The sequence below is a fragment of the Campylobacter coli LMG 9860 genome (genome assembly GCF_000254135.1).
GTDB lineage: Bacteria > Campylobacterota > Campylobacteria > Campylobacterales > Campylobacteraceae > Campylobacter_D > Campylobacter_D coli.
In genome coordinates, this window is the sequence record NZ_AINS01000015.1 from 1 (window position 1) to 45,155 (window position 45,155).

Genomic DNA, 45,155 nt, shown 5'->3' on the forward strand with positions numbered 1-45,155 from the left:
GTGCTCTACCCCTGAGCTATTCCCGCAATTTGAAGTCAAATTATAATAAATTTTAATAATTTTTGTCAATAAATTTCATATTTTATTGATAAAAATTTATAGATTTTCACTTTTTTCCAAAACTTCAAAATATTCGCTTTCTAATTTTTCTAATTCTTTTTGTGCTTGTTCTAGCTCTTCATAAAGAGTGTTTATGCCTATTTCTTGATATACGCTTGGGTTTGAAAGATCGCTATTGAGTTTAGAAATTTGTTTTTCAAGCATTTCGATTTTTTCGGGATGATTTTTTAAAATTTCATTTTCTTTATAGCTTAGTTTTTTGCTACTTTTTTCTTTTTGCATACGAGTTTGCTCTTGCAAATCAAGACTTGAAACATAATCATCAAATTCTTGCATTTCTTTTTCATTTTCAAGATATTCAGTATAAAGCGTATGCAAAATATTGATCTTAGCGCCGTTCTCAAAAGCATAAAGTTTGGTAGCAATTTTATCTACAAAATATCTATCATGAGATACTAGCAAAATGGCTCCTTCAAAGCTAAGCAAGTACTCTTCTAAAATATTAATAGTCGCTATATCAAGATCATTTGTAGGCTCATCTAGGATTAAAACATCATATTCTTCTGTAAAAAGTAAAGCCAAAGCAACGCGATTTTTTTCTCCGCCACTTAAAATGGAAACGCTTTTATCTAAAAATTCTTTAGGAAATAAGAAATTTTTTAAATACCCATAAACATGCATATTTTTTCCGCGTACTTCAACCCTGTCGCCTCCATTAGGGCAGAAAATTTCAAGCAAGGTTTTATCTGAATTTACAAGACTTCTAGCTTGATCAAAATACCCTATTTTAATCTCTCCACGCTTGATCTCTCCACTATCCTGCTTTAATTCTCCTAAAAGTATTTTTAAAAAAGTAGACTTTCCACAACCATTTTTGCCTACTATAGCAATGCGTTCACCTTGTAAAATACGACTTGAAAAATCTGCAAAAAGAGCTTTTTCTCCTAAATTTTTACTTACATTTTTAAGCTCAAAAAGCATTTTTTTGCGATTAGGAATTTTTTCTCCTGTAAAATTTAAAGCTGCCCTTGAAATTTCAAGCTTTAAACGCTTGATGGCACCAGGATTTTTTTTAGCTTCTTCACGCATTTTAAAAATACGCTCCTTGCGCCCTTCATTTCTTTTAAGTCTTGCTTTAACACCTCTTCTAAGCCATTCTTCCTCGCTTTTTAAATGCTTTAAAAGTGTTTCATGGCTTTTAGCTAAACTTTCTAAAATTTGAGTTTTTTTCTCTAGGTAATTCGTATAACCACCCTTAAACACACTAAGTTTACCTTGATCAACTTCTACACATTTATGCGCAATTGCATCGATGAAATATCTATCATGCGAGATAAAAATCACACACATTTTTGAATTTTTTAACAAATCCTCCAAAAAGCTTGTCATATAAACATCAAGGTGGTTTGTAGGCTCATCAAGCAATAAAATATCAGGATTTTTAAGTAAAAGTATACAAAGACCTACTCTGCGAATTTCACCACCGCTTAAAGTGCAAACCAAACGATCAGAGTAATCTAATAGGCTGAATTCTTTTAAAACACGCGTGATTTTAGCTTCGATATTCCAAGCATCTTTGCCATCGATTAAAGCAATTAAATCATCCATCTGTTTTAAATACTCTTTGTTTGTAGGCTCTTTTTCGAGTTTGCTTTGCGATGTTTCATATTCTTTTAAAGTATTATAAATTTCTTCAAGTTCGATTTTTATGGCTTCTTTAACGCTTAAATTTGCGTTAAAATCAACGGTTTGCGAAAGCATGGCTATACTTTTTCCATTTTGCCTTACCACTCTGCCGCTATCTAGAGCTAGAGTGCCTAAAAATGCTTTTAAAAGACTTGATTTTCCTTCTCCATTTTTTCCTATGATGGCTATTTTTTCGCCTTCATTAGCGCTAAAATTTGCCTCATTTAAAACAATTTTTTCCCCAAATTTTTTTGAAGCGTCAATTAAATCAATAAGTGCCATTTTTTTCCTTAATGAAGTTTAAAACTGAATTTAGAACCCTGCGATACAGTACTAGAAATTTCTAAATAGCTTTTATGTATGCTTAAAATTTTTTTTACCAAAAAAAGCCCAAGTCCAAAAGAATTATTGCTCTTAGTGTCAATTTTATAAAATTTTTTCGTAATAAATTTTAATTGATTCTTTTCTATACCCTTGCCAAAATCCAAAACACTAATCTTTTGATCTTGCGCAATCAAAATAACCTCTTTTTGGCTGTATTTTAGAGCATTAGAAAGTAAGTTAATAATCACTTGCTCGATTAAAAACTCATCCGCTTTTACTCTAGTGCTTTTTCCGCGTAAAATCACTCTTTCAAAACCTGGGTTTTTAACAATTTTTTCACACAAAGTAAAAAGATCAAATTCTTGCATTTGCAAGGCTTCGTGGTTGAGATTAAAAACAAAATTAAGCTTATGTGTTAAAGCATTCAACTTTAGGCTTTGGCGTGAAATTTTTTCTAGTAATTCGTTTTTGAGTTTTTCATCTTTTAAATTCTCATCCTTAAGCATTTCTAAGCTAAGATCAATCACACTTAAAGGATTTTTAAGCTCATGAGAGATAGCAGAAATAACACTTGCTAATTGAGTATTTTTAAGAGAAATCTTATCACTTTGTTTTTTGTTTTTTTGAGTATTTTTTAAGATTTTTTCCTTTGTTTTTAAAAGTTTTTTGTTTAGTAAATTTAGCTCTTTAAAAATACTCTTTTCTAAAATAATGGGTTTTGAATCGTTGATAAAATTTAAAAATTCTAAAATTTTTTTAAAACTTTTTGCTAGTTTTCTTCCCATAAAAAATACTAAAATAAAAACAAGCATAAAATAAATCCCAAAACTTATGCTGATTTTTAGCCAAAAATTTTGCAAATTTAAAAATCTTGGATAAACAATGATCATATATTTATAGTCTTTATAGGTAAATTTTTTTACAAGAACTCTTTTTGAATTTAAATCATAAATTTTGTTTTCTTCTAAATTTAAAAATAAATCCGCATTTAAAACCGAAGAAATCTCAAAATCATCTTTCAAAATAATAAAATCCGCCCTTGTATCTTGTGCAAATTCTTTGATATTGTTAGAATTTAAATCTTCTAAAAGAGAAAATTTTAAAACATCATCAAGGCTTTTGATTTTTTGTTCGTATTGTTTTAAGAGTAAAAAATTCAAATAAGAATTTGTAAGCGTATAAAATATCACACCAAAACACAAAATCAACAAAACAAAAAAAGTTATAAAAATATTTTTAGTTTTCAACATATCTTATAACCAATGCCCCTAACGCTTATAATATGCTCTTTAAGCTTTGGAAATTTGTTTCTTAGTCTTGTTAATGCTATATTGATCGTCTTGTCACTTGTGGTATCATCTTTCCATACATTTTCACTTAAAAATTGTCGTGTCAATAAAGTATTGGGATTTTCAAAAAAACATTTTAAAAGCTCATATTCCAAATTTGAAACATCTAATTTCTCATTCTTGTAGAAAAATTCATAATTGATCAAATCCAAAGAAAAATCTTTAAAAACTAGCTTTTCTTCTTCTCTTTTGTGGCGTTTTAAAATAGCTTTAATACGAAGTAACAATTCATTAAAATCAAAAGGTTTGCACATATAATCATCGCAGCCACTCTCAAAACCTTCAAGTAAATCTTGATGCAAGGTTTTAGCGGTTAGAAAAATCACCGCTTCTTTATAACCTTGCTTTCTTAGCTCTTTAATCCTATCTAAAGAATCCCCGCTTGGAAGATTTCTATCAACTATCAAAAGATCGATTTGCTCACTATCTAGCAAATCTTCAACTCCTTTAAAATCTAACAAGGAAAAAATTTGATAATCGCAAGCCTTAAGTCTTAAACTAAGTAAATCATTTAAATCTATATCATCTTCTATGATAAGAATTTTAGATTTCGACATATTGTACAAATATACATGCCTCTAGTTGTCTTAATTCTTCTAAAACTTCTTTTTGCACTTTTTCATCGATCAATACCACTGCTAAAGCATATCCAAAACCATCTCTACCCAATCTAAAATCAGCGATATTGATATTTTTAGATGCTAAGACAGAGCTGATTTTAGCAATAACCCCTGGGATATCTTTATTTTTGAAAATAATCATTTTTCCTTTTGGCTTGAAATCAGTTTGAAATCCATTTAATCCAACTATGCGTTGTTCATTTTCATTAAATACAGTTCCTGAAACATTAATATTTGAATTCTCTGTGATGATTTTAACACTAAGTTTGTTGTTATAACCGCTATTTGGAAGGGTTTCGCAAGATAAATCTACACCTTTTTCTTTGGCAACAAATTCAGCATTAACATAATTTATTTTTTCACCTAAAATTCCACTTAAAGCTCCTACAGCAGCAAATGTAAGCATTGAAGTAGCATATTCGCCTATCACCCCTTCTGCTTCTAATTTAATACTTTTTATAGGATTTTTATCAATTTGAACTGCTAAAAATGCCATCTTAGAAACAAGCTCGATGTAAGGTGCTACAAAAGGTGGCAAATCCTCAGTTTTAATAGGTAAATTAAGAGCATTAGGATATGCCACACCTCTAGCCGCACTTAGGGCTTGTTCACAAGCTTCTCTTGCAATATTGTCTTGACTTTCTAGAGTATTAGCTCCAAGATGAGAGGTTACTGAAACATTTTCAAAATCTAAAAGAGGATGGTTGGTAGCAGGTTCTTTTTCGAAAACATCGATACCAAGCCAAGCTATTTTACCACTTTTTAAGCCTTCGCATAGAGCTTCTTCTGTATATAAGCCCCCGCGAGCACAATTAATAAGTCTTATACCATCTTTCATTTTTGCGATTTCATTAGCACCAATCATACCATCAGTTTCTTTAGTTTTTGGCGTATGGATGGTGATAAAATCGCTTTGAGTAAGAATTTCATCCAAACTTTTTGCTTGCTCCATATCTAAGTCTGTGATTTTAGAAGCTGAAATATATGGATCGTAGGCTAGAATTTTCATACCAAAAGCTTTGGCACGGATGGCTACACGCGAACCTATATTTCCAAAACCGATAACACCCAAGGTTTTACCCATGAGCTCTACGCCATACCACTTTTCTCTTTCCCATTTTCTTTCATTCTTTAAAAAATTATGTGCATTAACAAAACTTCTAGCAGAACTTAGAAGATGAGCCATAGTAAGCTCTACTGCAGCAATGGTATTAGCAGTTGGGACATTCATTACTATAACACCGCGTTTGGAACATTCAGGGATATCAACATTATCCACCCCTACTCCTGCGCGTATAAGAGCTTTGAGTTTTTTAGCATGATTTAAAAAATTGACATCTACATCAGTAGAACTTCTAGTAATAGCGACTTCTACATCTGCAAGCATATCCATTAACTCATTCTTTGGAACTTTAGCAGCTTCTATAAGCTCAATATCCTCAGCTTTTCTTAAAAGCTCTACACCCTTATCTAAAATTGCATCACAAACAATAATCTTTTTTTTCATAACCAAATCTCCTTCGCTTCTGTGTTAATTTTATATTTTTTAAGTTCTTTGATAATATCATCAATTAAATTTTTATTGCCCGTATCTAAAAAGATTTCAGGACTTTCGCCGGATTTTAATAAAAAATACTTCACGTTAAAAGAATTTAAAGTCTGTCTTAAACAAAACATGGAGTAAATATCATGCTTATTAACAACAAGTTGATAGTATTTGTTTTTTTCTTTAAGCTCACTAGTATCTGCATCAAAATGTAGAGTAAATTGCTCTACGGCTGGAGTAAAATCTTTACTAGGCCATTTGGCTAATTCTTCTCGCCAAGTGAGTTCTTGGGTTTGCCTTTCTTCAATCTGATGCGTATTTGTATCTTTAGCAAATTCGGGAATAAAGTTAGAATTTGCTTTAAATTTCCAAAGCAGTACAAAAACGACAATAAGCAAGATGAGTAATAAAATACTCAAAATGCTTATAGTTGCATATTTTTTCATCATTAAGCTAACTGATCTTTAATGATATCACCTAAAGTTACTTTATCGTCGCTATTGATTTCATTTAATACTTCTCGCTCTTTAATTCTAACCAAATTCTTAACACTTAGGCGAATTCTGTTTTTCTTTTCATCGATAAATGCAATTGCAGCTTCAATTTCATCACCAATTTTTAAATTCTCAAGAGTTGAAGCACTAATATCTTCTTTATGAATAAGCGCATCTACATTTTTATTGAGTTCTACAAATACTCCAAAATCTTTGATATCTCTAATTTTTCCTTTAACGATATCGCCTACTTTATGATTTTTAGCATATTCTTGAACAGGTGATTCGCTAAGTTCTTTAATGCTTAAAGAAATTTTTTGACCCTCTTCGTCGATTTTGATAATCTTAACTTTGATAATATCACCATTGTTAAATTTATCTTTACATTTTTCATTTCTGTCCCAAGATGCATCTTCATTATGCAAAAGACCCTCTACAGAACCAATTTTTACAAAAGCACCAAAAGAAGTCGTTGAAGTAACTTCTCCTTCTATCACATCACCAATTTTGTGATTTTTCATAAATTCGTCAAAAGGTTTAGAAAGTAAATTTCTTAAAGATACTCTTAAGCGTCTTTCATCTGAATTGATTTCAATAACTTCAACATCGATTTCTTGACCCTTGCTAATATAATCTTTTGGATTTTTTATATTTTTATCCCAAGAAATTTCGCTAATATGCAAAAATCCTTCTATATCGTTACCCAAATCAACAAAAGCACCATATGGCTCTATATTTGAAACAATAACCTTAATGGTATCACCCACTTCTAAGCTGTCTTTAATTTCTCCCCAAGGATCAGGTAAAGCCGCTTTGATAGAAAGGGATAAATGTTTGCGATCTTTGTCATATTTTACTACTTTGACAGGAACTTTATCTCCTTCTTTGTATAAAATACTAGGATTTACAGGTCCTTTATATGAAATTTCACTATAGTGAACAAGTCCATCAACACCACCCACATCAACAAACATACCATAAGTTGTAATTTTTTTTACAACACCTTCGATAAGCCCTTCTTGCTGAGCGATATTATTAATAAGTTCTTTGCGTTTTTTTCTTTCATCATCTAAAGTTTTCTTTCTAGATACAATAATGCTTTGCTCTTCTTTATCAACTTTGATGATTTTAACCTTAAAAGTTTTACCTATAAGATTGTTATTTTCTTTGAAGCCGTATTGTGATTTTGGTAAGAAAAATTCTACATCATCATCATTTACAACAACAAGTCCGCCTTTATTCTTTCCTACTACTTTTACTTCAAAAATATACTCATCATCTTCTTTATAATTTTGAATAAAATCGATAACTTTTTCTTTTCTTAAAGCTTTTTTGTGAGAAAGTAAAGATCTACCACCACGAGAGCCTACAACAGCAACTTTAATGCTATCACCTACTTTAAATAACAAATTAGCATTTTCATCTTGAATTTCATTTAATGCTAAAATACCTTCTGATTTTCTGCCTATATCTACATAGACTTCATCATTTTTAATCTCTACGATTACACCTTCAGTTATAGTTTCTTCTCTTGACTTGTCAAAAGCTTCTAAAAGCTGCCCAAAGTCTTCATCTTCAAGATAGTCCTCTAAATTGTTTTGAACTTTTTTGTTCACCTCGCTCATCATGGTCCTTTTGAAAAAAAATTAAAATTTGACTGATTTTACCTTATTTTTATTTAATTAGTGTTAAGAATTTTAATTTTTATTAATTTTTTTAAATTGTAGTTTTATTTACTTTTTGAAAAAATAAAATATCACAATTTTAGCACTTAAACGATTCTATTTTGGCTATAACTTTTTTAATAATCCAATCAGGCGTACTAGCTCCAGCGCTAATTCCGCAATGTGTTTTATTTAAAAACCATTCTTTTTGCAATTCTTCTTCGGTTTCGATCAAATAGCTATCTTCGCAGTTTGCCTTAGCTATTAAAAAAAGTTGTTTGGTATTGGCTGAATTTTTACCTCCGACAACTACCATCACATCACTTTTGACAGAAAGTTCTTTAATAGCATCTTGATTTTTAAAAGTTGCGTCACAAATTGTATTAAAAACTCTTACTTCTTTAACCCTAAGAATTAAAAAATTAACTATTTCCATAAAATGTTCAGGTTTTTTAGTCGTTTGACTTACAACTGCTATTTTATTAGGTAATTTAATATTTTCAAGATCTTTTTTATCTAAAACTACATAAGCTTTTGTGGCTACATAGCTTCTTACACCCTTAACTTCAGGATGATTTTCATCGCCAAAAATTACCACATCATAGCCTTCTGCACTCATTTGTTCACAAATTTGCTGTGGTTTGGTTACAAAAGGACAAGTTGCATCAAAAATTTCAATATCTTTCTTTTTAAGCTCTTCTAAATCTTGCTTAGTAATTCCATGTGTTCTTATAATGGCTTTTTTTTCATCACTTAAAGCTCTTATGTTCTCTAAGGTTTTAACATTGAATTTCTTTTGCAAGCGAGCAATTTCTTCATTATTATGGATAAGCGGCCCTATGGTTGCCGCATCTTTAATTTGTTCAGCTTTTTTAATTGCTCTTTTTACACCAAAACAAAAGCCATAATTTTTAGCTAATTCAATAATCAATCCTAGCTCCTATTTTTGTAAGAATATCCATAAAGTTAGGAAAAGAAGTTTTAATACACTCACTTTCATCAATCTCCATTCCGCAAAGTAAGCCTAAAATCGCAAAACTCATGGCAATACGGTGATCCCCATAGCTTTTTATTTTAGCTTTTTTGATTTGAGAGCCTTCGATTTCAAAACCATCTTCAAGTTCTTTAGCATTTACTCCACAAAGTTTTAAATTTTCAACCGTAGCAGCAATTCTATCGCTTTCTTTTACCCGAAGTTCTTTGGCATTGATGAGTTTAGATTTACCCTTTACTAAAGCAAATGCTATAGCTAAAGCGGGTGCTTCATCTATAAGCCAAGCTATATTTTCTTTAACTTCTACTGCTTTTAACTCGCTTGAGCTTGCATGAATTTCGCCTATGGTTTCAAAATCATTTTGTGTAATTTTTATTTCAAGTTTTGCACCCATTTTTTGCAAAATTTTGTAAGCCTCAATACGTGTAGGATTGAGTAAAATATTTTTTAAAACTACTTTAGAATTAGGTAAAATAATCGCAGCTAAAGCAAAATAAAAAGCCGAAGAAGGATCGTTAGGTATAAGAATATCTTGAGCTTTTAAAGCTTGATTTAAAGGAGAAATTTCAAGGCTTAAATAATCATCACTGATTTTTAAAGGTGCATTCATAGCTTTTAGCATGTTTTCACTATGATTTCTACTTAAAGATATCTCGCTAAATTTGGAAGTTTTATCCGCTCTAAAAGCAGATAAAATCATAGCTGTTTTAACTTGAGCTGAAGAAATTTCACTTTTATAATCAAAAGCTTTTAGTTTTTGTCCTTCTATACAAAGTGGAGCTAAATTTGCTTGTTCTCTGCCGTAAATTTTTGCACCAATTTCACTTAAAGGTTTACAAATTCTTTTCATGGGGCGATTGTTAAGATATTTATCGCCACTTAAAACAAAAAAGCCTGAAACACCCGCTAAAAATCCTATCATCAAGCGCATTGCAGTGCCTGAATTTCCGCATTCTAAAACACAATTAGGAGAAAGTATCTCACTAGGCGGCATAATACTTACACTAGAACCTTCTCGCTTTACTTTAGCTCCTAAATTTTCTATTATTTTCAGAGTATTTAAAGTATCTTCAGCTAAAAGATAATTTTTAGCCCTATTTTCACTTTGGGTTAAAAGTGAAAAAATAGCAAAACGATGAGATATGCTTTTATCTGCTGCTATATCAGAAATTTCAGTATTAAAAGATTCTAAGGCATTTATTTTCATCTTAATTCAAGCCCCATTTCTTTAAAGCTTTGTAAAATTTTATCCATATGTTCTGCAACTTGAGCCTCTTCTAAGGTTTTATTCATATCTCTAAAAACAAATTTAAGAGTTAAACTATAAGAATTTTCAAGGCTTGCGTCGCTATACAAATCAACCAAGCGGAAATTTTCTAAATTTTCTAAATCTAATTCTTCTATGCAATTTTTAATTTTTTCATATTCAAAACCCTTAGGTATAAGTATGCTAAGATCTCTGCTAATGCTTGGGAATTTAGAATAAGGTTTAGCCAATTTAAAATGATGTTTAATCAAATTTAAATCAAGTTCGCAAATATATGTTTTTAGCAAATCTCTTTCGTTTTCTATTTTTAAATGCAAGCGACCTGCAAAACCTATTTTTAAATCTTTTAAGTAAATATCAGCTTGCTCGTAAGGACTTAAAATATCATGCTTTGAAGCTTTTAATTTAAAATCTCCTATGATATTTTTAAGATCTAAAAGAAAATCATAAAAATTTACCAATTCAGGCTTTGCTTTATTCGAAATTTTAGGCTCTTCCTGATAGCCTGAATGTACAAAAGCTATATGATTGAGTTCTTCATTATTAGTTCCAAAAACTACTCCAAGTTCAAAAAGCTTAATAATCTTTTTAGAATTTTTCGCATTTAAACTTGCTGCGTTTAAAAGATGGTTTAAAAGCGTTGTTCTTAGAGTGTTTAACTCTGCAGTAATTGGATTGATAAGTTTTAATTTTATAGGATTAAAACCAAGAGATTTTAGCTCCTCTTCATTATCTAAAACATAATGCAAACTTTCAAAATATCCGTTAGCTACCGCTTTTTTTCTAAGTTCTACTAGCTCTTTATAATTTTTATAAGTGGAATTTAAACGATTTTTTTCTACAAATTCCAAACCTTTTGAAGCGATATTATCAATACCTATAATACGCACTACTTCTTCACAAATATCAGCTAGATTTTTTATATCAGGGCGATGCATAGGGGCTTTAACATTAACAAGTCCATCAGCGGAAATTATAAGTTCAAAACCTAGTTTTTTAAGAATTTTTAAAACTTCATCCTTATCGATTTCTTGACCTATAGTCTTATTAATGCTTTCAATACTGATTGCTATGTTAGACAATTCCTTATTTGTTATAATTTGTTGTGAGGAGCTATAAATAATCAAATTTGGATTTTTTTCTAAAACGCTCAATAAAAAATCCATACCTAAATTCAATTTAGGCTCACTTCCTCTAAAACTTCTATAAATAGTTTGCTCATCTTGCTTTTTATAAGCCATTTTTGCATCTGCAATAATCATTGGATCAGTATAATTTGCCTCGATGATGATTATCTTAGAATCTTCTTTGCATTTAAATTTTTCTTCTTGGTAAATTCCGCTTACACTAAGAAGTTCATCTTGGTAAGAAATTTTAGTCTCACCCCGTGTTTCTTTGACTAAGCTAAAAGTAAATTCTTCATTTTCCTTATAAAAAGAATTGAGATCATAAGCATTAAAGAGTACACCTGTAGAGTGTGTTGCGTAATTTAATAAATTTTCTATAGGGTTTTTTCCAAAATTTTCTATTTGTGCCAATCTTAAACTAATGAGTAGATTGGTTTGAATTTTTTCTTTTAATTCTATAGCTCTGTAATTATAAAGACTGTTTAATTCTTTTTCAGCACTCAAGCGTAAAATACGACCTATGCCTAAAATATTTTCCCCTTCTTTAAAAGGTGGTTTTTCTTTTAAGTTTAAATTCAAAGCCACTGCTAAATCGCGTGCTATACCATAAATACTAAGACAATCTCCCCTATTTGGAGTTAATTCAACTTCGATCAAACCATCATTAAAAATTTCATAGGAATTTAAAGCTTTTCCAAGCTCTAATTTGCCTATACTATCGTCTAAAAGCATAATGCCATCATTGATTTTTTCAAAGCCTAATTCTGTGCTAGAACAAAGCATACCGCAAGAATCTACTCCTCGTAATTTAGCCTCTTTGATCTCCATACCATTTGGCATTAAAGCACCTTTTAAGGCCACTGCGACAAATTGCCCTTGTGCGACATTTTGGGCTCCACAAACTATTTGCAAGATTTCATTTCCAACATCAACTTGACAAATGCTTAATTTGTCAGAATTTTCATGCTTTACTTTTTCTTTGACAAAACCCACTACGATTTTATCCGGCACTTTTAAGGTGCAAATTTTATCTACTTCTATACCTATAGAATTTAATGTATGCGCTATATCATCTAAACTTTTATCTTTAAAATCTAACCAATCACTTAACCAACTTTTAGTAATTATCATCTAAATTGCTCCAATAGTCTTAAATCACCTTCAAATAAAGATCTTAGATCAGGAATTTGATGTAAAAGCATTGCAAAGCGTTCTACACCAAGACCAAAAGCATAGCCACTTACATCTTTATAACCTACAAAATTAAATACATTAGGATCTACAACCCCGCATCCTAAAACCTCAAGCCAACCCGTTTGCTTACAAACCCTACATCCACAACCCTTGCAAAATACACACGAAATATCAACTTCTGCTGATGGTTCTGTAAATGGGAAAAAACTAGGACGAAAACGCACTTTTACATCTCCAAACATATAACGCAAAAAGTCCTCTAAAATACTTTTTAAATTTGCAAAACTTACTCTTTGCCCTTCTTCTACTACAAGCCCTTCTACTTGATGAAACATGGGAGTATGGGTGATATCAAAATCTCTTCTAAAAACTGCTCCTGGAGCTATCATTCTAATGGGTGGTTTTTGTGCAAGCATGGTTCGAATCTGCACAGGAGAAGTTTGAGTTCTTAAAAGTCTTTTATCGTCAAAATAAAAAGTATCTTGCATATCTCTTGCCGGATGAGATTTTGGTAAATTTAAAGCTTCAAAATTATGAAAATCATCTTCTATTAAAGGGCCTTTTTCTATGCTAAAATTTAAATTTACAAAATACTCTATAATTCTATCCATAGTACTCATAACAGGATGTAAAGCACCATTTGTAGGACTTTCATCAAAATAGTTAAAATCAAGAGCATCTTGCTTCATTTTTTCTTCTAAAGCAAGATTTTCCAAAATTTTAAATTTTGATAAATAAGCCTCATTAAAAGCATCTTTTTGAGAATTTAATTTAGCTGCAAATTCTTTCTTTTCTTCACCCGCTAAATCTTTTAGTTTTGCAAAACTCTCTGTTAAGATACCTTTTTTTCCAAGGACAGCAACTCGAAGAGCCTCTAAGTCATTTAAATTTTTACATTCTTGAATTTGTTCGATAAAATTTTGCAATTTTCTACCTTAATAAGTTATTTTTAGTTTTAATTTTATTAAAAACTATTTTAAATTCAGCATAAAAACTAAAGTTTAAAGATATAATTGTATAAAATTAACACTAAAGAAGGATAAATAATGAAAGAAAAAACTGTTTTTGAACTCATTGTTGAAGGAAAAATTCCTTGCAATAAAGTACTTGAAAATAATGATTTTTTAGCTTTTCATGATATAGCTCCTAAGGCGCCCATTCATATACTTATTATCCCGAAAAAACATTTTAAAGATTTTCAAGAATTTGATCCTAAGCTTATGGAAAAAATGACAAGTTTTATACAAGAATTGGCTGTACTTTTAGGAGTGGATAAAAGTGGATATCGCTTGGTAACAAATTGTGGCAAAAACAGCGGTCAAGAAGTTTTTCATCTACATTTTCATATGTTGGGTGGCTTTAGACTTCCTAAAGAAAAAGATGAGAATGAAAATCCTCAAGCTTTATTTTAATTTATGATAGTGTTTTTTACACTATCATAACAAAATGCTTATTTTGTTAAAGGAATAAGCAAACCTTCATATAATGAATTATAAATTTCATCACCGCATAGTTGCTTTGCAAGCTCTAATCCAAATAAAATAGCCGTTGCAGGACCTGCACTTGTAATAACATTTTTATTTACAACTACAGCTTTATTCACTCTATTTCCTTGAAGACCTGTTTCGCAACTTGGATAGCAAGTAAATTCACCCTCTAAAACTCCAGCAGCATTTAATACTATAGGAGAAGCACAAATTGCAGAAACAATCTTGCCTTCACTGTGTAGTTTTTTAATAATACTTAAAATTTCATTTGAATTTTTAAGATTATTCATACCATCAAAACCACCCGCCAAGGCTATTGCATCGAGATTTTTAGTGTCTACAGCTTCTAAAGAACAATCCGCTTTTATGCTGATCCCATTTGCACCTTTTACCAAAAGTTCATTATCCAAAGAAGCGATAATAACTTCCAAATTCCCACTTAATTCCGCAGCTCTTTTTAATACATCTGCTATACCTATAAACTCAGCTTCTTCAAATCCTTGAGCCAAAGGAATCAATACTTTTTTACTCATTTTTTCTCTCCTTATTTTTAAATTTTTCTTCTCGAATTTTAGCTTTTTCACTCATTTGACGGTTAAATCCTACTATTAAAAATATCATAAAAAGTACAAAAGCTACGACTAAAATAAAATCCAAAACTATCATATCATGAAGCCTTTTTTGAAAATTCTAACATATTATTGCAAATCTTTAAAGAAAAATCAAACGATAATTTTATAAAATTTAAGTCAAAAATTTTTGATAAAGGTTGTGTTTTGAATCAAAAAAATATAAGAATATTTGTATTTTTCGCCATCATTCTTTTTTGGGGATATTTTTCTTTTCCTATTGAAATTTTACAAATTAAAGAAGCGGATGGGGCTATAAATTACGGATACACTCCAAATGCGCAAGCTTACATAAAAAGTTATTTTATCACTCTTTTACTTACTGCTTGCTCGGCAATTATTGGTGTAGTTGTTGGTTTTAGTCTTGCCATTTTACACTTTTCAAAGATAAAAGTTTTAAATTTTATCATAGATGAATATATTGATATTATAAGAGGAACCCCTGTAATATTACAACTTATGATTTTTGCTTTTGTAATTTTTACTTTTATTGATAATCTTTATGCAGCAATATTTGCCCTAGGGCTTAATAGCTCTGCTTATATAGCAGAAATCGTAAGAAGCGGGATTAATAGTGTCGATAAAGGACAAATGGAAGCAGCGCGTGCTATGGGGCTTGATTATAAAACTTCAATGAAAGAAATTATATTACCACAAGCGACCAAAAACATTTTACCCGCTTTGGCTAATGAATTTATTTCTTTGTTTAAAGAAACTTCCGTGGTTGGATTTATAAGCGTTATTGATATTACTATGCAAAGCCAAAGCCTTCAAGCGGTATTATACAATCCAAAACCTCTTATTTTTACAGGACTTGTGTATTATGTAAGTGTAAAAATTTTTAGTTATTTTGCTAAAAAACTTGAGTTAAGGATGAGCAAAAATGATTGAGATTAAAAATTTAAATAAAAAATATGGAAATTTAGAAGTTATTAAAAATATCAGCACCAAAATTTCCAAAGGCGATATTATATCCATCATAGGTCCAAGTGGGGGTGGAAAAAGTACTTTTTTGCGTTGTATTAACCGCTTGGAACTTGCAGACAGTGGAGAAATTCTTATCAAAGGACGCAATATCTTAGATGAACAAACTGATATTAATAAAATTCGTCAAAAAGTCAGTATGGTATTTCAACATTTTAATCTTTTTGCCAATAAAAATGTATTGCAAAACTTATGCTTAGCCCCAGTAAAAACAGGAATCTTAAGCGAAGATGAAGCTATAAATAAAGCTGAAATTTTACTTAAAAAAGTAGGATTATCCGATAAAAAAGAGGTAATGCCGCACAAACTTTCAGGCGGACAAAAGCAACGCATTGCCATAGCAAGAAGTTTGATGATGAATCCTGATGTCATTTTATTTGATGAGCCTACTTCAGCACTTGATCCTGAAATGATAGGAGAAGTTTTAAGTATCATGAAGGATTTGGCCGCTGAAGGGCTTACTATGATAGTAGTTACTCATGAAATGGGTTTTGCCAGAAATGTCGCTAATCGCATTTTTTTCATGGATAAAGGAGAACTTGCAGTGGATGCAAGCCCTAAAGAAGTATTTGAAAATCCAAAAAATGAAAGATTGAAAGAATTTTTAAATAAGGTTTTAAATCACTAAAAAGCCTTAAAATTAAGGCTTTTTAATCAGTCCCAGCATTCAGCATTTTTAATACCTAGTTTTGAAGCGCTGAATTTTGGATTTATTTTAGAGTCTTGTTGGGTGTTGAAATCTTTCAATACTTTATTGACTATACCCCCTAAAAGAAGTAAAGAAACAATATTTGTAACTGCCATAAACGCCATAGTTAAATCCGCTAAACTCCAAGCAAGTTTTAAATTCATTTGAGAACCTATAAAAATCATTGCTACAGCAGTAATTCTAAACAAATTCATGACTAATTTGGAATTTGTAAGATATTTTACATTAGCTTGGGCATAATAGTAATTCCCTATCAAAGAAGTGATAGCAAATAAAACAATAGCTATAGTAATAAAATGGACTCCAAAACCGCCATAATATTCACGCATTGCTTCTTGTACTAAAGGCATTGCGGTTAAAAGAGGTTTTCCATCGGCTCCAACATTAAAATATGCCATAGAAAAAAGAACCAAAAACCCTGAACTTGTGCAAACAATAACATCAATCAAAACCGAAAACGCTTGTATAATACCTTGTTTTGCAGGGTGACTTGTAAGAGCAGCAGCGGCAGCATTTGGAGCAGAACCCATGCCCGCCTCATTTGAAAAGAGTCCTCTTTTAATTCCTATAACCAAAGCAGAACCAGCAAATCCACCCAAAATCGCTTTAAAATCAAAAGCACTTTCAAATATAAGCACTATTACAGAAGGAATTTTTTCAAAATTAATCAAAACAGCTATAAAGGCAAGTAAGATATAAGCTAATGCCATAAAAGGGACGATTAAAGAGCTTACTTTACCTATTTTTGTATGATGTGAAAAAAACATCCAAATTCCAAAAAGGGTTAAAATAATACCAATAATCATAGGCCAAGAACTTGAAGCAAAATCTGTTGTAGCATTAGGATTAAACATATCATAATAAACTTTAAAAGCCGAAGTCATAGTTTGACTTTGAAGTCCGTTAAATCCATAAGCATAAGTAATAATAAGAATAAAAGCAAAAAAAGCTCCAAAAAAATGAGAACCTAAAGCTTTTTTTATATAATAAGCAGGACCACCTTTAAATCCTCCTGTATTATCTTTAGACTTGTAAATTTGTGCTAAAGTGCTTTCTGCAAAAGCTGAAGCACCACCAAAAAACGCCATAAACCACATCCAAAATAAAGCACCCGCTCCTCCTGCAGCGATCGCGATAGAGATGCCTGCAATATTTCCTATACCTACCCTAGAAGCTGTTGATATCATCAAAGCTTGAAAAGGAGATATGTGCTCTTTGGTATGGTTTTCATTTCTTTCAGTTAGAATTTTAAAAACGGATTTTAACATGCGAAATTGTACAAATCTAGTTAAGAAACTATAGTAAATTCCGCAGATTATAAGTAGAACTACCATTATAGTATCAGTATATGGCAGAACATATTCGAGAATTTTTAATATCTTTTCATCGAATGGAACTGAGGGGTTTAAAGTTAAATTTTGCTCACCCATATTTCTCCTTTAAAAAAGTAAAATTCGCTACAACTTTAGCATATTTTTTATGAAAAAATATTGATAATTTACAAAATATTTAAAAAAATATAAAGTTAAGTAAGATTATAAACTAAAACGATCAAAATTTTGACGCAAGGCTTCATAAGAAACAATGCCGACACTTGTGGCCAAATTTAAACTTCTACCACAAGCTTTCATAGGGATTGTAATGGCATTATCCCAGTTAAGCTGCATTAATTCCATCGGTAAACCATAGCTCTCGCTACCAAAAAATAAAAAATCATTTTCTTGAAATTTGGCTTGAAAATAAAATTTATTACTTTTTGTTGTCGCAAAGAAAAAACGATCTTTGTAAATGAGATTGTGTTCAAGAAAGATATCTAAACTTTCCCAAATTACAGGCTCAAGCTTTTCCCAATAATCAAGCCCTGCTCTACGCACTGCTTTTTGAGAAATATCAAAAACTATGGGTTTGACAATATGCAATTTAAAACCCGCATTAAAACACATTCTACCTATACTGCCAGTATTTTGAGGAATTCTAGGATGAACTAAAACAATATTAAACATATTTACACCAATACTCTTGGGATATCAGGATGGAGTTTTACTAAAATTTCATAATTGATAGTATTGAAAAAATCTGCCCAAACATCTGCATTATCAAACACACATATTTCCTTTCCAAAATCTTGACAAGAAAAACTATCCATTGAAATTTTACCTAAAATTTTTTGTTTATTGGCTAGCAATAAATCTCCCTTGCCATCATAACGAAACAAACCATCTGCATAACCCAAATCATAGGTAGCTATTTTGATTTTTTCTGTCGCACTAAAAGCTCCACCATAACCTACACTTTGACCTATTTGTAATTCTCTATGACTTAATCTATGAGCATATAAACTTAAAACTTTTTTTAGACTTTCATCACCATAACCAAATTGCGCTAAGCCTGTTCTACAAAGCTCATCTTCGGGTATTTTTACAGCTCTAAATAAAGCCGGGGAATTATGCGAGTGAAATATCAAATTTTTATAAATTTGTTTAGCAATATCTTTAGCTTTAGAAAATTTTTCCCTTTGAATAAAAAAACTTGCATCCATTTCATCTGCACCTGCAAAATGTGTAAATATACCCTCTAGCTTCAATGCAGAACATTTGATTTTCAACAAAGCTTCATTTAAATCCTCAACGCAAACTCCATTGCGATGCATTCCTGTGTCTATTTTAAGATGTATTCTTGTATCGTTTTGATAAGCATTGATTTTATCTATATCATTTAGAGCATAAATAAATTTAGAATTTTCTTTGCCATGTGGATGGTGAGAAAGAATTAAAATATTATCAAAAAAATCTTCGAGCTCATAAGCTTCTTTTTCATTTTTAACTGCTATAAAATTAACGCCCAAAGTACTAGCAATCGGAGCTAAAATTTTTGCTCCATGCCCATAAGCATTATCTTTAAAAACACAAATCAATCTTGAAAAGCTACCTATTTTTTCAGCTATAATTTTTAAATTGCTTTCATAAGCTTTTTGATTGATTTTAATTAAAGACATTATTGTTCTGCTAAGATTTTCATTTTTCCCTTGCTATCAATTTTAACATATAAGATTTTATCCCCTTTAAATTGATAGTTTTTAGTATAATAATCCTCATAAAATGAAATTCTATACATAGTCTCATTTTCTACATTCGGATAAGGGCTGATATTTATATCCGAAAATTTAATCTTTTTGTCTTCTTTTCTAGAAAAAATAGACTTTTTCATAGAAGCAAATTGTTCAAATTTCATTTTATCAAAACGCTTAAATTGTTTCTCATCGTAGAAATTTAAATAAGTATTTATATCGCTATCTGTCCAAGCTAGCTTCCAAGCAAAAAGATCTGCAAGTAAAGCAGCTATATCTTCTTTTTTGGCTCTTACTTTTTCTTTTTCCTCTGTCATAGCAAATACTTTTTTATCTTGTACTACTTTTGCAAATTCTTCAAGATTTTCATTAAATAAGGCTATGCAACCACGCGTTTTAAATTCATCCAATCTTGTTCCATCTAAAGGATAGCCATGTATCCAAATCCCTCCGCCTGTTTTGCCTTGAACTTTATCAAGTAAATTAGGATAAGTTGTTGCAAACGCAAAAGGACCATAATAAGGATCCCCTGGATTAAATTTGCGTCCAAGCTCATAAAAGCCTACTGGAGTTTTTAAATCCCCCTCAACTTGTTTATCCCCCATAAGTCCTGTAATGATAGCTTTTTGTTCAAAGTCTTGTTTAATCTTCCCATCACTATAAGAATAAACACGGAGAATTTTATCTGTCTTATTTGTAAGCACAATAGCAACATCATCATCGTAATATCCTAAAGAGATATTTCTATCGCCTATTTCATCTAACCAAAAATCTTTATTTGTTAATTCTTTTTCAATTGCTACACCTACAGCATCTAAACCCTGATTTAAATAAATTTTTACCAAATCAGAAGCCCCAAGAGCTGAAATGCATATAAAGTAAAATGCTAAAATCTTTTTAAGCAATGCTTTTCCTTAAAACTGTATTTATAATATTTTTTGACAAAAATGTCTGTGATTATATTATTTTTTTTCTTAAAAAATATTAATTATATTAAATTTTATTATGCTATAATTGATTGTAGAATATCCCAAATCACGAAAAAATCAATTTTAAAGGCATTGTTTTATTATCATGAAAAATTTTTTATAGCAGCAATATTTCTGATTATATTTTCATTAACCTTTTATATTTTATATGATAAAAAAAGGATAATGTGTTTAAACTCAATACCTGCCTTCCATTAAAATGTGATTTAAATTCTCAAGATTGCACCTTTTTGTTTAAAGGAAAATAAATTTTGGTATCTGCTTATCCTAAACCTATAAAAATCTTTAAAAATACCGCCATTAAAGTAAGTAATTTTCCCTTTGATCCAAATTTAAAAATTAAAATTTATAGTTTAAACTCATATATAGGAAACATTATCCCACAATTTACAAACACAAAGGATTCAATTATTATAAATTTTACAGGAAAAAGTGTTACAGATGATTCTCGCTTTAGGGTTGAGTTTTTAAACAATGGCTTTTTCTTTGATTTTGATGTTACTTTGCAAAAAATATACAATAGTGCAATCTTGCCTCAAAATTAAATTTAATAAAAAATTTCATTTTTTAAAAAAATAATTGATTATTTTCTTTTGTTTTGATATAATTAATAATTATTTAATACTAAAATAATAAGGATAAAATATGAAAAAAATTATCACTTTAAGCGCTTTGCTTGCATTAAGTCTTTATGCTAAAGATATAGAAATCAAAGATGCATTTATTAAACAAACTCCACCTAATGCTGTTAATAGTGCTATATTTCTTACCATTGTTAACAATACCGATAAGGACATCTCTTTAATAGATGCAAAAACTGATATCAATCAAGTGAGCGAATTACACACTCATGAACATAAACATGGTATGAAAGCTATGATACAAATTCCTGAGATACCTGTTAAAGCACATTCTAGTACCGAGTTAAAACCTGGAAGTTATCATATTATGCTTTTTAAGCTTAATCAAGCTATTGATGAAAATACTAAAGCGAATTTGACTTTAACTTTTGACAATAATCAAAGTTTAGAAGTTCGTGACATAGGATCAAAAAAGTTATAGATAATGAAAAAAATATTTTTTATTTTGGCCTCAGGCCTATCTCTTTTAATTCTTTATATCATATTTGATTTTTATGTTTTAAAAGATAGAACGACTTTAAGTCAAACTGAGGTTTTATCACCTCTAAGCTGTGATTTAAATATCGAAAATTGCACTTATAGTTTTAAGGATAGAGAGGTTTTGATTTCTATGGATCCAAAACCTCTCCAATCCTTAGAAATCACCAATTTAAAAATTAAAAATTTAGGAAATTATAAAAATTTAAAAATTAAAATTTATGGCTTAAATATGTTTATGGGAGATATAATGCCTAGAGTTACTAAAATAAATGAAACAGATTATGAGTCAAGATTGGTTTTGGCTGCATGTGTTCTTGAAGTTATGCGTTTTAGAGCTGAAGTTTTTGAAGATGATAAACCTATAGGTTTTCATTTTGATTTTGATCTAAAAAGATGAAAAAGGTTTTTTTATTTGCAGTCGCCTTTGTTGCGATGGGTATACTAGCTTTTTGTTTGATAAATAAAAACCAATACGACTTTAATCTAAGATCTGCCTTTAAAGAGCAAACTACTTTAGAGGATTTTAAGGGCAAGAAACTTATAGTTTATTTTGGTTATACTTTTTGTCCTGATATTTGCCCCTCTACTCTCTCTTTAATCGGTAAAAATTTAAAAGCCCTTAAAGATCCAAAAGCTCATGTTCTTTTTATTTCTTTAGATATTTCTAGAGATGGTAATTTAACTTCAACTAACGAATGGTTAAGATATTTTTATCCTAATGCGGACGCTCTTATTGCAAAAAATGATAGCGTTTTAAAGAAAGTGGCTAAAAATTATGGAGTTCAATATCAAAAAATAGATATCAATGATTCTGTGATGAAATATTCCGTTGCGCATAGTAGCGAAATTTTTCTCATCGATGAAAACGGAAAGCTACAAAAGATCATTAGAGATTTGAATCCTGAAGAAGTTGTAAAAGAGCTTAAAAATTTTCTAAGCTCTAAATAAAATTTTTAAGCAAAAAGATCGGTTGAAAGATATCTTTCAGCTGTATCATTTAGCATAGTAAGAATTTTTTTATCTGGAAATTTTTTAGCCAAAACACTTGCTGCAAACACATTTGCACCACTTGAAATTCCTACCATAAGACCGTTTTTAGCGAGCTCTTTAGCTGTATTTATAGCATCTTCATTGCTAACTGTGATGATTTCATCTATAATATCTTTATTTAAGATAGCAGGGATAAAATTTGCACCTATACCTTGTATCTTATGACTTCCAGCTTCACCCTTACTAAGTAGCGGAGAGGCTAAAGGTTCTACAGCAACGACATGAATTTTTCCTAATTTTTCTTTTAAAATTTCACCAACTCCACTGATAGTTCCACCTGTTCCAAAACCCGCTACAAAAATATCAAGATCATTATCCAAATCTTTTAATATTTCTAAGGCAGTAGTTTTGCGGTGTGCATTTTTATTGGCCAAATTGTCAAACTGCGATGGCATAAAAGAATTTGGGGTATTTTTTAAAATTTCATTAGCTTTATCCACTGCACCTTTCATACCTAAACTTGCAGGAGTTAGTTCAAGTTGTGCTCCAAAAAGAGTTATCATTTTGCGTCTTTCTATACTCATAGATTCTGGCATAGTGGCAACAAATTGAAGTCCTAAATCTGCACAAATCATTGCTAATGCAATACCTGTATTTCCGCTTGTAGCTTCGACTATAACAGTCTTAGAATCGATTTTGCCCTCATTTAAAGCGCTTTGGATCATTGCAAAAGCTGCTCTGTCTTTAATTGAATGACTTGGATTTAAAAATTCGCATTTAGCAAAAAGATTTGCACCAAATTTCTCTAATTGTATTATAGGAGTATTGCCTATAAGTTCATTTACTTTTTTATAAACTCTCATAAAACCAACCTTTCAAAAATTTAGTTTCAAGTAAGTTTATAAAAATAAAGTAAATAAAGGATATAAATTGTCGGATTAATTTAAATTTTTTATTTAAGCAGGGCTAGAAAAATTTCTAGCCTTAATATTATTTTTTCTTTTTAGCTTTTGCAACAGCGTCTTTAAGGTTTTTACCCACTTTAAATTTAGCAACTCTTGTTGCAGGAACCTTAATGGTTTTACCAGTACTTGGCACTCTTGCTTCTCTTGCGGCTCTTTCGGCTGTTGAGAAAGTACCAAAACCTATAAAGCTAACGCTATCACCTTTAGCCAATACATCAGTGATAGTAGAAATAACTGCATCAGTAGCAGCAGTAGCATCTTTTTTTGTTAGCCCAGCAGTTTGAGCAACTTGCGAAATGAAATCTGCTTTAGTCATAAAAGCTCCTTTGTTTTATATTGAAACGCCTAATTCTAGCATATTTAGAAAACAATATCAAGTAAAAACATGTTTTTTAGGATTTTTTTTGCATTTTATAGCGCTCAAATTCCCCACTATTGTCAATTTCATTGCCTATTTTTTCATATAGATCATAGTAGAATTGAACAAATTCTTTGCATTCTGGATAAAGAGGCATAAAAATATCGTTTTCTAAAGCACAAAAACGATTTAAAAATTCTTTAGCATCAAGCTTTAAAGCATAATGTTTAGCTAAATCATGATAATTTTTTAAAGTTGCATCTTTAAAATTTTCATAATATTCCAGATTAAAATTAACATTTAATCTATTGTTTTCAAATTTCAAAACTCCACTTTGAAATAATAGTGATAAATGAATAAGTCCTTCTGTATAATAAGGCTTAACCTCTTCAACTCTTTGCCAAGCTATCAAAGATACAGCTCTTTTAATAAGTTCATGAAAAACAGGTAATTTCAAATCCTCTTGTTCATGATAAAAGAAATTAACAAGTCCGCCACTTGTTGCCTTATATTCTTCGATATTTTTAAAAAAACCACTTTGATTCATAAGTTTTTCACTGTCTTTAGCGATAAAAAATATATGACCAAATTCATGTCCTATAGTAGAAACCTCATAAACTCTTTTCCAAATTTTTTCTTTGAAAAATAAAATATCTCTTCCATAATCCAAAAAATCTTTATTAAAAATTTCACTAGCAATTCTCATAAAAGGTTTTGTTTTAGCATTTTCATAGACAAAATTTAAAAAAGCAAAGATTTTTTTGCCTGCAATAGAACTTACAAATTCATCATTAGGAACAACTTGCGCAGAAAACAAACCCTTAAGCTCAGCTCCATAATAAATCATCGGTGCGCAAACATAAAGCTGTGTTTTATCAATATTATGCAAAACTTCATTTTTAAGTTGCTCATCTTGAATTCCGATATTTTCATATACGCGCATAAAGCTTTGCTTGATATCTTTTGAAAATTTCAAGGCATCAAAATCACTCTCATCTTCTATTCTTATATCCCACTCTAAAGCTACAGCATGAGTGTAATTATCTTCATAGTATTCTAAAGGATGACCTACTTGTAATGGAGATTTGACTTTCATCCATGCAAATTCAGCCTCTTGCCACGCTCCTATAACCTTTTCTTCTTCCTTTTCACAAAAAGCTAGTTTTAGCTTTTGAAAATACTCTATATAAGCTAACTCATCTTCATTTTTAGCTATTTGTTTTAATTTATCAATCATATCATCAAAAGCAAATTCGAGTTTTAAAATTTCATCTTCAAAAAATCTTGCATAAGGAACAAATTTCCACATATTTCCTATTCTTACCAAAACACCATAGCTTCTTTCGCAAATATCACCCTTTGGAGTTGTTTGATAGAGTTGATTTTTTCGTAAAAATTCCATCGCATCGTTTAAATTTGGAAATTGAGTTGCTAAAATTTTATTGTTTTTTTCTATAATCTCTTTAGTCCAAGAAACTTCAAAAGCATTGATAACTAAGCCTATATTATGCACTCCTTGGATAAGAACTTGATAAAAATCATTTACGATTTTTCTTTCTTTGATCTCATAGATTAGCTCTTGATGCTCTTTTTCATAAAATTTTCTTATCTCTTCATAGAATTTATGCTTAAGCTTGGTAATTTTTTCTTCTTTGAAATTATTTTTTTTCCACTCCTGTATCAAATTTTCCTCTTTAAGATCTACTAAGCGTCTTAATATAGCCAAAAGAGTTGTTTTATCTCTTTTCAACTCACTAAGAGTTAAAAGTCTCTCAAAATACTCGCCCCATTGCTCAGAATCTAAAAGATCATAAAAAAGATTGATATTTTCTTTACGATTTTTTACAAGTTTTGCTAATTCTTTGAAATTATTCATACTTTTATTCTCCTTTTTTAACTTTATTGAATTATAATTCATTTTTTAAAATAAGGAGTAAAAAATGAGAGATATGGGAGAACCAAAATTAAAAATTGTTGCAATGCCAAGTGATACCAATCCCGCAGGTAATATTTTTGGTGGATGGATACTTTCACAAATTGATTTAGCAGGCGCAATAGCAGCTAGAGAACTTTCTCCTGAACGCGTCGTAACTATATCTATGGATAAGGTAGTTTTTAAAGAGCCTGTTTTTATAGGTGATATAATTTCTTGCTATTCTAAGATTGTTAGCGTAGGAAAGACTTCTATAGGTGTAGAAGTAGAAGTTAGTGCTCAAAGAGTGGATTCACAAGGCTGTACTTCTTGCATAAACGTAACCTCTGCCTTAGTTACTTATGTTAGCGTTACAAGAGAAGGAAAGAAAAAGCCTATTAGTGAAGAATTAAAGAAAATTCATGGATTTACAAATACTTAAAGCTTAATTTTTTGTATGATAAAAACTTTATCCTTGTTAAGCTTATCAGCATTTATTTAAACCGCCGCTGTTATATTTTTTATCTAAACATTCCTTGAAAAATTCTCCTCTAGTTTTTGGGGTTTTTTCAGGATGTTTGTGTTTCATGTGTTCTAAATACTTATCATAACTCGAAAGTCCCACTAAGGGATGAAAAAACCTTTCGGCTTTTTCATAGTAGTGTTTAAACTTTTTGAAATTCATCAAGTTTAATATATTTGGTTTCTTTTAGTGGAATTTTAATCTTACCTAGGCAAATTCCTATGCAAGAGAGTATGACAAGCAATGTGGCCAACATGAAAAACACACAAAGAATGGCATTGATTAAATTTCCGATCTTACTTTGAGTAGCTACGGAAATTTCTTTTTCAATTGCTGCAATTTCATTTTCATCTTTGGCATTGTTTAATTTCAATTCTAAATCTTGAATTTTTTGACTTTGTATAGTAACTGCTGCCACATGGCTTACAGCATTTCCTACTTTATTTCCTTCTTCGTAAGGCATAACTTTTTGTATTCCTCCATATAGGGTTGCTACCAAAACAAATGTAGCAGGAATTAAAGTTACCCAAGTGTATTTTGCCTTGCCCATTTTTACAAGTATGGCTGTAGCAAGAAGTAAAGCCATACCTGCAAGCATTTGATTGCTTACACCAAAGAGAGGCCAAAGGGTATAAATACCACCTTTAGGATCAATCGCACCTTGATAAAGAAAATATCCCCATCCTGCAACACTCAATGCGGTTGCTAAAAGTCCAGCTGGATAATTATGAATATTTCCCAAAGGTTTATAGACATTACCTAAGATATCTTGCACCATAAAACGGCAAGCTCTAGTTCCAGCATCCACAGCTGTTAAGATAAATAAAGCTTCAAACAATATAGCAAAATGATACCAAAAAGCCATTAGATCAATACCACCAAAAAGCTCATGTAAAATTAAAGCTACGCCTATAGCAAAAGTTGGAGCCCCACCTGTTCTAGAAAGTATAGTGTATTCTCCTATATTTGCAGTTAAAGTAGAAATTTCTTCAGGAGTGATACTAAATCCCCAACTTGAAATAGCTTGCGCCGCACTTGCAACATCAGATCCTATTAAAGCAGAACTCGAATTTATAGCAAAATAAAGTCCAGGATGTAAAATACAAGCACAAATTAAAGCCATAATTGCTACAGCACTTTCTGCAAGCATAGAGCCATATCCAACAGGCAAAGCATGAGTTTCATTTTCAAGCATTTTTGGAGTAGTTCCACTTGAAATAAGAGCATGAAAACCACTAATAGCACCACAAGCAATGGTTATAAACAAAAATGGAAAAATAGCACCCGCAAATACAGGACCTGTTCCATCAAAATACTGAGCATTGGTTTTTGGCATTTGCAAATCAGGTGCAACGATAATAATAGCTACAGCCATTACAACAATAACACCAATCTTTAAGAAAGTAGAAAGATAATCTCTTGGAGCCAATAAAAACCATACAGGTAAAACAGCTGCGATAAAGCCATAAGCCATCATAATAATTGCCAAAGTTGGAGCTTCTAATGTGAATATTTTCGCCCAATAAGGATCAGCAGCTATAACACTACCATAATGAATCGCTAGAATCAAAAGTATAAAACCTATAACTGAAGCCTCACCTACTCTACCTGGGCGAATAAAGCGCATATATACTCCCATAAAAATTGCTATAGGAATAGTCATTGCAATGGTAAATAATCCCCAAGGTGACTCTGCGAGAGCTTTTACAACTACCATAGCTAAAATAGCGATAATAATAAGCATGATACCAAAAATTGCTACCATTGCAACACCACCGGTAAATTTACCCATTTCATCTTTGATAATTTCGCCTAAACTTCTACCTCTTCTACGAGTGGATATAAAAAGCACAACAAAGTCATGAACCGCACCTGCTAAAACACCTCCCACTAAAATCCAAAGCATAGAAGGTAAATATCCCATCTGAGCAGCCAAAATAGGACCCACTAAAGGACCAGCACCTGCAATAGCAGCAAAATGATGTCCAAACAAAACTGTTCTATTTGTAGGAACAAAATCGCGTCCATCATTTTCTAAAACTGCAGGTGTAGCACGATTTTTGTCAAGTTCTAAAACCTTATACGCTACAAAGCGTCCATAAAATCTATATCCTATCATATAGATACACACAGCAGCAACTACTAGATAAATTGCTGATACACTCTCGCCATTTTGTAAAGCTAAATGAGCAAAACAAATAGCACCTAAAGCTGCGACAAACAACCATAAAATTTTAGTTCCAAAACGAGCCATAGTTCTCCTAAAATAATAAAAATATTTCAAAGGATACCAAATTTATAAATAAATTTAATAAAATGTTTGTTTAGTTTTTTTACATCGTATAAAAAAATATTCTTTTTGTTTCTTTAAGTGACATTTTCAAAAAAAATAAACATGCAATCTTATCTTATTTTTTATGACTATTTTTAAGACAAGTTTTATTAAAGTTAAAAATATTTATAGAATGTTGCTTTATTTTGTTAAAAGTTTGCTTTTATTTTTTAAGTCGTTATTATATTTAAAGATGCACTATCAAATATTTTTTGTCATTAGTAAAAGTAAAAAAATCATAGAACTATCAAAGAGATAGTTCTGATTTATTTTATATTAATATAAGATATTTAAAAAAATATAGAAAATTAAATAAAAAGAGAATTTACACTTTCATTGTGGTAAACGCGGCGTATTACTTCAGCAAATACAGGAGTTACGCTTAAAACTTTTATATTAGGCAATTGCTCTCTTAAAGGAATGGTATCAGTAACTACAAGCTCATCGAGCGCCCCTGAAGCAATTCTTTCATAAGCTTTACCACTTAAAACCGCGTGAGTACAACAAGCCATAACGGATTTTGCACCTTTGTTTTTTAAAGCTTCAGCAGCCTTTACAATAGTACCTGCAGTATCAATAATATCATCGACTAAAATCACCTCTTTATCTTTAACATCTCCGATAATATTCATAACTTCGCTCTCATTAGCTTTTTCGCGTCTTTTATCTACTATCACTATATCAAGTCCTAAATTTTTAGCCACACTTCTAGCTCTTGCTACACCTCCTATATCAGGACTTCCAACAATTGCATTTTTAAAATGCTTGGTTTTGATATAATCATTAAATACTATACTTCCATAAAGATTATCAACAGGTATATCAAAAAAACCTTGAATTTGCCCCGCGTGTAGATCGATAGTAGCCACACGATCAATCCCTGCTGCTTCGATTAAATTGGCAACAAGTTTAGCAGTAATAGGTACCCTTGGATTTGCTTTTCTATCTTGTCTTGCATAACCAAAATAAGGAATAATAGCTGTAATAGAATTTGCACTTGAGCGTCGCAAAGCATCTGTTAAGATTAAAAGCTCCATTAAATTATCATTGGTAGGTACACAGGTGCTTTGGATAATGAAAACATCTTTACCACGTACGCTTTCATCAATTTGAACGCTAATTTCTCCATCGCTAAAACGCTTTACTCCAGCATCACTTAAAGGCAAAGAAAGATATTTAGAAATCTGTTTTGCAAATTCTACATTAGCCGAACCTGAAAAAATTTTATAACCGCGCATAAAAGACCTTTTACTAAATAATATTAAAATAAGATTTTAATAAAATAAAATTTAAAAAATGCTGTAAATTTCATTCTCTTTTAATTAAAATACATATTTTCTAAGAAACATAAGCGGTTTTTTTAGCATAATATCTTACAAGCATGGATAATGAAAAGCATATAGCAAAATAAATCACAGCAACAAAACCTATAGTAGCTAAAATTTCATCAAAACTCGTAAGTCTAGCCAAAATATTTTTAGAATTATAAGTCAGTTCTGCTATTTGTAAACCCGCCAAATAGGCCGTATCTTTTACAGTGGTAACAATTTGAGAAAGCAAAGACGGAACAACCTTTCTAAAAGTTTGAGGTAAAATAATATAAAAAAGAGTAAAAAATTTACTAAATCCTTGAGAATAAGCTGCTTCAAATTGTCCTTTTGGAATAGAATTTAAACCACCACGTATAATCTCAGCCATAACTGAACTTGTGTATAGCGAAAATCCTATAGTTCCCCAAAAAGCTTGTGGCATTTGTGGAAAAAATGATGGCAAAACAAAACAAGCAGCAAGCATCCATAAAAGCAATGGAGTATTTCTAAATATATCAATGTAACAAGTTGCTAATAACCTGCTGAATCTATCTCCATAATTTTTAGTAATAGCTAAAAAAGTTCCAAAAATGATAGATATAATACAAGTCGCCAAGGCAATTTTAAGGGTAAGGACTAGACCTTGCATTAAAAATTCAATATTTTGAGCATTAAAAACATTTTCCATACCAAACCCCTTATCTTGTTAAATGAGCTTTCTTAAGCTTGTCTTCGTAAACTTTTGCAAAATATGCCAAAGGATAACAAATGATAAAATATAAAATCGCCGCAAAAATATATGCAGGTGCGTAATTTCCATAGTCAGCAGCATAACTATCTGCAGAATGCATAAGCTCTGCTCCACCTATAATCAATAATACAGAAGTATTTTTAATCAAATTTACCATTTGATTTGTCATAGGCGGCAGGATAATTTTTATAGTTTGTGGAACTATAATATAACGCATTTGCTGTACATAGGTAAAACCTTGAGAGGCTGAAGCTTCGAATTGTCCCCTAGGAACAGATAAAATTCCACTTCTAACTACCTCACTTACATAAGCACCATGATAAGCACCTATACCCAAAACACCGATGGTAAAAATATCAAGATGAATTCCTAAGCCAGGCAAAGCAAAATATAAAAAGAAAATTTGTATTACCAAGGGAATATTTTGAAAAAGCTCAACATACACTCGAGTGTAGGCTCTTAGGATTTTAATTTTACTTGTGGCCATCACACCACCTATAGTTCCAAAAACAATCGCTATAAGTAATGCAAGAATGCTCACTTCTAAAGTATAAATAAAACCGCTAATAAAAGCATCTCCATTGTCCAAAGCGTCTAGAAATTTCCAAATTGCAAAAGGATTTGTACTACTTTCATCATACAAACCCCAAGAACTAAGGAGTTGCCTTAATTTATCCACAAAGCCTACACTCTCATTCATTTTATAAACCCCATTTTTTAGCTAAAGCGTCGATTTCAGTTTTGTTTTGTTTTACAAAATCATTGACATAATTTGAAAAATTTACATCATCTTTTTTTGTAACTATGCCATAACTTTGAGGATCGAAACTATCAGGTAAAATTTCATTATTCTCATCTTTATAACCTAGTAAAATAGATTTATCAACTGAAAACGCATCAATTCTTTTTGCATCTAAAGCTGCTTTTATGCTAGGATAATCAGGAAATTCGCTGAATTTTACTTTAACACCTATTTTTTTAGCCGCAGTATTGATAACTTTTTTAGTAGTTGCTGCTTGAGCTACCCCTATAGTAGCACCATTCATATCTGCTAAAGATTTATAATTTTTCTCTTTTAAAACTAAAAGCCCTACAGCATCTTGATAATACGGCTCTGAAAAATTATACACTCTTTTTCTCTCTGGAGTGATAGTAAAAGTTGCTATAACCGCATCAACGCTACCATTATCAAGTAATGGACCTCTTGTTTTAGCATTTACTGCTATAAGTTTAACTTTATTTTCATCTCCTAAAATACTCTTAGCAAGCATTTTAGCAACATCAACTTCAAAGCCTTTAATTTCGCCTGTAGCTTGATCAAGTAAAGCATAGTGTGGTACATCATTTTTTACACCTATAACCAACTCTCCTTTAGCCTTGATAGCTTCAAGTTTTCCTTCAGCTGCATTTGCACTAGTAAAAGCCATACAAGCTCCTAAAGCAAGTGCTGCTAATTTTAATAAAGAATTTCTAAAAACCATTGTTCTCTCCTTTTAAAATTTGGTTTAATTTTTAAGAATTTTTCCTAAAAAGAGTCTTGCTCTTTCAGTTTTAGGATTGGAAAAAAACTCACTAGGAACATTTTCTTCCACAATAGCACCATCTTCCATGAAAATAATTCTATCGGCAACTTCTTTAGCAAAACCCATTTCATGAGTTACCACAACCATAGTTGTATTTCTTTGTGTAGAAATTTCTTTCATTACATCTAAAACTTCTTGTATAGTCTCAGGATCAAGTGCTGAAGTAGGTTCATCAAACAAGATATAAGGTTTTTTAGTACATAGCGCTCTTGCGATAGCAACACGTTGTTGCTGACCACCTGAAAGCGTGGCTGGATAAACATTTGCCTTGTCTACAAGTCCAACCACCTTAAGATATTGATAGGCTGTTTCTTCGGCTTCTTGGCGTAATTTTTTTTGAAGTTTCATAGGAGCTAAAGTTAAATTTTGCAAAACAGTCATATGAGGATAAAGATTGAAATGTTGAAAAACCATAGCACAATATTTCCTACAAATTTCAATCTTATTTTTATGATTTAAAACAAGATTATTTACAACAACTTCACCCGAACTCACCTCTTCAAGTCCATTCATGCAGCGAATAGTAGTACTTTTTCCACTTCCGCTAGGGCCTATGATAACAAGTTTTTCACCTTCTTTAACACAAAGGTTAATATTTTTAAGAACATGATGGGTTCCATAATATTTATTTACATTTCTTAACTCTATCAAAATCTTTCCTTTTTTGATTAAACTTAAAAATTAATAATAACAAGGGTTTATTATATTGACAATATCATAGCACCAAAATCAAAATTTAAGCTAAAAATAGTAACTTTATTTTAGCGAAGATATAAAAAAGTGTAACTTTTTGTAAAATTTAAGAAAATATAATCAAATTTTTTCATAGTACACACCTCGAGGTGAAAAAACTTTCTTAAAAAATGTGGTTTCAGGAATCAAATCGGCATTGCCCACATACAACCTACCGTTATCAGCTAAAATTTGATAAAAACGCTCCATTAATTTAATTCTAGAATCATAGTCAAAATAAATCATCATGTTCCTAGAGACAATAATATCAAATTTACCCAGTCTTAAAAATTTATCTTCAAAAACATTACATAATTCAAATCTACATGTACAAAGTTCGCTTTTATTAATGCTAAATGTTTGCTCTCCAATATCTGTGAAAAATCTTCTTTTTTCACTTTCGCTTAAACGCTGTAAAGTTCTACCTTGATATTTACCCACCTTTGCTTTTTCGATGACATTTGAATTTATATCAATTCCTAAGATCATCATATCCTTAAGGAAATTTTGAGCTCCCAAAATCGCCATAGAATACACCTCTTCGCCACTAGAACAAGGAGCACTTAAAATATTTACTGTTTTTTCAAGACTTTTAGCATAAAAAATAATTTCTTTTAATTGCGACAATTCTCTTAAAAAGTATGTTTCCCCTATAGTAACAAAATCTAAAGTGTCTTGTCTAAGCTGTCTATTTATTTGAAGTTTGCTTAAAAATTCAGCAAAGGTTTTTACACCCGTACTTGAAACAAATTTTGATAATTTTAAAACTAAAATATTTCTTTTTTCATTTAAATCTATACCGCTGATTTCATTAATAATCTTAATAAATTCATTAAGCTCTAATTCGCTAGGATTAATTTTTTCTTCCATAAATTTAAACCCTCATTCTTCATTTATAAAATTTAAAATTTCTTGTTTAATTTCTTTTAAACTCATAGGCCTTAGTTTTGGATTTATATCTTTTGCTTTTTTTGGCATACCATATACAATACTATCAGCCTCATTTTCACACAAACATTTAACTCCTACTTTATACAATTCAAACAATCCCTTAGCCCCATCATCTCCCATGCCTGTTAGTATTACAGCTAAAATTTTGTTTGTCTTTACCAAAGGTACAGCTGAGTGAAACAACAAATCTACATTTGGTTTAAAGCTTGTGACAACTTCTTTCCAGTTTGCCATAAGATTTAAATTTCCTGATAAAATAGTATTTTTTTGACAAATATAAATTTTATTTGCCAAAACCTCTTTGTCGTTTAAAAGACTTACTTCGCTTAAGGCTTCTTTATTAAACTGATTTACAAAAGAAGGTATAAAACTTGCACTCATATGTTGAGCTATAACTACGCAAGTATTTTTTATATCCACATCTTTTAATAAAAACTTCAGCTGATTAGGGCCTCCGGTAGATGATCCTATCAATAGGAGTTTCATTTAATTTTCCTTCTATTTGTTAAAATGGATTAAAATTTTTAAAATGTATATTGTAACATATATACAAAAAATAAAACTTAGTTTTAAATTTATTTTGAAAACAAAAAGCTTTTTTTATGATTTGTTATGTTAATATAGATGCTTTAATTTTTAAATTTTGGATTTTTTATGCTTAGAAAAAAAATTTATATTGCTAGCGATCATGCGGGTTTTATGCTTAAAGAAAAAATTTGTACCTTTCTTAAAGAAAAGCAAATTCCTTTTGATGATCTTGGGACAAATGATCCTACTAGTTGTGATTATCCAGATTATGCACATTTGTTAGCTTCTAAAATAGATGAACAAAGCTTTGGAATTTTAATTTGTGGTTCAGGGATAGGAATTTCCATCGCTGCTAATCGTCATAAAAACATTCGCTGTGCCTTATGTAATGAAAGCCTTAGTGCTAAACTTGCTAGAAAACACAATGATGCAAATGTTTTAGCTTTTGGAGGTAGATTAATAGGCATTGATGCAGCTATCGATATGATAGAAAATTTTATTCAAACCCCTTTTGATCAAGGTAGACATGTAAAAAGAATTCAAAAAATTGAGGTAGATTGTTAATGTTTGCAAATTGGTTTATTTTAACTGCACTTATTTGTGCTACTATTTATCTAGTTGTTATGTTGTTTTATTATAAAACCCTGCTTAATAAAGAAAAAACTTCAAAAGATTTTATAAAAAACAATCTTGATGATACTGAAATAGTCATTAGAAAACTACAAATTCAACTTCAACGCAGTCTTGGGAATATCGATATTTTAACCGAAGAGCTCAATAAAATAAAAGCGGATTTAACTTCTCTAAGAACAAGAAATTCTCAATACCGTTTAGAAAATGATAAACTAAGACAAAGAATTAAAGAGCTAGAAGCAAAAATCGAGGCATTATTATGACAAAACTTACACAAAACGAACAGCAATTTTTATCAGAAAGCATACGCGTTATTCCAAATTTTCCAAAAGAAGGTATTATCTTTCGAGATATTACAACTCTACTTAACAATCAAAAAGCCTTATCTTTTTTACTGGATCATTTAAGTAAGCGTTATCAAACTATGAATTTAGATTTTATAGCAGGAACTGAAAGCAGAGGTTTTATTTTTGCGGCAATGATTTGTGCTAAGCTAAATTTACCTTTTGTTCCTATACGCAAACCCAATAAACTTCCATCAAATACCTATTCTTGCGAGTATGAACTTGAGTATGGGACAGATAGAGTAGAAATTCATCAAGATGCATTTAGAAATATAAAAAATGCAAAAATTTTGCTTGTAGATGATCTTATAGCTACAGGTGGGACAGCACTTGCCTCTTTTGAACTTATTAAAAAAGCAGGAGGAGAATGTATCGAGGCTTGTTTTTTAATGAATTTGAAAAACTTAGGCGGTGAAGAAAAATTACAAAAGCATTGTTCTGTATATAGTGTTTTAGAATTTTAGGAGGGTGCGATGAGAAAATGGTTTAAATTTTTTATCTTTATCGTTTTAATTGCTCTAATAATTTATGTGATTCATGGTTTGGTTAAAAATGATTTCTCCTTGGAAGAATTTATTATAAGAATTTGGAATGAACATGTTGAAACTTGGGGCTACTTGATACTTTTTTGCTGGAGTATTTTAGAGGGTGAGCTTGGACTTATTTTTGCTGGACTTGCAGCCCATGATGGAAAAATGCATGTAGTATTAGCTATATTTATAGCTGGCTTGGGTGGCTTTGTTGGGGATCAAATTTATTTTTATATAGGAAGATATAACAAACGCTATATTCAAAAGAAACTCCGTTCGCAAAGGCGTAAATTCGCCGTAGCGCACTTACTTTTACAGCGTTTTGGTTGGCCTATTATTTTTATACAACGCTATATGTATGGTTTTAGAACTGTAATCCCTATGAGCATAGGTATTACGCGTTATAGTGCTAAAAAATTTGCCATTATCAATCTTCTTAGCGCTTGGGTTTGGGCTGCTATTACCATACTTTTAGCTTGGCATTTTGGTAATTTAATCCAGAATTTTTTAACCTGGGCTAAAAATCATTGGTATTTAGCTGCTATTATGATAATATGTTTTTTATCTTTACTTGTTTTCACCTTTAAACAAATTGAAAAAGCTATACTTAAAGAAAAAAGGAAAAAAAATGATATTTGAATTAAGTGATAAAAAAATTCATGGTATAAAAGCAGATTTTGAACTTGTTTTTATACAAGATAAAAATCTAAAACCATTCACAAATGAAAAAGATTTTTTTAAATTAAATAACTATACAGGCGAGGGAATTTTACTCGATTTAAACAATAAAAGATTATTTATAGAACTTAAAAGTTTAAATTATGAGGATATAAGATTAGCACTTTACACTGCTTATAAAAATTTAGAAAAATTAAACATTAAAAGCGTAAAACTTCCTAGCATATTAGGTGATTGCGTTGTGAGAAGTTTTACTTCTTTGGTTGAGGGTGTGCTTTTTGGAGCTTATAAATTTGATAAATACAAAAGCGAAAAAAAAGAAAGCACTTTAGAAAAATTTATAATTTCTGCCGAAGAACTAAATGCTAAAAAAATTAATCTCGATGAAGCAAAAATAGGTCTTTTACGCGGTGAAATTCTAGCCAATGCGACAAATTTTGCCAAAGATATAGTTAATGAAATTCCTGAAATTTATACTCCTTTAAAAATGGCGGAAGATGCTCAAAATTTAGCTAAAAAAAATAAAAATATCACATGCAAAATTTGCGATGAAAAATTTCTTGCTAAAGAAAAAATGAATGCATTCTTAGCTGTCAATCGTGCTTCTGCTCATCCGCCGCGTCTGATCCACCTTAGCTATAAAGCTAAAAATGCTAAAAAGCGTATAGTATTTGTAGGCAAAGGCTTAACTTACGATAGTGGTGGCTTGAGCCTAAAACCTGCTGATTATATGCTTACTATGAAAGCGGATAAAAGCGGAGCTGCAGCTGCGATGGGAATTATTAAAGCGGTTGCCGAGCTCGCTTTAGAATTAGAAGTACATTGCATCTTAGGTGCAACTGAAAATATGATAGGTGGAAACGCTTATAAACCAGATGATGTTTTAATTTCGCGCGAAGGCGTGAGTATAGAAGTAAGAAATACCGATGCTGAAGGGCGTTTGGTTTTAGCTGATTGTTTATCTTATGCTCAGGATTTAAAACCTGATTTACTCATTGATATGGCGACTCTTACAGGAGCTTGCGTTGTGGGGCTTGGGGAATTTACAAGTGGTATTATGGGAAATAATGAAGAATTGCAAAATGAATTTTATTTAAGCTCTAAAAAAAGTGGAGAATATACAACCATACTACACTTTAACCCGCATTTAAAAGAACTTATAAAGTCAAATATTGCTGATGTTAGTAATTCTGCTTCTAGTCGTTATGGTGGTGCAATTACAGCTGGGTTATTTTTAGATAAATTCATACGCAAAGAATATAAAGATAAATGGCTCCACCTTGACATAGCAGGACCTGCTTACATAGAAAAATCTTGGGGCTATAATAGCTTTGGTGCGGGTGGAACAGGAGTTAGAATGTGTGTTAATTTTTTAATTCATCTTTTAAGGAAAAATAAATGAGTTTAAGCGTCGGTATAGTAGGTCTTCCAAATGTTGGAAAATCAACTACTTTTAATGCCTTAACCAAGGCACAAAATGCACAAAGTGCAAATTATCCCTTTTGTACCATAGAACCTAATAAGGCTATGGTTGAAGTTCCTGATCTAAGATTAAATGAACTTGCCAAAATTGTAAAACCTGAAAGAATTATGCATTCATTGATAGAATTTGTAGATATTGCAGGGCTTGTAAAAGGTGCGAGCAAGGGCGAGGGATTGGGAAATAAGTTTCTCTCCAATATACGTGAAACAGAAGTAATTTTACACATTGTGCGATGTTTTGATGAAGAAAACATCACCCATGTTGAAGGAGGTGTTGATCCTTTAAGGGATGTTGAGATCATTAATACAGAGCTTATTTTAGCAGATATAGAACAGCTTGGTAAAAAAATAGAAAAACTCAATAAAGAAGCTAGAGCAAATACCAAAGGTGCAAAAGAAAGTCTAGAAATGGCAAATTCTTTGCTTGAACATTTAAATAAAGGTCTTCCAGCTAGCACCTATTTGCAAAAAGAAGATGAGATTTTTCAAGCTTTAAATAAAGAGCTAAGACTTCTTTCTGCCAAAGAAGTGATTTATGGGGCAAATGTTGATGAAAATGGTATTAGCGAAGATAACGAGTATGTAAAAATTTTAAAAGACTATGCTAATAAGAACAATCACGAAGTTATCAAGCTTTGCGCTAAGATAGAAGAAGAATTAGTTGGCTTAAGTAATGAGGAAAGTGCTGAATTTCTAAGCTCTTTAGGTGTAAATGAAAGTGGGCTTGATCAAATCATACGCACTGCTTTTTCTAAACTTGGACTCATAAGCTATTTTACAGCAGGAGTTTTAGAAGTGCGTTCTTGGACTATTAAAAAAGGCTGGAAAGCTCCAAAAGCTGCTAGCGTGATTCATAATGATTTTGAAAAAGGTTTTATCAAAGCAGAAGTGATTTCTTATGAAGATTTTATCACCTACAAAGGAGAAAATGGCGCTAAAGAGGCGGGAAAATTGCGTCTTGAAGGAAAAGATTATATCGTCTTAGATGGCGATGTGATGCACTTTAGATTTAATGTTTAGGCAAAATTAGCCTAAACATTCAAGAAATTTTTCTAAAATTTGAATTTGTTTTTCTACACTAGCAACTGAGCTTGAACCTTCACTTTGTTTAGAATTTAAAGAATTTTCAAAATCAAGCAATTTCATCGCTTTTTCATCAAAGATAGGATCTATTTTTGAAAGATCTTCGATATCACTTATATCAATCCCTTGTTTTTCAGCTTGTGCGACCACATTACCGACTATAAAATGCGCTTTTCTAAAAGGAATATTTTTTTCTCGCACTAAATAATCTGCCAAATCTGTAGCCAACAAATGCCCTTTTTTGCAAGATTTTAACATATTTTCTTCATTGATTTTTACTTCTTTTAACATAGCATTTAAAATAATCAAACTATCTTTTGCTGTTTTAACACTATCAAAAAGTCCTTCTTTATCTTCTTGCATGTCTTTATTGTAAGCTAAAGGAAGTGCCTTCATAATCGTTAAAAGAGAAATCAAATTTCCATAAACACGCCCTGTTTTTCCGCGTATAAGTTCGCAAACATCGGGATTTTTTTTCTGTGGCATGATAGAACTTCCTGTTGAAAAACTATCGCTTATGGTTAAAAATCCAAATTCTGAAGCAGAAAATAAAATCATCTCTTCGCAAAGTCTTGAAGTGTGTGTAAAAATCACTGCTATATCATAAAGTAAATCAAGCGCAAAATCCCTATCACTCACTCCATCCATGGCATTTGGCATAATGTCTTTAAAGCCTAAAATTTGAGCGCTAAGATTGCGATTTGTTGCATAGCTAGTTCCCGCACAAGCACAAGAACCTAGCGGGGAAAAATCCGCAAGCTCTAAACTATTTTGCAAACGCTTGATATCACGCATAAACATAAAAGCATAGCTTAAGATATAAAAAGAAAAACTTATAGGTTGTGCATGTTGCAAATGCGTAAAGCTTGGCATAATAGTTCTTTTATGCGCTCTAGCATGAGAAAGTAGAGTTTGGATAAGTTCTTTTAAAAGCATTATAAGTTCTAAATGGGACTTTTTGGTAAATAATTTAAAATCAGTTGCAACCTGATCATTGCGACTGCGAGCTGTGTGAAGTCTTCCGCCTATTTCACTTCCTATAAGCTCACTTAAACGCTTTTCTATAGCCATATGAATGTCTTCGTCTTCTATATTGAAAACAAAGCGATTTTGATCTATCTCGACTCTAACCTGCTCTAAACCTTTTACAATAGCCTCTAGCTCATCTTTTTTTAAGATTCCGCAATTTTCAAGCATAGTAGCATGAGCAATAGAACCCTGTATGTCTTCCACATACAAAGCTCTATCTATATTTAAACTTGCATTAAATTCTTTTAAGAGTTCGTTGCTTGCTTCGCTAAAGCGTCCTGACCACATCTCATTTTTCATCAATGCGCCTTAAATTTTAGGTCCAAACTGACTGTATTCTACACCCTCTTTGACATCTTCATAGCGTTTGAAATTATCGCTGAACATTTTTGCTAATTTATTTCTAGTGGCGATAAATTCATCCTTATCTTTCCAAGTATTGATAGGATTTAAAAGAGAGCTTTCCACACCAGCTAAAGTTTTAGGAATAGCTAAATTAAATACATCAAAATTTTCAAATTCACACTGTGTAATACTTCCATCTAAAATAGCATTAATGCAAGCTCTAGTAGCCTTTATACTCATTCTTTTGCCCACGCCATAGCTTCCACCGCTCCAGCCTGTATTAACAAGATAAACATTTACTTCATGTTTGTCAATTTTTTCTCCAAGCAATCTTGCATAAACTGTTGGATGCAAAGGCATAAAAGGCTCGCCAAAGCAAGCTGAAAAAGTAGCTTGAGGCTCTGTAATCCCTCTTTCTGTTCCAGCTACTTTTGCTGTATAACCACTTAAAAAATAATACATAGCCTGCTCTTTGCTAAGTTTGCTTACAGGAGGTAAAATTCCAAAAGCATCTGCACTTAGAAAAATAATATTTTTTGGATGACCTGCTTTTAAGCTTGGTTCATGATTTTCTATATGTTCTATAGGATAAGAAACTCTAGTATTTTCAGTCTTTGAAGCATCGCTATAATCTACGCTCTTATCACTTCTTAAAACCACATTTTCCAAAAGTGCATTTCTCTTAATCGCTCCATAAATTTCAGGTTCACTCTCAGGATCAAGATTGATAGTTTTTGCATAACATCCACCCTCGAAATTAAACACTCCTTCATCATCCCATCCATGCTCGTCATCGCCTATAAGCTTTCTTTTTGGATCGGTAGAAAGAGTTGTTTTTCCAGTGCCACTCAGGCCAAAGAAAAGTGCAACATCGCCTTTTTCACCAACATTTGCACTACAATGCATAGAAAGCTTATTTTCAAGAGGTAGCCAATAATTCATCATGGAAAAAATTCCTTTTTTCATCTCGCCGCCATACCAAGTTCCGCCAATAACTGCAATATTTTCTTCTATGTTAAAAATCACAAAAACTTCAGAATTTAAACCATTCTTTTCATAGTCTTTATTGACACATTTGCATGCATTATAAACGATAAAATCGGCTTTAAATTCATCAAGCTCTTTATCATTAGGACGAATGAACATATTTTTTACAAAATGTGCTTGCCATGCAATTTCAGTTACAAATCTTATAGCCTTACGACTTTTCAAAGAAGCGCCGCAAAAAACATCTTGCACATAAATTTCTTTATTGCTTAATTCTTTTCTAGCCTTCATTAAAAGCTCATCAAAAAGTTCTTTAGTGATTGCTTGATTGACTTTACCCCAAGCTATATACTTGCTAGAAGGGTCTTGTTTTACAAAATATTTATCCTTTGGACTTCTTCCTGTAAAAATTCCCGTATCTACAGTAAAAGTTCCATTATCCGTGCATTGCCCCTCTTCATTCTTTTTCTCATGTTCATAGAGTTCATCAAAACTTAAATTATGATAAACTTTTTTTATATTTTCCAAACCTAAATTTTCAAATTTCTTCATTTAAAACCTCAATTATTTTTATATATTGCGACTAAATTATTTTCGCTAACACTATCACCCGTCTTGACACAAATTTTTTCTATTATGCCATCTTTTGGTGCACTAACTTCTATCTCCATTTTCATAGCTTCTAAAATCATAACAACTTGACCCGATTTTACCTCTTCACCTTCATTAATATAAATTTTAAATACATTACCCGAAATTCCAGCTTGTATACCTTCGCTTGAATCCGCATCTTGCATTATATCTTCTTGAGTATCTGCTTTGTGAATACTTTTAATATTTACATCTTTATCAAAGCCTGCACTTATTTCTACATGATATTTGTTTCCATTAACTGAAACTGTAAATTTATTCTCATCAATACCAGTAGAATTTTGTTTTGGCGCAGACACATTCTTGCGCACATTAACTTTAGCTTCACCTTTTAAATACGCTATACCTTTTTCTTTACAAGCTGCTGCAATGAAAATATTTTCCTCGCTTACTGCTATGCCCTCTTTTTCAAGTAAACTCTTAACATAAGCTATACTTTTGGTTTCATCCTTATCCGCTATATCGATAGCAAGTTCTGTAGTGGGCTCTAAATTTAGCTGTTTAGCTGCAAGTTTTTTAACTTCAGCATCAGGCTCGACAGGAGTTTTACCAAAATATCCCAATACCATTTTTCCATAACCTTCAGCAATTTTTTCCCAAGATCCAAACATGACATTGTTAAAAGCTTGTTGAAAATAAAATTGAGAAACAGGAGTTACAGAAGTTCCAAAACCACCTTTTTCCACAACTTCACGCATAGCATGAATAACTTCTGGGAATTTATCGAGTATATTATTATCCCTCATCATTTGAGTATTGGCAGTTAAAGCTCCTCCTGGCATAGGAGAGAATGGGATTAAAGGACTTACCATTGTAGCTTCAGGCGGTAAAAAATACTCTTTTAAAGAATCTTTTAAAACTGCTTCATATTTTAAAATCTTTTCTTCTTCTAATCCACCCAAATCATAATTTTTACCTTTTAAAGCATGCATCATAGTTAAAATATCAGGCTGTGAAGTACCCCCACTCACAGGAGCTGCTGCTAAATCTATACCATCAACCCCAGCTTCCAATGCTGCTAAATAACAAGCTATACTCACTCCTGCAGTTTCATGCGTATGAAGTCTTATATGCACATCTTGTGGTAAATTTTTTCTAGCCATTTTAATGGTTTCATAAATTTTATTTGGATTTGAAGTTCCGCTAGCATCCTTAAAACAAATACTATCAAAAGGAATTTCAGCAGCTAAAATTTCTTTTAATATTCTTTCATAAAATGGTACATCGTGGGCACCTTGACAATTTGGTGGTAAATCCATTAAAGTAATTGTGATTTCATGTTTTAAGCCGTATTTTTTAATACATTCTCCACTGAATTTAAGATTATTTACATCGTTTAAAGCATCGAAATTTCTAATTGTTGTAGTGCCATGCTTAGCAAAAAGTTTGGCATGTAAATCAATAAGCTCTTTACTTCCTGTATCCAAAGTAACAGTATTTACACCTCTTGCTAAAGTTTGCAAATTCGCATCTTTTCCAACAATCGAACGGAATTTATCCATCATTTCAAAAGCATCTTCATTAAGGTAAAAATAAAGGCTTTGAAACCTTGCTCCACCTCCAAATTCAAAATGAGTTATCCCTGCTTCTTTAGCTGCTTCTACTGCTGGAAAAAAATCTTGCATTAAGACTCTAGCCCCGTAAACAGATTGAAAACCATCTCTAAAACTTGTATCCATAACATCTATAAATTTTTTAGCCATTTATTTTCCTTATATGAAATAATTAAGAAATTTTAACAAAAATTTGATAACACATTATGCAAATAATTGCTATAGGTGATATAAAACGAATAAAAAATAGCCAAATTGTAAATATTTGACGATTTACAAATTTGGAAAATATTTTATAAATTCGCTTTTTATCCACAAAAAAACCTACAAATATAGAACTTACAATCGCCCCTAGGGGAAGTAATATATTAGAAGTCACCTTATCTAAAAGAGTAAAAAAATCTTTTCCAAAAATACTAAATAAACTAGAAAAATGAGTATTTAAAGATAAAATACAACAAATTCCCAATACAAAAACGATAAAACCTATAAATGATAAAGCTTTAATACGAGAAATTTTATAATTATTAACCACATAGAAAGTCAGAGGCTCTATCATTGAAACCGCAGAAGTAATACCTGCGAAAAAAAGTGCCAAGAAAAAACAAAAGGCTAAAACATAACCTAAAATTCCAAGCTCATTAAATAAACTCATCAAAGATACAAATACTATTCCTGGACCTTGTATATTTGGATTTGCCTCAAATTCAAATATAAAAGTAAAAACTATAAGCCCCATGATAAATGAGATAAGAAGATTAATCGAAACTATAAAAATAGAACTTTTGATAAAATTTATTTTTTTGCTTAAAGCCGCAGAATAAGTCACTATACAGCCTATTCCTAAACATAATGTAAAAAAAGCAAGCCCTAAAGCTTCAGCAATAGAACTTAATTTAAAATTTGAAAAATCAGGATAAAAAAGATAAGAAAAAGCTTGCTTAAAACCATTTTGAAAACTCATACAATAAAGTAGCATAAAAATAAGCATGATAAAAAGACTTGGCATTATAACCACATTCAGTCTTTCAATGCCTTTTATTAAACCCTTAGACACAATCAATAAAGTAAGAAAAAAAGATAAAGAAAAAAATAAAATAGAATTGCTTAAATCAGCACTGATTAAAGTAGAAAAATCACTTCCTGCTTGCTCTAAATTTTTAGGTAAATAATAAAGACTAGTCAAGGCATATTTTAAAACCCAACCCATAATTACCAAATAAAAAGAAAGAACAAAAATTCCACCTAAGGTGAAAATTCCACCATAACGCCATCTTCTGGCATGACTTTTTGCAAGAGTATAGTAAGCATTTGCTAAATCACTTCTACTTAAACGCCCCATTGATACTTCAGCTAAAAAGATACTAAACCCTATACTAAGAGTAAAAAATAAATACAAAAGAACAAAAACAAAACCGCCATTTTCAGCGCTTAGGGTTGGAAATTTCCAAGCATTTCCCAAACCTACAGCCCCGCCTGCAACAGCTAAAATGAAACCTATTTTTGAAAAATATGTTCTCATTTTTAATCCGATTTTACTTTAAAAAAGCACTAATCATAACAACAATAACCGCCAAAGGCGAAATAAATCTTA

Annotated in this window: 46 protein-coding genes; 14 read left to right on the forward strand and 32 right to left on the reverse strand. The window is 31.1% G+C overall.

The genetic code is table 11. The features are described from left to right. Positions 1-96: 96 nt before the first annotated feature. The 10 genes from abc-f to pheS all read right to left on the reverse strand — a co-directional run bounded on the left by abc-f (position 97) and on the right by pheS (position 13,251). The gene (gene abc-f / locus CCO88_RS02640) at positions 97-2,028 is read right to left on the reverse strand and encodes a ribosomal protection-like ABC-F family protein (RefSeq protein ID WP_002839283.1); all 1,932 of its coding nucleotides are present in this window, start codon (positions 2,026-2,028) and stop codon (positions 97-99) included. 8 nt (positions 2,029-2,036) lie between these two features. Further along, the gene (locus CCO88_RS02645; RefSeq protein ID WP_002776969.1) at positions 2,037-3,320 is read right to left on the reverse strand and encodes a sensor histidine kinase; all 1,284 of its coding nucleotides are present in this window, start codon (positions 3,318-3,320) and stop codon (positions 2,037-2,039) included. After that, entirely contained in the window at positions 3,314-3,976 is a 663-nt protein-coding gene (locus CCO88_RS02650; RefSeq protein WP_002776972.1) for a response regulator transcription factor, read from the reverse strand. The genes CCO88_RS02645 and CCO88_RS02650 overlap by 7 nt, the downstream gene beginning before the upstream one ends. Then, positions 3,963-5,546, reverse strand: a complete 1,584-nt coding sequence (gene serA, locus CCO88_RS02655; protein WP_002839285.1) for a phosphoglycerate dehydrogenase — start codon at positions 5,544-5,546, stop codon at positions 3,963-3,965. Before serA ends, CCO88_RS02650 begins: the two co-directional genes overlap by 14 nt. Then, the gene (locus CCO88_RS02660; protein ID WP_002776976.1) at positions 5,543-6,031 is read right to left on the reverse strand and encodes a hypothetical protein; all 489 of its coding nucleotides are present in this window, start codon (positions 6,029-6,031) and stop codon (positions 5,543-5,545) included. The genes serA and CCO88_RS02660 overlap by 4 nt, the downstream gene beginning before the upstream one ends. A 2-nt stretch (positions 6,032-6,033) precedes the next feature. Then, the gene (locus CCO88_RS02665) at positions 6,034-7,704 is read right to left on the reverse strand and encodes a 30S ribosomal protein S1 (protein WP_002776978.1); all 1,671 of its coding nucleotides are present in this window, start codon (positions 7,702-7,704) and stop codon (positions 6,034-6,036) included. A 139-nt stretch (positions 7,705-7,843) separates the two neighbouring features. Continuing rightward, on the reverse strand, positions 7,844-8,674 hold the full coding sequence (locus CCO88_RS02670; RefSeq protein WP_002839288.1) for a 4-hydroxy-3-methylbut-2-enyl diphosphate reductase: 831 nt from the start codon (positions 8,672-8,674) through the stop codon (positions 7,844-7,846). Then, positions 8,664-9,944, reverse strand: coding sequence for a 3-phosphoshikimate 1-carboxyvinyltransferase (gene aroA, locus CCO88_RS02675; protein ID WP_002839289.1), 1,281 nt, complete (start codon positions 9,942-9,944; stop codon positions 8,664-8,666). Before aroA ends, CCO88_RS02670 begins: the two co-directional genes overlap by 11 nt. Then, on the reverse strand, positions 9,941-12,262 hold the full coding sequence (pheT, locus tag CCO88_RS02680) for a phenylalanine--tRNA ligase subunit beta (protein WP_002820436.1): 2,322 nt from the start codon (positions 12,260-12,262) through the stop codon (positions 9,941-9,943). The genes aroA and pheT overlap by 4 nt, the downstream gene beginning before the upstream one ends. Next, positions 12,259-13,251, reverse strand: coding sequence for a phenylalanine--tRNA ligase subunit alpha (pheS, locus tag CCO88_RS02685; protein WP_002776986.1), 993 nt, complete (start codon positions 13,249-13,251; stop codon positions 12,259-12,261). The genes pheT and pheS overlap by 4 nt, the downstream gene beginning before the upstream one ends. A gap of 120 nt (positions 13,252-13,371) precedes the next feature. Here pheS and CCO88_RS02690 point away from each other — a divergent pair, with 120 nt between their 5' ends. After that, positions 13,372-13,737, forward strand: coding sequence for a histidine triad nucleotide-binding protein (locus CCO88_RS02690; protein ID WP_002776987.1), 366 nt, complete (start codon positions 13,372-13,374; stop codon positions 13,735-13,737). A 38-nt stretch (positions 13,738-13,775) separates the two neighbouring features. On the opposite strand, the gene CCO88_RS02695 is transcribed toward CCO88_RS02690, so the two are convergent. Together CCO88_RS02695 and CCO88_RS10595 are read right to left on the reverse strand one after the other, a co-directional pair. Then, the gene (locus tag CCO88_RS02695) at positions 13,776-14,345 is read right to left on the reverse strand and encodes a DJ-1 family glyoxalase III (protein WP_002776988.1); all 570 of its coding nucleotides are present in this window, start codon (positions 14,343-14,345) and stop codon (positions 13,776-13,778) included. Beyond that, positions 14,338-14,478 (reverse strand): hypothetical protein, encoded by a 141-nt coding sequence (locus CCO88_RS10595; protein ID WP_002784338.1) that lies wholly within the window; start codon positions 14,476-14,478, stop codon positions 14,338-14,340. The genes CCO88_RS02695 and CCO88_RS10595 overlap by 8 nt, the downstream gene beginning before the upstream one ends. A 110-nt stretch (positions 14,479-14,588) precedes the next feature. On the opposite strand from CCO88_RS10595, the gene CCO88_RS02700 reads away from it, so the two are divergent. Both CCO88_RS02700 and CCO88_RS02705 read left to right on the forward strand, forming a co-directional pair. Then, on the forward strand, positions 14,589-15,332 hold the full coding sequence (locus CCO88_RS02700) for an amino acid ABC transporter permease (RefSeq protein ID WP_002784340.1): 744 nt from the start codon (positions 14,589-14,591) through the stop codon (positions 15,330-15,332). Further along, positions 15,325-16,053, forward strand: a complete 729-nt coding sequence (locus CCO88_RS02705; RefSeq protein WP_002784341.1) for an amino acid ABC transporter ATP-binding protein — start codon at positions 15,325-15,327, stop codon at positions 16,051-16,053. Before CCO88_RS02700 ends, CCO88_RS02705 begins: the two co-directional genes overlap by 8 nt. A 26-nt stretch (positions 16,054-16,079) precedes the next feature. On the opposite strand, the gene CCO88_RS02710 is transcribed toward CCO88_RS02705, so the two are convergent. The 4 genes from CCO88_RS02710 to pgp2 form a co-directional block, all read right to left on the reverse strand. Then, positions 16,080-17,468 carry an alanine/glycine:cation symporter family protein gene (locus CCO88_RS02710; protein ID WP_079727732.1) on the reverse strand — a complete coding sequence of 463 codons (1,389 nt, stop codon included), beginning with the start codon at positions 17,466-17,468 and terminating at the stop codon, positions 16,080-16,082. 201 nt (positions 17,469-17,669) lie between these two features. Beyond that, the gene (locus CCO88_RS02715; RefSeq protein WP_002786427.1) at positions 17,670-18,137 is read right to left on the reverse strand and encodes a tRNA (cytidine(34)-2'-O)-methyltransferase; all 468 of its coding nucleotides are present in this window, start codon (positions 18,135-18,137) and stop codon (positions 17,670-17,672) included. A 2-nt stretch (positions 18,138-18,139) separates the two neighbouring features. Beyond that, positions 18,140-19,129 carry an alanine racemase gene (locus tag CCO88_RS02720; protein ID WP_002786429.1) on the reverse strand — a complete coding sequence of 330 codons (990 nt, stop codon included), beginning with the start codon at positions 19,127-19,129 and terminating at the stop codon, positions 18,140-18,142. Beyond that, positions 19,129-20,106, reverse strand: coding sequence for a cell shape-determining L,D-carboxypeptidase Pgp2 (pgp2, locus tag CCO88_RS02725; protein WP_002779591.1), 978 nt, complete (start codon positions 20,104-20,106; stop codon positions 19,129-19,131). Before pgp2 ends, CCO88_RS02720 begins: the two co-directional genes overlap by 1 nt. Positions 20,107-20,441: 335 nt before the next feature. On the opposite strand from pgp2, the gene CCO88_RS02730 reads away from it, so the two are divergent. From CCO88_RS02730 to CCO88_RS02745, 4 genes are all read left to right on the forward strand, one after another. Beyond that, positions 20,442-20,735, forward strand: a complete 294-nt coding sequence (locus tag CCO88_RS02730; protein ID WP_002832067.1) for a hypothetical protein — start codon at positions 20,442-20,444, stop codon at positions 20,733-20,735. A 100-nt stretch (positions 20,736-20,835) separates the two neighbouring features. After that, positions 20,836-21,252 (forward strand): copper chaperone PCu(A)C, encoded by a 417-nt coding sequence (locus tag CCO88_RS02735; protein WP_002779593.1) that lies wholly within the window; start codon positions 20,836-20,838, stop codon positions 21,250-21,252. Positions 21,253-21,255: 3 nt separating this feature from the next. Further along, positions 21,256-21,708, forward strand: a complete 453-nt coding sequence (locus tag CCO88_RS02740; protein ID WP_002779594.1) for a hypothetical protein — start codon at positions 21,256-21,258, stop codon at positions 21,706-21,708. Next, positions 21,705-22,259, forward strand: coding sequence for an SCO family protein (locus tag CCO88_RS02745; protein WP_002839294.1), 555 nt, complete (start codon positions 21,705-21,707; stop codon positions 22,257-22,259). The genes CCO88_RS02740 and CCO88_RS02745 overlap by 4 nt, the downstream gene beginning before the upstream one ends. Before the next feature lie 5 nt (positions 22,260-22,264). Here the strand turns inward: CCO88_RS02745 and cysK are convergent, their stop codons facing one another. The 3 genes from cysK to ciaB form a co-directional block, all read right to left on the reverse strand. Continuing rightward, positions 22,265-23,164, reverse strand: coding sequence for a cysteine synthase A (gene cysK, locus CCO88_RS02750; protein WP_002799388.1), 900 nt, complete (start codon positions 23,162-23,164; stop codon positions 22,265-22,267). A gap of 127 nt (positions 23,165-23,291) precedes the next feature. Beyond that, entirely contained in the window at positions 23,292-23,582 is a 291-nt protein-coding gene (locus CCO88_RS02755; protein WP_002779597.1) for an HU family DNA-binding protein, read from the reverse strand. A gap of 76 nt (positions 23,583-23,658) precedes the next feature. Then, positions 23,659-25,500 carry an invasion protein CiaB gene (gene ciaB, locus CCO88_RS02760; protein WP_002799701.1) on the reverse strand — a complete coding sequence of 614 codons (1,842 nt, stop codon included), beginning with the start codon at positions 25,498-25,500 and terminating at the stop codon, positions 23,659-23,661. A 64-nt stretch (positions 25,501-25,564) separates the two neighbouring features. On the opposite strand from ciaB, the gene CCO88_RS02765 reads away from it, so the two are divergent. Further along, positions 25,565-25,978, forward strand: coding sequence for an acyl-CoA thioesterase (locus CCO88_RS02765; RefSeq protein WP_002781726.1), 414 nt, complete (start codon positions 25,565-25,567; stop codon positions 25,976-25,978). Positions 25,979-26,023: 45 nt separating this feature from the next. Here CCO88_RS02765 and kcuS read toward each other — a convergent pair whose 3' ends face one another. From kcuS to CCO88_RS02810, 9 genes are all read right to left on the reverse strand, one after another. Beyond that, positions 26,024-26,221 (reverse strand): KCU-star family selenoprotein, encoded by a 198-nt coding sequence (gene kcuS / locus CCO88_RS02770; protein WP_002779600.1) that lies wholly within the window; start codon positions 26,219-26,221, stop codon positions 26,024-26,026. Continuing rightward, positions 26,202-28,313: a carbon starvation CstA family protein gene (locus tag CCO88_RS02775; protein WP_002779601.1), complete on the reverse strand. Its 2,112-nt coding sequence runs from the start codon at positions 28,311-28,313 to the stop codon at positions 26,202-26,204. Before CCO88_RS02775 ends, kcuS begins: the two co-directional genes overlap by 20 nt. Positions 28,314-28,699: 386 nt before the next feature. Continuing rightward, a complete protein-coding gene (locus tag CCO88_RS02780) occupies positions 28,700-29,629 on the reverse strand; it encodes a ribose-phosphate pyrophosphokinase (RefSeq protein ID WP_002839298.1) in 930 nt (309 codons plus the stop codon). Between the two features lie 100 nt (positions 29,630-29,729). Next, a complete protein-coding gene (locus CCO88_RS02785; RefSeq protein WP_002779603.1) occupies positions 29,730-30,389 on the reverse strand; it encodes an amino acid ABC transporter permease in 660 nt (219 codons plus the stop codon). Positions 30,390-30,399: 10 nt separating this feature from the next. Beyond that, positions 30,400-31,152 carry an amino acid ABC transporter permease gene (locus CCO88_RS02790; RefSeq protein ID WP_002779604.1) on the reverse strand — a complete coding sequence of 251 codons (753 nt, stop codon included), beginning with the start codon at positions 31,150-31,152 and terminating at the stop codon, positions 30,400-30,402. A gap of 1 nt (position 31,153) precedes the next feature. After that, on the reverse strand, positions 31,154-31,933 hold the full coding sequence (peb1A, locus tag CCO88_RS02795) for a bifunctional adhesin/ABC transporter aspartate/glutamate-binding protein PEB1a (protein WP_002786433.1): 780 nt from the start codon (positions 31,931-31,933) through the stop codon (positions 31,154-31,156). Positions 31,934-31,957: 24 nt separating this feature from the next. Beyond that, entirely contained in the window at positions 31,958-32,686 is a 729-nt protein-coding gene (locus tag CCO88_RS02800) for an amino acid ABC transporter ATP-binding protein (protein WP_002784344.1), read from the reverse strand. A gap of 162 nt (positions 32,687-32,848) precedes the next feature. Next, entirely contained in the window at positions 32,849-33,637 is a 789-nt protein-coding gene (locus CCO88_RS02805; protein WP_002781712.1) for a CheR family methyltransferase, read from the reverse strand. A gap of 12 nt (positions 33,638-33,649) precedes the next feature. After that, on the reverse strand, positions 33,650-34,204 hold the full coding sequence (locus tag CCO88_RS02810) for a CheB methylesterase domain-containing protein (RefSeq protein ID WP_002779608.1): 555 nt from the start codon (positions 34,202-34,204) through the stop codon (positions 33,650-33,652). 168 nt (positions 34,205-34,372) lie between these two features. Here CCO88_RS02810 and rpiB point away from each other — a divergent pair, with 168 nt between their 5' ends. The 6 genes from rpiB to ychF all read left to right on the forward strand — a co-directional run bounded on the left by rpiB (position 34,373) and on the right by ychF (position 38,933). Further along, complete coding sequence (rpiB, locus tag CCO88_RS02815) at positions 34,373-34,810, forward strand: ribose 5-phosphate isomerase B (protein ID WP_002781710.1); 438 nt, start codon at positions 34,373-34,375, stop codon at positions 34,808-34,810. Next, on the forward strand, positions 34,810-35,142 hold the full coding sequence (locus CCO88_RS02820; protein WP_002779610.1) for a hypothetical protein: 333 nt from the start codon (positions 34,810-34,812) through the stop codon (positions 35,140-35,142). The genes rpiB and CCO88_RS02820 overlap by 1 nt, the downstream gene beginning before the upstream one ends. Then, a complete protein-coding gene (gene apt / locus CCO88_RS02825) occupies positions 35,139-35,687 on the forward strand; it encodes an adenine phosphoribosyltransferase (protein WP_002779611.1) in 549 nt (182 codons plus the stop codon). The genes CCO88_RS02820 and apt overlap by 4 nt, the downstream gene beginning before the upstream one ends. Before the next feature lie 99 nt (positions 35,688-35,786). After that, positions 35,787-36,392 carry a DedA family protein gene (locus CCO88_RS02830; RefSeq protein ID WP_002781708.1) on the forward strand — a complete coding sequence of 202 codons (606 nt, stop codon included), beginning with the start codon at positions 35,787-35,789 and terminating at the stop codon, positions 36,390-36,392. Further along, the gene (locus CCO88_RS02835) at positions 36,382-37,833 is read left to right on the forward strand and encodes a leucyl aminopeptidase (RefSeq protein ID WP_002784357.1); all 1,452 of its coding nucleotides are present in this window, start codon (positions 36,382-36,384) and stop codon (positions 37,831-37,833) included. The genes CCO88_RS02830 and CCO88_RS02835 overlap by 11 nt, the downstream gene beginning before the upstream one ends. Further along, positions 37,830-38,933, forward strand: coding sequence for a redox-regulated ATPase YchF (ychF, locus tag CCO88_RS02840; protein ID WP_002779614.1), 1,104 nt, complete (start codon positions 37,830-37,832; stop codon positions 38,931-38,933). The genes CCO88_RS02835 and ychF overlap by 4 nt, the downstream gene beginning before the upstream one ends. Before the next feature lie 6 nt (positions 38,934-38,939). Here ychF and argH read toward each other — a convergent pair whose 3' ends face one another. Genes argH through CCO88_RS02860 form a run of 4 tightly spaced genes read right to left on the reverse strand, consistent with a single transcriptional unit; the run spans position 38,940 to position 45,083 of the window. Beyond that, on the reverse strand, positions 38,940-40,325 hold the full coding sequence (gene argH / locus CCO88_RS02845) for an argininosuccinate lyase (protein ID WP_002784359.1): 1,386 nt from the start codon (positions 40,323-40,325) through the stop codon (positions 38,940-38,942). Between the two features lie 9 nt (positions 40,326-40,334). Continuing rightward, on the reverse strand, positions 40,335-41,909 hold the full coding sequence (gene pckA, locus CCO88_RS02850) for a phosphoenolpyruvate carboxykinase (ATP) (protein WP_002779616.1): 1,575 nt from the start codon (positions 41,907-41,909) through the stop codon (positions 40,335-40,337). 8 nt (positions 41,910-41,917) lie between these two features. Next, a complete protein-coding gene (locus tag CCO88_RS02855; protein WP_002839301.1) occupies positions 41,918-43,711 on the reverse strand; it encodes a biotin/lipoyl-containing protein in 1,794 nt (597 codons plus the stop codon). Positions 43,712-43,733: 22 nt separating this feature from the next. Next, complete coding sequence (locus CCO88_RS02860) at positions 43,734-45,083, reverse strand: sodium-dependent transporter (protein WP_002839304.1); 1,350 nt, start codon at positions 45,081-45,083, stop codon at positions 43,734-43,736. Positions 45,084-45,155: the final 72 nt, after the last annotated feature.

What these genes read in the sequence shown, in the direction of transcription:
- abc-f (WP_002839283.1), bottom strand. Translation starts at nt 2,028, where the DNA reads ATGGCACTTATTGATTTAATTGACGCTTCAAAAAAATTTGGGGAAAAA.
- CCO88_RS02645 (WP_002776969.1), bottom strand. Translation starts at nt 3,320, where the DNA reads ATGTTGAAAACTAAAAATATTTTTATAACTTTTTTTGTTTTGTTGATT.
- CCO88_RS02650 (WP_002776972.1), bottom strand. Translation starts at nt 3,976, where the DNA reads ATGTCGAAATCTAAAATTCTTATCATAGAAGATGATATAGATTTAAAT.
- serA (WP_002839285.1), bottom strand. Translation starts at nt 5,546, where the DNA reads ATGAAAAAAAAGATTATTGTTTGTGATGCAATTTTAGATAAGGGTGTA.
- CCO88_RS02660 (WP_002776976.1), bottom strand. Translation starts at nt 6,031, where the DNA reads ATGAAAAAATATGCAACTATAAGCATTTTGAGTATTTTATTACTCATC.
- CCO88_RS02665 (WP_002776978.1), bottom strand. Translation starts at nt 7,704, where the DNA reads ATGAGCGAGGTGAACAAAAAAGTTCAAAACAATTTAGAGGACTATCTT.
- aroA (WP_002839289.1), bottom strand. Translation starts at nt 9,944, where the DNA reads ATGAAAATAAATGCCTTAGAATCTTTTAATACTGAAATTTCTGATATA.
- pheT (WP_002820436.1), bottom strand. Translation starts at nt 12,262, where the DNA reads ATGATAATTACTAAAAGTTGGTTAAGTGATTGGTTAGATTTTAAAGAT.
- CCO88_RS02690 (WP_002776987.1), top strand. Translation starts at nt 13,372, where the DNA reads ATGAAAGAAAAAACTGTTTTTGAACTCATTGTTGAAGGAAAAATTCCT.
- CCO88_RS02695 (WP_002776988.1), bottom strand. Translation starts at nt 14,345, where the DNA reads ATGAGTAAAAAAGTATTGATTCCTTTGGCTCAAGGATTTGAAGAAGCT.
- CCO88_RS10595 (WP_002784338.1), bottom strand. Translation starts at nt 14,478, where the DNA reads ATGATAGTTTTGGATTTTATTTTAGTCGTAGCTTTTGTACTTTTTATG.
- CCO88_RS02705 (WP_002784341.1), top strand. Translation starts at nt 15,325, where the DNA reads ATGATTGAGATTAAAAATTTAAATAAAAAATATGGAAATTTAGAAGTT.
- CCO88_RS02710 (WP_079727732.1), bottom strand. Translation starts at nt 17,468, where the DNA reads ATGGTAGTTCTACTTATAATCTGCGGAATTTACTATAGTTTCTTAACT.
- CCO88_RS02715 (WP_002786427.1), bottom strand. Translation starts at nt 18,137, where the DNA reads ATGTTTAATATTGTTTTAGTTCATCCTAGAATTCCTCAAAATACTGGC.
- CCO88_RS02720 (WP_002786429.1), bottom strand. Translation starts at nt 19,129, where the DNA reads ATGTCTTTAATTAAAATCAATCAAAAAGCTTATGAAAGCAATTTAAAA.
- CCO88_RS02735 (WP_002779593.1), top strand. Translation starts at nt 20,836, where the DNA reads ATGAAAAAAATTATCACTTTAAGCGCTTTGCTTGCATTAAGTCTTTAT.
- CCO88_RS02740 (WP_002779594.1), top strand. Translation starts at nt 21,256, where the DNA reads ATGAAAAAAATATTTTTTATTTTGGCCTCAGGCCTATCTCTTTTAATT.
- CCO88_RS02745 (WP_002839294.1), top strand. Translation starts at nt 21,705, where the DNA reads ATGAAAAAGGTTTTTTTATTTGCAGTCGCCTTTGTTGCGATGGGTATA.
- cysK (WP_002799388.1), bottom strand. Translation starts at nt 23,164, where the DNA reads ATGAGAGTTTATAAAAAAGTAAATGAACTTATAGGCAATACTCCTATA.
- CCO88_RS02755 (WP_002779597.1), bottom strand. Translation starts at nt 23,582, where the DNA reads ATGACTAAAGCAGATTTCATTTCGCAAGTTGCTCAAACTGCTGGGCTA.
- ciaB (WP_002799701.1), bottom strand. Translation starts at nt 25,500, where the DNA reads ATGAATAATTTCAAAGAATTAGCAAAACTTGTAAAAAATCGTAAAGAA.
- CCO88_RS02765 (WP_002781726.1), top strand. Translation starts at nt 25,565, where the DNA reads ATGAGAGATATGGGAGAACCAAAATTAAAAATTGTTGCAATGCCAAGT.
- kcuS (WP_002779600.1), bottom strand. Translation starts at nt 26,221, where the DNA reads ATGAATTTCAAAAAGTTTAAACACTACTATGAAAAAGCCGAAAGGTTT.
- CCO88_RS02775 (WP_002779601.1), bottom strand. Translation starts at nt 28,313, where the DNA reads ATGGCTCGTTTTGGAACTAAAATTTTATGGTTGTTTGTCGCAGCTTTA.
- CCO88_RS02780 (WP_002839298.1), bottom strand. Translation starts at nt 29,629, where the DNA reads ATGCGCGGTTATAAAATTTTTTCAGGTTCGGCTAATGTAGAATTTGCA.
- CCO88_RS02785 (WP_002779603.1), bottom strand. Translation starts at nt 30,389, where the DNA reads ATGGAAAATGTTTTTAATGCTCAAAATATTGAATTTTTAATGCAAGGT.
- CCO88_RS02790 (WP_002779604.1), bottom strand. Translation starts at nt 31,152, where the DNA reads ATGAATGAGAGTGTAGGCTTTGTGGATAAATTAAGGCAACTCCTTAGT.
- peb1A (WP_002786433.1), bottom strand. Translation starts at nt 31,933, where the DNA reads ATGGTTTTTAGAAATTCTTTATTAAAATTAGCAGCACTTGCTTTAGGA.
- CCO88_RS02805 (WP_002781712.1), bottom strand. Translation starts at nt 33,637, where the DNA reads ATGGAAGAAAAAATTAATCCTAGCGAATTAGAGCTTAATGAATTTATT.
- CCO88_RS02810 (WP_002779608.1), bottom strand. Translation starts at nt 34,204, where the DNA reads ATGAAACTCCTATTGATAGGATCATCTACCGGAGGCCCTAATCAGCTG.
- rpiB (WP_002781710.1), top strand. Translation starts at nt 34,373, where the DNA reads ATGCTTAGAAAAAAAATTTATATTGCTAGCGATCATGCGGGTTTTATG.
- CCO88_RS02820 (WP_002779610.1), top strand. Translation starts at nt 34,810, where the DNA reads ATGTTTGCAAATTGGTTTATTTTAACTGCACTTATTTGTGCTACTATT.
- apt (WP_002779611.1), top strand. Translation starts at nt 35,139, where the DNA reads ATGACAAAACTTACACAAAACGAACAGCAATTTTTATCAGAAAGCATA.
- CCO88_RS02835 (WP_002784357.1), top strand. Translation starts at nt 36,382, where the DNA reads ATGATATTTGAATTAAGTGATAAAAAAATTCATGGTATAAAAGCAGAT.
- ychF (WP_002779614.1), top strand. Translation starts at nt 37,830, where the DNA reads ATGAGTTTAAGCGTCGGTATAGTAGGTCTTCCAAATGTTGGAAAATCA.
- argH (WP_002784359.1), bottom strand. Translation starts at nt 40,325, where the DNA reads ATGAAAAATGAGATGTGGTCAGGACGCTTTAGCGAAGCAAGCAACGAA.
- pckA (WP_002779616.1), bottom strand. Translation starts at nt 41,909, where the DNA reads ATGAAGAAATTTGAAAATTTAGGTTTGGAAAATATAAAAAAAGTTTAT.
- CCO88_RS02855 (WP_002839301.1), bottom strand. Translation starts at nt 43,711, where the DNA reads ATGGCTAAAAAATTTATAGATGTTATGGATACAAGTTTTAGAGATGGT.
- CCO88_RS02860 (WP_002839304.1), bottom strand. Translation starts at nt 45,083, where the DNA reads ATGAGAACATATTTTTCAAAAATAGGTTTCATTTTAGCTGTTGCAGGC.